Genomic DNA, 57,671 nt, shown 5'->3' with positions numbered 1-57,671 from the left:
ATGAATCGAACGCTCACAATGGAAACTAGAATACCCGGATTCCTGAAGCATGATTTCCCATTGAACAGGTGATTGAAACGAAAGTCCATGTCGCTGTGGTTCCATCCCGTTAACATGATAAACTTCATCAAATGCCTCATGCATCTCACGAAATGTATCAGGCCCAAATGTCGTAAATATGAGCAAGCCTCCGGGGCGTAGCATTCGCCTCAGATGACCCAGTGTTTCCTGCGGCGAACTTAGCCATTGAAAACAGGCGTTGGAGACGATGATATCCACGGAGCACTCCGGAGCATTTACAGCCCACATTTCGATATCTGCCTGTAGAAAACGTAAACGATCCTTTGTACAATTCGCAGTACCTGGATGCTCTACTGATCGGAACCGTTTTGAAGCCACTTCGATCATCTCGGGTGCAATATCAATTGCAGTAATATTTGCACTAGGCCATTCATTTACTAGGATTTGAGTCAAAGCCCCTGTTCCACAACCGATTTCGAGAATGCTCGGATCACTTAAGACCCCTTTGTTTTTCCATTCTGCGAGGGATCTTGCTAGCTGCTCAGCCATATAACGCTGAACGTGAGCATGTGCATCATAAGAAGTGGCACTACGATTAAATTGGCGTTGAACAACACTACTTCTTCCAATGGTCATGCCACCATCTCCTCCATTCATCAGCGATGTGTACTTCCTTTCCCAAAAAGGGTGCATGCCCGCAGCCTGTTAATGTAATTAACTTGGCTTGAGGTATTTGAGTGCTAAGTTCCAAGCCAGCACCGTAAGGACATATCCTATCCTCAGTCCCATGAATAAGTAGAACCGGACAATCGATATTCGGCAATTGAGACAAGCATTCCTCGCTTCGTAAAATCTGAAGGCCTGCCAGTAGTGATTGCGTTGTCCAGCTACCTGTATGAGGTAGACGTTCAGCAAGACCCGTCTCCCATTCTTGCTCCGTAAACATAATCTTTCGAAAATTGGCTTCAACTGCGTGTTGATCCTTTAAAATCCCTTTGATCATCTGCCTAACGTATGCATCTGCCAAGCCGCGGTCAAACTCTTCTTTTGAGCGGGTAAAACGAGCCGTTGCACCGAACAGCACAAGGCCATCGGCGTAACCTTTAGCCGCTAGTCTGAGCGCCAGTAAACCTCCAAGCGACCAACCTGATATTAGAAGCGGACCGTGGGAAACTCTCTCCCTGCAAGCTATTCCTTCAATGCATAACATATCTCTAACTGATGTTTCAGTTAAACACAGCATTTCCTCTGGAGAATCCGCAGCACTATAATCTACAGAAATATGTCGAAAATCAGGCAATAACAGGCGAAGACGGTCAAACACCGCATCAGGCATGCTCCATCCCGTTAACCATAATATGGTTCCGTTTGTCTCCCGCTCTATTTGCAGTGAATTATTATCCGAGGCATTCATGAGCTCAGCACTCCTAACTGCAGTCCGATTTTGCAGATTTGTGCACTGGCATCATTCAGTTCCTTAGGAGTATGGTCGGCTGATAAGGAGAAGCGGATTCGCGCTGTGCCATCAGGAACGGTAGGCGGTCGGATGGCGATTCCAGCAATACCGCCTGCTTCAAGTGCCTCACTGAAACGAAGAGCCCTTTCATTCTCACCGACAATTATCGGCACAATAGGGGAGTCCCCAGTCCCAACGTTAAATCCGGCATCACTAAGCGAAGAACGAAATAATTGACTTGCCGAGTTGAGGCGTTCGCGGCGCCAATGATCCGCTTTTACCAAAGTTAACGCTGTTGATATACCAGCTACGAGAGAAGGCGGCAATGCCGTTGAATAGATAAGTGGTCTTGCTTGGTTAACGAGAAAGCGGATTAATGTTCGGCTGCCGCAGATATAAGCTCCATATAAACCGAATGATTTGCTAAACGTCCCCATATGCACATCCACATCATGATGCAGACCAAGCTTAAAGCAAAGTCCTTCCCCCCGTTTCCCGTAGATGCCCCCGCTGTGCGCCTCATCCACCATCAGCATTGCCCCGTACTCTTGTTTGAGCGCAACGAGCTCTTCCAAGTGTGCTTGATCACCATCCATTGAAAAGACGGCATCCGTAACAATCAGCTTACGCCGTTTATCCCGATGTTTGTTCAATAATAGCTTCAGATGCTCCATATCATTATGCCGATATCGGGCATGTTCCGCGCGGCTCAGCACAATACCGTCCACGATGCTGGCATGGTTTAATTGATCACTAAAAACGACATCACCCCGGCCCACGAGTGCACGAATGACACCAGAATTAGCCATATAACCATTTGCAAAAACAAGTGCAGCTTCACTATGCTGCCAAGTGGCCAGCGCTTCTTCCAGACGGCCATAAAGCGGTCGATTCCCAGTCACAAGGCGAGATGCGCCCGAGCCTCCTCCTTCGGTAAGAAGCGCCTCGCGAATTGTATCGATGATAGCGGGATGTCGAGCAAGTCCCAGGTAGTCATTGGAGGCCAGGTTGAGGAGCACCCGGTTTCCTCTCCACGTATAACCAGGGTTATCTGGAACCACGGCACTATCACGCAAGTAACGTTCATTGGAGGCATCAGCAAATAACGCAAGTTCTTTTTCCATCCAATTCATAGTCCGTACCGCCTTAAAGTGCATTTAACTCAATCTCAAAACCCAAATCTTCAATCATTTGATGATCATTCGATATTTCCTGACCTGCTGTCGTTAAATAATCACCTACAAAGAGTGAATTTGCAGCATACAGCGACAAAGGTTGCAATGTACGGAGGTTGATCTCGCGTCCACCCGCAACACGAATCTCTTTAGACGGACAGATGAGCCGAAATAGTGCCAGTACCTTGAGCGCCTTCATAGCCGGAGTGCGTCCAGCTCCTTCCAGAGGGGTCCCCGGTATCGCATTGAGAAAATTAATTGGAATTGAATCTGCATCAAGCTTACGGAGTGCCAAAGCCATCTCGACAATTTCCTGATTACTTTCACCCATACCGATAATGACACCGGAACAGGGGGACATGCCGTATGCTTTTACCTTTTCCACGGTTTCAATTCGCTGGTCATAGGTATGCGTTGTGGTTATAGATGGATAATTGGCCTTGCTTGTGTTCAAGTTGTGATTGTATCGGTGCACACCTGCCTCAGCCAGACGTTCTGCTTGACCGTCCTTCAAGATTCCTAGACACGCACAGATTTTAAGTGGCATCGTTTCACGGATTTCTTTTACCGCTTCTACCACTTGATCCAGCTCCTTATTCGTGGGACCTTTGCCTGAAGCTACAATGCAATAGGTTCCTGCTTTACGCGCCATAGCTTCATGTGCTCCTGCAAGCAACGTTTCTTTGTCGAGCAAGCTGTATTTCTGAATGGGTGCGGTGGATACGATGGATTGTGAGCAATAACCGCAGTCTTCGGGACAAAATCCGCTTTTGGCGTTGATGATCATATTCAGCTTCACTTTTTTGCCGTAAAAATATTGCCTCACATGGAAAGCCGCGTGCATTAGCGGCAGTACCTCATCGTCGTTTGCTTCAAGCACGGCAAGTCCCTCTTCAATTGATAAACATTCGCCATTCAACGATCGTTTCGCAAGCGACGACCATTCTAGATTAGTTACCGTTGTTTCCATCTTCATTCCTCCTCCATGGATTGAACTGTTAATGCCTGTCTGATTGGTGTTAACTGGATCTTCTCTCGAATGACCTGGATCAACATTTCCGTATTCATTTCGTCCATCAAGCGGGGAAAACGTCCAAGAAAGGGTATCCCGCAATAACGTTCAATCAGCTCCGCGTTTGTTGTGATGCTGGAGTCGTTATAAATCTCGTCAGATTCACCATCGTTCAGAATAAAACCTGTGACCTTAATCCCATGCTGCTGCAGGTATGACACTGTAAGAAGTGTATGATTAATCGTACCTAGACCTGTCCGCGCAACGATCAGGGCCGGTGTTCGAAGCTCCGAGATCAAATCTACTACAAGAGAGTCTTCGGTCAGTGGAACAGCGACGCCGCCTGCCCCTTCAATGAGTATCGACTCGTATCGATTTGCCAGTGGCTGACCCGCACTGATTATTTCCTGTAGCGTAATTTCCACCCCATCCTGCTTGGCAGCTAGCATCGGGGTCAGTGGAGCTTGGAACGTAAATGGCGCCACATGCTCGGCACGCTCATCAATTCCGGTGTATTGCAACAGGCGTTCTGCATCGGTTTCTCCACTGCCAAGAAGCGCACCCGATTGTACAGGCTTCCAGACGCCTATATTCCGTTTTTCAGCACGAAGCGCAGCAACAAGAGCCCCTGTAACGATTGTTTTCCCAACTCCTGTGTCCGTACCTGTTACGAATAATCCGCGAAAACCATTCATGATTCCGAACCACCTTCGGTGACGTCAAAAATAGATTGCATCAAGATATCAATCATGGCTTCAAGCTCAGCCTCTGTACTAGCAAGAGGAGGAATGAACACAATAACATTGCCAAGTGGTCTCGTAAGCATGCCAAGCTCTCTGGCCCGCTCCGTTACCCGAACGCCGATTCGTTCAGCCCAATCGTACGGTTCCCGAGTTGCTTTATCCCGTACAAGCTCAATTCCTAACATCAATCCCTTCTGCCTGATATCCCCGACGTGCGGAGAATCTTTAAGTACTGAGAGCTTCTGCTCAACAAAAGCCGCCTTTGCTCTTACACCTTCCACCAGGTTGCGCTCTTCAAATAGTTTCAAGTTAGCCAAAGCAACAGCGCAGCCGAGCGGGTTACCTGTGAAGGAATGACCATGGAAAAATGTTTTTTGCTCCTCATAATCGGCATAAAATGCGCTGTACACCTCATCTGTTGCCAGTGTCGCAGCCACAGGTAAGTAGCCGCCTGTAAGGCCTTTGCCTATCACCATCAAATCAGGTGACACCTCTTCAAGATCACAAGCAAACATAGCACCTGTCCTACCGAAGCCTGTCGCCACCTCATCGGCTATGAACAGTACACCATATGTACGGCAAAGTGCTGCCATCTCGCGTAGACAGCCCTCTGGCATAATCAGGATGCCACTAGCTCCTTGCACAATCGGCTCCACGATAATAGCCGCGATTTCATCTGCACTCGTTTCAAGTACATTGCGTAATGGGGTTAACGTAGCATCCATGGCTTCCCGCTCGCCGTCCTCATGTCGATAAACGTAAGGATATGGAATGACATGAGTAGGAAACAGCATGGGACGGAACACATCATGGTACAACGGAATTGCTCCGACACTCACCGCACCAATCGTATCTCCGTGATAGGCTTGATTCATCGTGATAAACTTCGTTTTACCGGTTTCTCCTCGGTTCTTCCAGTATTGAAACGCCATCTTCACTGCGATCTCGACACCGGTTGCTCCCGAATCAGAATAAAATACTTTATTTAATCCCTCTGGGGAAATCTCTACTAGTTTCTCAGCAAGTTCAATTGCTGGCACATTAGCCATTCCGAGTAACGTAGAATGTGCAACACGTTCCAACTGATCCGTTATGGCTTGGTTCAGCTCAGGTATGTTATGTCCGTGAACATTAAGCCAAACCGAGGCGAAGCCATCATAATAAGCACGTCCCTGGACGTCATAGAGCATGACGCCTTCGCCCCGTTCAATGATGAGAGGATCGGAGTTATTGTAATCTTTCATTTGCGTAAAGGGGTTCCATAAATGAGCCTTATTTATGGCTGCAAGCTGTTCATAATGTGTCACAAGATATCACCTTCCGTTAGATTATTTCAATTGTTAACCAAAATATTTTTTTAGGTTAACAATTGAATGTTGACATCTTATCAGACAAAAACTTTCCTGTAAAGAGAATCATTTCAGAGTTAGAACCCTCACCCTCCACTCTGTCTCCGCGGATTGAACCCGAAATTCCGCTTCGTATAGGGTTTTGCCTAATACAGAAAAAACACGCCTGCTTCGGCGTGTTTGGTCTAAAGTACATATAAAAACAAAAAAACGGCATCTCTGCCGTTTGTGTTTAAGCTATTGTTAGAGATAACGGGAATAATCGCTAACTGCGACCTGTTTTCTCTGAATTAAACCTTAACCTCATTGCATCTTTCCAGTAAAAGTTGAATTTGGCGCTCCAGCCATGTTCCTAATAACGGATGTGGAAGCAGCGTCTCACCACTATATGCGAAATCCAGTTCCTTCAATCGGCCCGGGATCACCTTCATGGTGAAATAACCGGCACTCAAAAACAGCGGCGCCACAATAACCCGGCTCCCCCGCTCTTCACTCCAGTATTTCGCCTTATCGTACACACTATCCGGATTTAGCAGCGCATAATCGGTATGAGCAACACCGCTGACTTCCTGCACCCGCTGTGCGAGTGAAGAAATGCCCGCTTCCCATCGCTGACGGAATCCATCGTGAATACTCCCATGTCCGATTAACAGGATCGTCTCCTGTTCTGGTTGCTGCGACAGGGCCTTTACCTTGTCCCAGACCATGACCGCAATATCAGGGTCGTTATCCACAGGATAGCCGAAGTGGACTTGTGCTTTCACCTCGAAGGGTTCAAGATCCGTCTCACGCTCCGGAGCGTCTTTGGCACCGATGGCATACTCGATCTCATCCACATGTGTACTACCGGATGAAACAAACAGAGGTACGACCAATAAATCGGTTACGCCCTGTGCTTCCAGTCGGTTGATACCGTCCTGGATCAGGCGTCCTTCCACAAGTTCAAGAAACCCGGCTTCAACGGGCAAGGGTTCAGGCAGATTCAACCGGGAGACCGCGTCATCGACGGATTCTACCCAGGTTTTCTCCTGAGAACCGTGACTAATGATGAGTACACCCGGTTTCTTCATCCTTAACGTCCCAGGCGTTCCAGCGTCATTTTATAACCGTCATTACCGTAGTTCAGGCAGCGTTTTACACGAGAGATCGTGGCTGTACTTGCACCTGTCTCAGCTTCAATCTGGTTATAGGTATTTCCTTTGCCAAGCATACGTGCTACTTCCAGTCGCTGGGACATGGATTGAATCTCGTTTACCGTGCAGAGGTCATCAAAAAACACATAACACTCTTCAATATCTTTCAGAGTCAAAATAGCCTCAAATAATTGTTCAATGCTTTTATCATTTAGCTTTTTCAGCTGCATTTCATCATCATCCCCTAGCGGTTACTGTGTACCTTCATTGTACCCAGCCTGAGTTGGTATTTCAAGCGTTAACGATTTCACGCACTACAGAATAAAAATACATGTTACCGCTTTCATACAGCATTAATGTCCTCCCTGCGCGTACAATCCCCCTCTATCTCACGATTTATCCCATTTTTCACCGTATATTTCCGATTAATTATGTAGGAATTACCCTGTTTAAAATGTGACAAATTTGTGTCAGATCTATATAATTCCACTGCGAAGCTATCATCCTCTCCTGCGCCCAAATCCGCAAATATCCCGTTTTGCGGGATACTCGCCTACGCCGTCTCTCCGCTAATGACATACAGTATAGCAAAAGGGAGTTCCAACTCAGTCTGTTATGCACGTCCAGTCGCTGAAGGAACGCAATTCCGAAATCCAACATAGAAGGAACGTGATAGTTCATGCCACAGCATTATTATCACCGTCAGCCCGCTCCACGGCAGCGTCCGTCTTCCCATACGCAACGGCAGGCCCATACTTCTGCCTATATGCCGCCACGGGCATTGAATGAGGCACAGGTTCAGCCCATGTATCCTGGTGTAGAACCTTATTATCCTCCCCAATTCCAAGAGGTTGAAGCATCCGGACTTGTACCTTATAGTCCAGGTGGTCCGGGGGGGCCTGGCGGAAACTTTTTCGGCGGGGGAGCTCCTGTTGCTTCCCCTGTTCCGGTGGAAACGCCTGCGTCTTCCTCAGGCTTTTCCCTGGCTAATCTCGGGGAATTAAAAGGAATGATCGACCGTTTTGGTGGAATCGACGGCATCGTGAACGGGATCGGCAAAATGCAAAAGGTCGTTGGCGGCTTCCAGCAGATGGCCCCAATGATGAAGCTGGTGATGGGGATTCTGCCTTTTGGAAAAGGAAAAAAAGGTAGCAGTCTTGCGGATAAAGATTATGAAGAGTATTCGCCACCTCGCTCACGCAAACGTCGTAAAAAAACGACCTCTGCTCCGCGCAAACGGAACACGAGTAGTAAAACGGGCCGGAATAAATCCAATACCACCAAACGTCGTCCCAAAAAAAGCAAAAAGCTCTAACACTTTTCCCAGGCGCCCTCTTACATAAGGGGGTGCCTTAATCCACTTTCATCTTCTTCCTTTTCAATTCACTCATTCGTTCATATAAGAGAATATTCGATAACCTTTTTTAGGAACCTATGTTCTTATTCCCGTGAATTGAGGTATACTGAGTTATAGATAAAGGAGGCGGATTATGGAACTGTTTAAAGACAAATATACTCCCGCATTAATCGACCGGACAGGAGAATGGTTACACCAATTCTACCCCAAGTTGGACAAGCAGCAATTTCGTGAACTTGTATTTGCCGAAGGCTGGGGAGAACTGGAATTCAAAGCTCGTATCCGCCGCATTACGTCGGCATTGACCGAAGTTCTCCCTGATAACTATGAAGAGGCATTACACGTGATTGAGCAGGCAGCACCGCAGATGCGTGGGGTCGAGTACCTGTTCGTTCCTGATTTTATTGAAGTCAACGGACTTGCCCCGGAAAACTACGAACTATCCATGAAGTACTTGACCCTCTTCACACCTTATTCCAGTTCCGAGTTCGCGGTACGCCCGTTTATCGAACGCTACCCGATCGAAACGATGAAACGCATGATGGAATGGACGGGAAGTCCCAATGAACATATACGCAGGCTTGCCAGTGAAGGCAGCCGTCCACGTCTTCCATGGGGTTCCAAACTTCGGGGATTCATCTCCGATCCAACACCAGTACTTCCCATTCTGCATGAATTGAAGCAGGACGAGTCCCTGTATGTCCGGAAAAGTGTAGCCAATCACCTGAACGACATCTCGAAAGACCATCCAGAACTGGTCCTGGATTTGGCCTCAAGCTGGTACGGACAACATGAACATACGGACTGGATCGTTCGTCATGCAAGCCGCTCATTGCTGAAAAAGGGGCATCCGAAGGCGCTGAGTCTCTTTGGTTATGTCGAGCAGGATGCGACACATATCGAGCATCTTCAGCTTGCAAGAGATACCGTTGCCATCGGGGAAGATCTTCATTTTTCCTTTGATGTCGTTAATGAAAGTGGTCAGTCACAGATGCTGCGGATCGAATATGAGATCGGATATATGAAAGCAAATGGCAAGCAGGCACCCAAGCGGTTCAAGTGCTCTGACAAAACTTTCCCTACCGGGAGAACCAAGGTTGCAACGAAGCAATCGTTCAAAGTCATTACGACGAGAAAGCATTATGCCGGTTTGCATACGCTAACGATTGTCGTTAATGGACAACCTACCGCTACAGCCACATTTGTATTGGAGCAAACAGAGTAACCTAATTCGAATGGAGCCATCCAACTTATTATGAAAACGTAGCAGGGTTCATTTCACGATAAGAATCTCATGTTAAAATTCAGCTCATGGAATCCATTCCTTGAGAAATTCCCCCAAGGCATCTTCAGTACTCTTCAGTACTGAAGATGCCTTTTACTTTTTCCACCCTGTTCGTAACAGCCAAATTTCCTCAAATAAAGTTATGCACATGATGCTTCTTCATTTATTTTATCCACATGTGGACATCTATTCCGAAAATGAATCTATATGTACTCCTATTTGCCCTCTTATACACATCATACACAGGCTAAAGAAGCGATCTGTGCAGATCGCTAACTCTTCACTTGCTATAGTTTCTATTCTTCCTTACTTAAACCAGCCCCGCTTCACAAACCAGGCCACCATGCTTCCGCCCAGAACAAACATCAACAGCAGTACAGCTCCATACCCAAACTTCAATTGCAGCTCAGGCATATAAGCAAAGTTCATGCCATAGATCCCCGCGATCAGCGTCAATGGCATAAAGACTGTTGTAATCACGGTGAGGGTCTTCATAATCTGGTTCATACGGTTGGAATTCAGCGAAATGTAACTGTCGCGCAGGTCTGCCGTCATTTCCCGATCAGCTTCAATCATGTCTGTCAGCTTCAACAAATGGTCATAGATATCGGTAAAATATACGGTATGCTCCCCTGTTCGCTGCACATGCTGAGAATTGACTACCCGATAGAGCAGATCCCGCATGGGTACTACCGTCCGTCTAAGCTTCAGCAATCGACTGCGCAAGTCGAACACTTGATTCATCAGGTCTTCCACCGACTCCCTGCCGCCCCGGTTCTCCAGTTCAGCCAGCTCATCCTCAATGGTAAACAGAGACGGGAAATAATGATCGACCAGCTTGTCCATCACCGTATATGCCGCTGCCACCGGGCCCCTGGCCCAGATGGTTCGTTCGTGCGCATGATGCAGCAACCTCTCCCAAGCTTCATCGACTTCCTCCAGTGCCCCGTGATGAAAGGAAACCAGGAAGTTCGCACCCAGAAACAGGTCTACCTCTTCCGCTTCCAATGTGGTCGGATTCAGTGCATGCAGCACGAGGAACTGCAAATTGTCATAATAATCGAGCTTGGGTCGCTGCAACACATGCATACAATCCTCAATAGCTAATGGATGAAAATGAAAATATGTATCCAGCAACTGGCTTTCCTCTTCGGAAGGCTGATTGAAATCTGCCCATACCCAGGCGTAATCCTGCAGATCCAGCTGTGTAAGCGGTACATTTACAGATACCTGATGATCCCGTGAGATGGCGAGTGTACGAATCATAAATTAGACCACGTCCTTGTCTTGTATCCTTTACGTTATTGTACAACTTTAACCATTGAACCGTCTCCTGCAACAGCCCATTATACACACGTTATCCTGCAAACGCGACAACAAAAAAAGCCAACCCTGTTGGCTTCTCTCATTTCCCTATCCACAGTCTCCTGTATCCACAGGAATATCTTCTTTTGGTTTATCATTCCACGGATGGCTATCCACATATCCAGCCTGTCCACACGTTCATGCACAGGCGTCTCTTCTTTTTGGTTGTATAATTGTCCACATATCCCGATATTCACAATGTTATGAACAGTTTGTCTGAAACCCAGAATTAGTCCAGGAACACTTTTTCGAATTAGAAAATGATCCAGTACAACAATCCTGCCAGCGCCCCGGTAATCGGAATCGTAATGAACCACGTAATAATGATACGTCCAGCTAGTCCCCATTTAACGGCTGAGAAACGTTTCGCGGAACCAACACCCAGAATGGCAGATGTGATAGCGTGAGTTGTACTCACCGGTAGGTGGAGCAACGTTGCCGAGAAAATAACAGATGCGGCTGATAGATCAGCTGCAAACCCGTTAATCGGTTCAATTTTGAAAATTTTGGTTCCCATCGTTTTGATGATTTTCCAACCACCGATGGAAGTACCGAGAGCCATCGCTGTTGCCGCAGAGATTTTAACCCACAACGGAACATCCAGATGATCCTGTACGCCTGCTGCGACCAGTGCAAAAGTAATGATACCCATTGCCTTCTGCGCATCATTGGTACCGTGCGTAAACGCCTGAAGCGCTGCTGTGAAAATCTGTACCGTACGGAAACCTTTGTTCACGTTATGCGGACTGCGTTTGGCAAAAATATATTTGAGAATGGTCATGACCACATAACCGATGGCAAATGCGATCAGAGGTGATAATAACAATCCTCCGACAATGTCAATAAATCCACTCCATTTGACTTTATCAGCCCCTGCGCCAACAAGTACAGCACCAGCAAGAGCACCAATCAGTGCATGCGAGGATGAAGAAGGAATTCCGAACCACCATGTAACGAGATTCCAGATAATCGCGGCGATCAAGGTGACTATGACGACCTCAATCCCGTTATCCAGCTTGGTGGGGTCTGTTACACTCCCCCCGATCGTCTTCGCTACTCCAGTAAACATCATGGCACCGACAAAGTTCATCACGGCAGCCATAAGGATTGCCCGGCGAGGAGTCAGTGCTCGTGTCGAGACCGAAGTTGCAATGGCATTCGCCGTATCGTGGAATCCGTTGATGAAGTCAAACGCCAGTGCAAGGAAGACGACTATACCCAATACCCAAATCGTTGTTTCCATTATTCTCTGGCTCCTTAAGAATTACGCATGATGATGGATTCGAGCACATTCGCTACGTGTTCACATGCATCCGTTGTCGTCTCAAGACGTTCGTAAATTTCCTTGCGTTTGATCAGTTCAATCGGATCAGGCACAGTAGCAAAAAGATTCTTGATACAGTTGCGCAGCACTTCGTCGCCCTGGTTTTCCAGATCGTTCAGACGAATCGTGTACTCGCGGATCGCCAGCAATTTTTTCTGAGACAGCAAATGAATGGCCTTCTGAATTTCGTAAGCTGATTGGCGCAAAATTTCAGCGAATTGAACGATATATTCGTCCGGGTCAGTCAGTTGGTACATATAGAAACGGGAAGCTGTTGCTTCGAGTCCGTCCAATACGTCATCAAGTGTCGTTGTCAGTTCCATAATATCATCGCGTTCGATCGGCGTGATAAATGTCTTGTTGAGCTCTGTAATGATGGTATGAACATAATCATCACACTGGGACTCGTACTTCTTCATTTCATTGGCAAAAAGAGTCACATCCTGAAGGTTGGAAACATGTTGGGAGAAATAATCAGCCGCTTGCACGACCGTATCTGCCATGTTCTCTAGTGTCTCAAAAAATATATCCTTCTTCTTCTTAAGCTTCATAGCTCTATCCCCTTTACGAGAAATTGCCGATAACCGATGAAACATGAAATGACAACCTTTGATATCTTATCATAAATGTTTCACGGTTTGTACATAAGGCATGATCCTTTTTTATATTCTTATCACATAAATCTGAAATGAATCTTAATTATTTGGAATGGCTGGAAAAATGATGATGAAATTTTACACTGCGTTTACATTTCTCTTCAAATTGGATTAATTTTCAATTTCGATGTGCCCCGCAAAGTCAGGCTGATTCGGAACGATACTGATAAAAGTCTTGCCAGGAACAAGCGCAACTTCGGACCCATTTTGCACAAATCGGATAATATCACCCGTTTTTTTGATCCACTGGCCTCGAACCATCTTGCCTTTTTGAAACAGCATGGCTTCACCGCCCTGTTCCAAATTAACGGAAAGTCTGCCCACATTGTCGAGCACCTTGTGATCCGCACCCGCTACAATAATATTTGCCGCTCCAATTGGATTGCCATTATCCAGATCCTGATCTGCCTTTCCGTTCACCAATCTCATATATCGTCCGCTAACTTCATCATAATCATACGTGACCCGGTAACTCTCCAATAAATAATGAATATCGAACTGCTTGGCCAACTCTCCAGCAGACGTGGCACCTTCTTCGTTATACGTATATATTGGAGACTTAAAGTCGTGACTATAGCCTTTGGTATCCGCGCCTTCTCTCAGCTTGTCCGCCGACGTATATAGATTGTGCGGTGCTTTACGATCCGAGGAACGCCAGAAATAAGGGCCGCTATTCGATATCTCATCCATATGCTGTTTCTGCTGCTTTTGTAAAATGGAATAGGCATCCGGGCTGCCACCCGCATGAACCAATACACCATCGTAACTCTCACCAAGCTCGATCAGATACGGACGGATACTGCGCACAGGTCCAACCGTATCTGCCCCGCCTTCACTTTGGAAGATGGCAATAAAACGGGTAATACCTCCCTCAGCGAGCACTTCAATAATAATATCTGCTGCACTCAGACCGGATTGGGGCCGCGCTGCAGGAGCATTGTTAATCATAACCGCCAGTGGGCGACGCGTAATTGCTTCATCAACAGGCAGACCCGTCAGCGGTGCTGTGTAGAGCGACGTGGCAGGTTCTTCCGTCTCTTGTTCTTCCTGTATGGGTGTAGGAACGGACTCCGGCTTCGGAATCTGGACCATCTCCTTATTCTGGCAAGCGACCAGACTCAGGGCCAGAATAAGCAGCGACGCCGCTGACGTCGTTTTGTTCCATTTCAATTGCTTCAATATATGTACCTCCTGGACGATATGGTTGAAATCTAGGCTGTAGTTGCTCTTATGTAAGTGACCATTTCACGTATTTCTTTCCATTTAATCACACACAGCACCATTTGTCTTCGATAAGGAGAGCATTTTCTACCCTTCATTTCACGTTTGAAACTTGAGGCAGACTGAAAAATATGTCCTAAATGTGAACTTCTCAAACCTTACTTAAAATTTGAACTAGATTGTGATTTTAATCACAAACAGAATGACTTTTGAACTATACAATAAAGACATCAAAGGTGATCACTTAGAAAAACAAAAAAACAACACACACTAAATTCCATGAAGGAGTGGTTTATATGTTCAGCTTCAACCAATGGCTTAGAGAAAACAAAGTGGCAATGTGGATTTTGACAGTACTTCGGGTGTATATCGGTTACGACTGGATGACACATGGCTGGGGCAAATTAACAGGAGGATTCCAAGCTGGCGGATTCCTTGCAGGCGCTGTAGGAAAAGCAACGGGTGAAAACCCAACCGTTCAAGCTTGGTGGGGAACATTCCTTGAGAACTTCGCGGTACCAAATGCAGGACTGTTCGACTTCATCATCCCGCTGGGTGAATTCCTTGTAGGTCTGGGTCTCATTCTTGGATGCTTTACAACACTTGCAGCACTGATGGCGATGGTCATGAACTTCGCGTTCCTCTTCTCGGGAACAGTAAGCACGAATGCTCAATTAGTTCTGATGGAAATCTTCCTTGTAGTCGCTGGTGCGAACGCTGGTAAAATCGGTTTGGATCATTGGGTAATGCCTTACCTTCGCGGATTGTTCACTCGCAACAAAGGAAGTCAGCCAAAAGACACACCAACGATAAACCATACGCACAAAACAGCCTAAATCGTAAATAGACATTTCCGGTCCTGCTCCCCTCCCCCTGGAGAGCAGGACTTTTTTGTTTTTTTATATATGCTTGTAGGTCATCTGACTTGCCCATCGACAGAAACACGTATTATGATGAACATATCGATCGACTACAATTAAAGGAGTACATGACATGCCAACCCAGCGCCGTCTTGAGACCGATGCCGACTTCCAGGAAGCTATGGAAATGAAGCATAAAGTCCGTGTTTTCAAAGATAATCACCAGATTGATTCCGGTGGCGTCATTATCCGTTTTGACAGTAATACCGTTGTGGTTCAGTCCAGTGTAAGTGAACTGGCATATCACTCGCGTACAGCATGTGAGCTTTTCGAGATTCGCAAGTGATTATACTACATTCCAGAATGCTCAAGTTATAGAAAAAGGTTCCTGAGGCCCATTACGCTGGCCGCAGAAACCTTTTTTGGTTCAGCTCATTCATAACCTAAGTCTGGCTGGTCGATGAACTAGATGTATTTGCGAAATAAAACTCAAAAACTTGTTCACATACTCTTGTCTGTTCCAAGTTATACGCCGTCACCAAACTGCCAGCAGTTTAAACTGAGCGTACCGTAAGGATACGACTGGAATAGACGTTTTGCAGATCGTGACATATCAGCCGTACCCATGGCATAAAACAAAGGCGCAATGTGCTCCGTTCCATAAGATGGAACTGCCGTGCGGGCATGAGGCGCTTTTTTGTCATATTGAAACAGCTCTCTCGTATTCCACTGCTCCAGCCGTTCGCCAATCCAGTTATCGAACTCCACTGCCCAGTCTTGCGGTTCATCATTACTGCCAAGCATGCGCAAGTTATGAACCGTTCCACCGCTGCCAATGATCAGCACATTATCATGACGCAGCTGCTCCAGCATCCGCCCAATATCATACTGTTCCTGCGGGGAACGCAACGAATCGACAGATACCGCAATAACAGGAATATTGGCCTCTGGATACATGTGTAACAGCGGTACCCATACCCCGTGATCCAATCCCCGACCTCGAACCGGTTGATGTGGAAGATTACTACGGGTGAACAGAGCGCAGATCTCATTCGCAAGGTCTGGCTGACCAGGCGCAGGGTAATTCATTGTATACATATTAGAGGGAAATCCGTAAAAATCATGCAAGGTCTGATGTGTATCATCCATTGTCACGGACGGTTCGGGACGATCCCAATGCGCCGTAAATACAACAATGGCTTTCGGAGCCGGCAGCCTGTCTCCAAGCTGGTTCAAAAATTGAGTGTAGTCATTGCTCTCCACCGCCAGAGCGGGAGAACCATGCGCAATGAATAGTGCGGGTAATGTCATTGCTGCCAACCTCCAGACACGGATAGGATGCTTACCCTTCTATTTTACTCCGAAGAAGGCGCTTTTCCAAGCTAACATCCCAATCAGATGCAATCTGGACGCGCATGTTGCCTTGTGGACCAATCCATGTTGGATATTGAATGTTCCAGCCTAACGATAAAGAATGATACTTAACCTCTCTTAGATCATCCAGTGCTGCCAATCCTGTTCAATCTTCTGACGTTCTCCCAGCCATTCTCTCGTACGCGTAATTAGCTGTTCACGCTCTTTACCGGAAGAGAAGGTATGATCGCCCTGGAAAATAATCTCCTTGTCGCAGCGGCCTTCCTGACGCATCCAGAATACCTTTTGATATAGGAATGCGTAATCGACAGGAATGATCTCATCCGACGTGCCGTGCACCACCAGAACATCCCCGTTAAATTTAACGGCTTCCTGGAATGGCTGATGTTCAGCCAGTGATTCAAAAAATGCTGGTGTAAACTTGTAGCCGAGATAATCAGCAGACCCCAGTTTCACCCCTTCATCGTATACATCACGTCCCGTAATTTTCACAATATCATTGAACGGATATCCCACGGAAGACCACATAACAAGATTCTTGACACGTTTGTCCCGAACAGCAGTCAGCAGAGCAACAGCTCCACCCAGACTATGACCGATCAGCGTTACACGGGTTGGATCTACATCACTGCAGTTTACCGCATAGTCCAGCACAGAACGTGTTTGGGTAATCATGGATTCAAGTCCTTCAGCTCCGTACTCACCACTGCTCTCCCCGCAGCCGATGTAATCGAAGCGCAGCACCAAATACCCATCTTCGGCCAGCTCACGAGCGGTCTTCACAAACAAACGATCTACACCGATCCGACTTCCTACGAATCCATGGCAGATGACAGCAAGAGGCACGCGCTGTTGGTGATTTCCCTCCTTGATGTCTTTGACGACCGGATAATGAATCGTGGCTGTTAATTCTTCCTGCCCATGACGAATACTGATCTGACGCTCCATGCCCATTTCCCCTTTCCATTCTTCCCTGCTCATGTTCATTTTGTTAATTATATATAAATCCGATAAGTTTAATGTGTATTAAGATGATATTAGTATATTATCATCCTGTGAACCTCAAGTCAACGTGAATGAACGTCCATTTCCAGACGTACCCTGTCTCCATTTTATCGACAATTTCGCAAAAAAAATGAGCCAAGCTGACACCAGCTGACTCGAGTCATTCCTAATAATTGAAGCCACTACTCATAACTGCGACGGAACATCTCATGGGTCTCCACTCGACCCTGCCATTCATGTTCATGAGCCGAATTCGAATTCCCCCAGAAGCTCCCTGATTGAAAGGTTCCTTGTGAATACTCTTCCGCATACTCAGCATCCTCCAACGTCTCATCCATTGGCACAACCTCATCCGTTACTCCACGGGAGTTGCTGTTCAGCAGCAGCTTCCTTGTTAATTGTTCCGTTTGTTGATCCATTCCTGCCACACTCCTATCCCTGGTTTCTGTTGGAAATGCTACTATTGTGGTGGAATCGGCTGTACTTTATTCATTCTTCACACAATCGTTAGAACTGGACGATCCCTTACGCATATTAACAGCGAACCACGGAGAACCTAAGCAATATATCATAGCCAACATTTACCTCCGATTCCTTCTGGCGAAAGGGTTGAATTCATGGAACACATCTTGGAATGGATTCGTAGTCACGGAAAACTGGTGCTGTTATGCACCTGTGTCATTCTGGCCTGCGCAGGGCTATGGTCGAATCGCAAACAGTTGTTTTATAAGGAATGACTTTGCGAAACGAGAGCCCTTCCCGTATACTAAAATACCGTCAGGGTCTCCAGATTCATCGGGGATCAGAACGTGTGTAGACAGGGGGAGCAATCATTGGGGATTTCCTATAAGAAGTTGAAAGAAATACAGAATCGGCAAATGACCGAAATGAGTAAGATGACACCGGAACATGTAAAACTGTTCGATCAGATCAGCACCATTGCGCGTCAATCACCTGCCGATGAGAGAACGCAGGAAGAATGGATTCTCTCGGCTGGAAGAGCCATCGTACAAGCTCAGCGTGACGGCAAGCCTGCTCGTGAGTTATATGGACCTGATATGCAAAAGGATATCTATTCACAACTAGGAGTAGCAGACAATAATCCGGCCGCAACTGCTGGTGAATCAAATATGGACTCATCCAGAGCTTCAAGTACGGCCGTACGGGGCTCCGGAAGCAAATCCAATAAAACCAGTACGTCAGCCAAGAAGACAGCAGCAGTTGAAGCCGAACCTGTGGAGACTCCGGATCAAGTGAAACGGACGCCCAAATGGTACTTCATGATCTCCTGGGCAGCTTTGTCTTTTGTCATGCTGATTCAAGGTGCGGTTGGGCTATTTATTGGCTGGACCGGTGGAGATACGGAACCATTTAGCCATATCAGCCTGTTCTCCTTGATCGTTGCGGCGGTTGGGGGTATTGCACTGGTTGAGATGCTTCGTCGCCTTGCTGAGCGTCCAGATGATCAGGGAGCAGACAAGACTGCCAGGCCACAGATCAATCTTCGCGGAATCGTCATCTATATCGTTATCGTTGTGCTTGTCTTATTTGTAGGATATCCGCTGCGTGACAGCCTTCCTGTATTTACGTTGGCTCCGTGGATTAGTCTCGTAATCGGGATTGTGGGATTAGCTACGTTGAGACCACTCTTCGGACAAAAGAAAGCGTAAGGATGCTGATGTCCTGTGTGGGGCAGCAGCATTGGGTATGTCGTACAGTTATGTAATATGTGCGAAGATGAATTACGAGTGAAGTACGACAATTCGGTGATGAGATAGAATATCGAATGTCAAAAAAGGGGCCTTAATGGCCCCTAGCTAGCTGTTGAGAAGTTCTCGACAGCTATTTTTTATTTACAGACGTATAGGAAACCTCATAATGCTTTTTATCTAGCATAGGTAAAGGTAATCACTTACCACAACTCATAAGTAACCTTATATTACGGCCAGTAGCTCGTTTGAAACTGAATCCATATCCGAAAGGATGACCTTGTCATACTTCATATAGATGATCCACAGGGCCCGTAGAGTCTTTCTCCATTTTGAGCTGAATGCGATGCTTGATCTCCTTGCCCGGGGTCTCTCCGAATTCTCGTTTATACATCCGGATAAAGTAGTTCACTTCCATACCAACCGTCTCCGCGGCCTCTCTTACACTTGCGAGTGGGTGTTTGTCCAACCAATCGGAAGCTTTCTGCAAACGCAATCGCTGCATGTACTGATGCCCCGTCACCCCATGTCTCTGGTGAAATAATCGGTTCAGGTGCTGCACCGAATAACCAACGGCTTCAGCTATATGCTTCAACAGCAGATCATCCTGGTAGTGTGTATGCATCAGCGACACTGCTCGAGTGAATGCTTCATTTGCCGATTCCGACTCGCGCTCAGAACGTGTTAACGACCTACTTCTTGCTTCTCGCTCTTCTGTCGCATCATGAAGCGGGAAGATGGACTGTGAAATATCCAGAATAAGCTGATAGATGATTGTTGAACTGTTCCACATTTCACTCATCCCATCGTCCAGCGAGTGCCAGATGTCCGTCACTCGTGACCAGAACTGTTCAAATCCGGACAAACGCCGTGGCCCCATTGGCAGCAGTCCCGCCGACCGAAGCACCGCCCCCGTCGCCTCTCCACCAATGCCAATATATCCAAGCTCCCCGTGTGTTTTGGAATGCGGAATATACTCATGGGCCATCCCCGGTTCGATCACGAACAGTTCACCTGCCGATACTGTCCATGCTCCTTCACCTGGAACCTTAAATTCCCCTTTGCCGCTGCGTAATAAAAAAAGCTGATACACCGGAAATCCATCCGGTCTAAACTGAACTTTCTCTTCTTGTGTTCCCACACAATACAGATACAGAGGCAACCTTGAATCCGGCAGGCCGGTCAAGCGAAATGCAAGCATTCCATCATTCCTTTCGGATCATGCTCTTCTTTCTCCTATTATCCATCGGTTTACCCACTTGCAGCAATGGCCAAAGGAACCTTTTTGGTGACAGGATTTTAAAATTAATGATTCTCCTCTATGGTGTAAATTCTATTTTGAACTGACCTTGGTTCAACGAACAGAAGAAGCTCCCTTCCATGTTGGAAAGAGAGCTTCTTCTGTTGATGTAGTTACTTCATAATATTTATTTTAGGTCTGAAGTGTGGCGTCACTGGACCGGATTGGTAGAACCAGCATTTGGTTGTGGCGTTTGAACTTGAGTTACCGGCGCAACTGTTTGCAACATAACTGTACCAGATGGAGCAGAAAGGGCACTAGTATAGGTTGTTGTATTTCCAGCAACAGACAAAATATATGCTTTGTATTCATTTCCAACCGCAATGTTAGTTCCAGTTGAATCCTTAATACCTGAAGTCAGGTTAATTTCCCCCGCCAAAAGTTCTTCCGGAGAAATAACTCTATAGTTGTTGTTTGAGCTTGCCGTGATTGCATTCAGACTATCTGAGCCTTTAACAATAAAAAGTCGATATTGGGATATTCCAGTTTCATCTGATGCTTTATTAAATAGCACCTTGTAACTTGCATCCGTTGCTGAACTAGTATTTCGAAGTTCATTAATCGTTGCTGTTTTTACTTCAGTAGCTTGTGCAAAGATATTAAATTCATTAGAAGCAGCGGATAGATTGGAAGCACGTGCAGTACTATCTGATACGGACAAGACAAACACTCTATATTTCTGTCCCACAACAAGTCCACTCCCGTTAATATCCCGGTGACCATTGTTTAATACAATTGGATTTCCTGCATCGTTTTTATTGATATCAATACTATAGGTGATCCCAAGTGCAGAACTTGTATTAAAACCACTTACCTGGCTTGCAGGCACAATCAAAACACGATAGCTGGCAATACCATTTTCGCTGGATGGTTTGTTGAAAGTAATTTTCACATCCGAAGAATTTCCTAATTGCCCCTGATCTTTCACAGTTGCATTTACATTACTCACTGCGGCTACAGCCGTATTGGAAGTCAATGTGATTACTCCCGAGCCTGAAGACAATGCATTGGCAAGAGAAGCGTTGTTATTCACTGCCATGACATACACACGATAGCCCACACCATTCACAATATCACTGCCGTCCACGGTTTTCTCATTTGTAAAATTAACAGTCTGGTTGTTTCCATTTTTGCTTACATACTTATAATTCGCACTGCTAACTGAGTTCGCAGATGTCAGATTAAAGCTCGTATTTGTCGATTTCACCACAAACACCCGATAGTGACTCACATTCGTCTCATCTGTCGAACGATTGAATGTCACACGCAGATCACTACCATTGCCGTTATCCCCAATATCCGTTGCCACCACATTGCTCGGTGCAGTCACAGCTGCATTGGCAGTCAGCGTAATCTGTGAAGAATAAGATGATAGAGCATTCTGGCTGGAGTTCCCACTTGTGCTTACCGACAGGACAAACACGCGATAGTTATTGTTATTGGAAACTGTGTAACCGTTGGTATCCACCATATAATTAGGGAGGGTAAATGACTGATTTCCACCAGTCTTATTCACCTGATAATAATTGTTCGATGCGTTAGCCGCGCTCAGTGTGAAGCTGCCTGCATAAGCAGAACGTACCACATATACCCGATACGCTGAAACGTTAGTTTCATCCGAAGCTCTATTAAACGAAACCTTCAGGTCACGTCCATCGTTGTAGTCACTCACATCAGCCACACCGATGTTGCTTGCAACTCCAGCATTACTATTCGTTGTCAGTCTCAGCAGCGTTGACGAGGAAGACAGCGCATTGGTATATCCATTCTGCTGGTTGCCTACAGCCATAACATAGATCCGGTAGTCTTGCAGATTTGTTACGTTATAACCACTTGTGTCCTTCATGGAGGATGGCAGTGTTGTTGTAATATTGTTGCCTGTTTTGTTCACGTTATAGTACAAGCTGGAAGACAGATTGCTCGCCGTAGTCAGATTAAAGCTGCTGGATACCGAGTTCCGCACTACGAAAATTCGATAATTAGCAACTTTGGATTCATCGGATGAACGGTTGAAGCTCACTTGAATGTCACGACCGTCTCCATAATCCGAATTGTCTTTCACTTGCGTGATGACTGGCGCTGTTGCTGTGTTTACGCCCAGCGTAAGTGAAGATGATACTGTGGACAGTTTATTGTCTGCTGTTGCCGCATTGGAGCTCACAGATACAATATACACGACATAGGATGTGCCGTTTTTGATCAATTCCCCGGATGTATCACGTGTCGAGGAACTTAACTGGGTTTTGACCGCTGTACTGTTGCCTTTATAAATAATGGTTGAATTAGAACTGGACACATTATTTGCCGTGGTCAGATTGAATGAAGAAGCATCTTTCGCCTTAACTACAAAAGCACGGTAATACGTAATATTAGATGTTGTACTCGGCTGTGTGAAGTTAATTTCCAGGTCACGTCCATCGCCATAGTCACTGATATCTGCGATCTTCAGACCTGTGACAGGCTGCACCGTTGTTTTCACATTGTTTAATTTCAAGGACTGGGAAGACCAGGCCAGCTGATTTTTGTAGCTGTTGTTGCTGTTCCCCACCGTAAGTACATATAGACGATAGGTTTCACTTGTATTTAACAAATCCCCGTTCACGTCGCGTGTCTGAGCGTTCAGCGTTAATCTTGGATCAGTACCATTTGGAGAAATGGATGTATAATTGCTGGATGGAACGACTGATGCCGCAGACTCATTGAAGCTGTTCACATCTCTTGTTTTCACGAGCATTACACGATATTGGGATACAGCCTTCTCAGACGTCGGACGTGTGAAGCTTACAGTTAGGTCACGTCCATCCCCATTACTCCCGGATACAGAACCATAAATGTTCCATGCTGCATATTTGTTATCATCTACAGGAGGAGTGGACGTTGTTTTGATATCTACCCGCTGATTGCGGGAATTCCAGAATACTTTCTCCCCAAAAGCTTCACTGACAAAACGAATCGGAACCATCGTATTTCCTTTGATGGTATTTGCAGGTACATCTAGCGCTACCGCTTCTCCGTTGATGTAAGCCGTTTTGGAACCCAGCGTGAGCGATACTTCTTGGTCACCCCGGTTCGCCGTGATCGTTTTGGTTTTGTTGGTGTACTGTACAGTGGCATCTAATCCTTCAAAAATGGACCGCAACGGAACCAGTACACGTCCACCTTTCATGACAGGTGCCTGTGCGGACGAAAGCTCCGCATCATTGATATATATACTAATTCTCGCAGCTGCATCCATAACCGACGTTGGTAGTGCAGACATCAACATAGCCGATACGGCCAGTGCTGACATCACCTTTTTCACTTGACGTCCTCCCGCTTTCTTCATATCCAATATCCCCATTCTCTTCATTGTTTGAGTTAAAATGTGATCTTTTTTTGAATTTCAATTTATTCCTGTAATTTCCTGTGCACATCTAAGACGTATGAACATGAGTAAAAGTTTCCAATCCCACAAAAAATATTTTCGCAGAAATGTCCTTGCACCATCTACCCTCCAAAGGTTAAAAATAACAGAAGAATTTGTCATTATTCCGCAACAACATCCTTCCTAAATTCGTTTAAGGTATAGTGAATAACAACCTATTATTTTTAAAATTACGGGAGGTTCACACAGATGACATCATCGTATTTATCTGGACAACGCAAAAGGGTGCGATTCTTCATCACAGTCCTTACCCTTGCTGCAATCTTTACAGGAACCGCATTTACATCTGGAGCTGCTACTGCCGCCCCTTTAAGCCCGGATACCAAAGTAACCACCAGCAGTTCAACCGCCATATATAAAACATTTCAGTCCATGCTCAAAAAAAAGAACGGCTTACCCGCCGCTGACATCTTTCTGGAATCCAATATCAAAAAAGTAACAAAGCATCACGCCACCCTGATGGTGCTTCAATTGGAGAATGCACGCCTGAAGGCTCTAACCTCCATGACGGACCGCTTGCTCGTTCCTAACGTTCAGGACAAGCTGCTCAAGGCATACCAAACGAACGACAGCATCACCAAACTCATGGGGCGTACCCAGGACTCCGATCTGCGTGTACTGTTAAAAGAAGCCCGTGACAGCGGTTATCGCCTCGTCATGCTCGAAGGCTCCCTCTATCCCATTATGAATTATGCGGCACTCGTGAAATATACCTCTGATATTACAGAAGATATCTCAAGCTACATCATGATCATGACGAAGGAAACGAAAAACTTGCCAGCGGATGACGGTGCTCTGGTCATTGGCTATCAGGAAATTCTCCTTCGGGCACTCAGCCAGGAAAGATTCCTGGAGCTGCATCCGAAATCGAATCGTGCCAAGCAGGTGCAGGATTTGTTGAACAGTTATACCCTGTATACCTTTTATGGGCTGAACAACACACCGCTGTTTGATTATGATACGAACAAAATGGTTGCGAACGCCCAAAGAGGTTACAACGGCGTCTTGCAGCGTCTTGTATCCATCGATAGTGAATTCCTCACCAAGCTGGATGCCTTCATGGATGTGGTTAAAGAAGCGAAGTATGAGAAAACAGTTGCCGTGGAGAAATGGCTAGAACAGAATGTTCCGACCGGGGCGGATGCCGGCTATTAAATAATTCATGATATTAATCACCTAAAGCACATAATGAACACAAAGAAAACCGACATAGGATTCGCTCCCATGTCGGTTTTCTTTGTGGTTCTATCGATGAATTAAATCTCCTATACCAGGCCGGTTCAAATGCAAGAACTACAAAATTGGCTTGACCATATGGTTATACTCATGTCCAGCAATGACAATCACTTCATCCTTGATATAACCTTGGCGTTCGTACAACATCAAGGCCCGCCCATTGTCACGTTCAACAATGAGAGACACCTGGGAGTGTCCAAGTTTCCTGCCCTGCTGCTCAAAAGCAGCCATCAATGCCTTGCCGATACCCTGCCCCTGATACGCTTCGCTTACGGATAGAGTATCCAGATAATACTCCCCGGGACGGGTTTCTTTGACCAACGTATATTTTTCATCTGTACTCCGACCAGGCCGATCCAGTATTGGCTGATCCAGAAGATCTGCTTCACCGCCATCATACGCTACCAGGATTCCAGCGACCTGTTCGTCCTGCTCCATTACCGTAATATTGCGATAACTGATCCGATTGTCTTCCTGCACGTAAAATTGCTGCAAAATCTGCATCGCTTTCTCATGCTCATCTTCACCCGCCAGAGCATAGGCAATATCACCAATCGCCTGATAAAGCAAAGGGATGACTTGTGCCGCATCTTCTATGCGAGCAGGTCTCAACAGAGGCTGCGCCTCACTACGGTCCGACTTCATATTGGAATGATTCATCAGATTAACATGTTGAACAGATTGAGATTTTTGTTCAGCTCGGTATACGCGAGACCTTTACGATTCATACGTTCAATCAGCGGCTGGTAATCTTCCTTGTACATCAACTCGATGCCCACCAAGGCAGGTCCATTTTCCTTATCATGCTTCTTCGTATATTCAAAACGGGCAATGTCGTCATTGGGTCCCAATACTTCCACAAGGAATTCACGCAAAGCTCCCGCACGCTGTGGGAAATTGACCATGAAATAATATTTCAGACCTTCGTAGATCAGCGAACGTTCCTTAATTTCCTGCATCCGATCGATATCATTGTTGCCGCCGCTAATCACACAGACAACCGTCTTGCCCGCAATTTGTTCGCGATACTGCTCGAGTGCAGCAACCGCCAGAGAACCGGCAGGCTCCACAACAATCGCATTTTCATTATATAGCTCCAAAATGGTGGTGCAGGCTTTGCCTTCAGGCACCTTCAGGATGTCATCCAACGTGCCGCTACAGATGTCGAAGGTCAGATCACCGACGCGTTTTACCGCAGCACCATCCACGAATTTATCAATATCATCCAACGTCACAACCTGCTTGCGGAACATCGCCTCACTCATGGAAGCCGCGCCAAGTGGTTCTACGCCAATAATGCGGGTTTCCGGGCTAACCGTCTTCATGTAAGTTCCAACACCAGCAGCCAGACCGCCGCCACCAATAGTTACGAAAACATAATCCGCTTTTTCATCCAGACTCTCCATGATCTCCATCGCTACCGTACCATTACCCGCAATGATCTTCGGTTGATCGAACGGATGGATAAACGTCATGCCCTGTTCATTACACGCACGCATAGCTTCTTCATAAGCATCGTCATACGTATCACCTGTCAGCACCACTTCAACATTATCTCCACCAAATCGACGGACCTGTTTTACCTTCTGGTTTGGAGTTGTGCTCGGCATGAAGATTTTGCCGTGGATGCTAAGCGCATTACAGGAAAAAGCAACTCCCTGCGCATGGTTACCCGCGCTCGCGCAGACAATGCCTTTCTCCAGTTCAGCTGGAGTCAGACTACGAATCATGTTGTATGCTCCACGAATTTTAAACGAACGGACTACCTGTAGGTCTTCCCGTTTAAGATACACATTACAGTTATATTTGGCCGACAATACAGCATCCCGCTGCAATGGCGTTCTTACAATGACTTCACGCAGCACATGATGTGCGCGCACGATATCTTCCATGCCAACACCGGTACGGCCGGAATTGGCAGTTCCCGTTGGTTCTTGTTCCACTGGTTTCATCTCTTATCCACACTCCGCTTATCTTGGTTGGCAATGCAAGCATTGCTTTTTCTTTTTATTGTATCACTTTTGTTCTGTTCTTGCGCCTGAGCTCGCATCAATTACCATTCGCAATATTTCATCAACAATGACCTGTGGATCTGTAAACATGACCATATGGCTGGATCGATCGGCTCCGATCCATTTTGCATTCGTTAAAGTACTCGCAGTCCGGCGGTGTGCCTCGATAATAGCAGGTCTTATTTTACGTTCTCCCATGCCTGTTTTCGTGCCTGATATAATGCTAACCTCCAGATCACCAAGATCGAGAGGAGTAATCAGCAAGGAAGCCAAGTCAGTCAGAAAAGGTTTCGACTCTGCAACCATTGTCTTAGCCGCCTGTACAGTGAAATCCTCGGAACGGTGATCCCTGACAACATCGTCAGGCTGTACACTTCCAGGTCTGCTGCCTAATAATCTGTACAATCCTGTACGTGCCATGAGTGGAATTAGGAGACTGTTCAAGCCAAAATTAAATTTGGCTGCTTTGGAAAAGTACAATTGGCAATGCTCTTCTGAAGGATCAACTAGGATGATTCCCCTTAATCTTGATAGGTTTGAAGCCGCAGCCGCTCGTACAATCGGGCCTCCCCAACTGTGCCCTACCAATATGAACGGACCAGACCCCAATGCAGTCAGCAGATCGTCCAGGTCTTCTGCTATTCTACGGAGATTGCGCGCAGACGAATCGACTTCACTTCGTCCTGTCCCCGACCTGTCGTACACGACGGCACGTGCATGTTCAGCAACAGCAGGTGCTACCAGCCCCCAAGTCGATCGTGAGAAGCCCATACCGGACTCAAATACAACGGTCAGATCGCCTGTTCCTCTGGACATATAATGTAGTTTGCGACCATCCCGGGTCTGAATAAATGCACTTGAACCAAAAGAATGTGAGCTATGGTTAGGCTTCATCTTCCCCTCCTGATTACACGCATAGTCATAACAAACCGAATCTAATTGAAAATGATTATCAATTACTTGATTATAGATTATTCCACACTTTAGGACAAGGCATAGGTCTTTAAGACCAACAAAATCATTGTCACACCATGTCTAAAGTAATATAATTACATTGAAATCATATATTTACTTTAGGAGGAATAATTTGTGAAGAAAAAGTTTATTATCGCTTTATCAAGTTTTACACTTCTCGGTGGTATGGCTATCGGAGCAGGAGCCGCGCCTATCTTGGAGAAAATTACTGCCAATCTTAACTGGGGAATTAACTACAGCATTTCAGGTAAAACATGGAGTCCAGTAGATCAGAATGGTAAAAAACTAGCAGCAATTACATATAACAATACGACATATCTACCTGTTCGATCTGTAGGTGAAGCACTTGGGGTCGCCGTAGATTATAACAACAGTAGCCAGACCCTTATGCTTGGTGAGAAAACAGATACAACACCTATTACTTCCGAAAAAATTGAAGTGAAGCATGATTCCTTCGTAACAAAAGACAAACAATTTACAGTTCAAGACAAAGATTATCAATCTGGAGTAGTTATCAAAGAAGTTTTTTTAAGTCAAGAATTCACTTTAATTCCAGAAGGGAAATATCAAACGATAGAACTTTCTGTATTTCCCGTTAAAATGAATAATACCGTTAGTCTAAAAGTATTCGATGGAGATACCCTTCTTAAAGAGTTCGAAATAAATGCTTCTAGCGGAAAACAAACGGCTTCGTTTGATATCGGAGGAGTTAAAAAACTTAAATTTACTGCTGATCTACCAAATATAGGATTTGATTCACAGTCCGTTTTTGTAACTGGTAGCTACAAATAAATTATCAATGATACATCTAAGTTTGTATAGACTATAGCAATAAAAAAGAACACCATTACCTGTACGGTTAACGGTGTTCTTTTGCTATCAATAACATATTACCTCTGCATACAGTCACTTCGACTCAAACCTGAGTCTTAAACCAAACCGCAGCAGCCTCCACCTCGGTACGAGTCAACTGATGCCCCTGACGTTCCCAGTGCATATGCACGGCTGCACCTGCTCCACTAAGCAATGATGCGAGTTCATCCGTTTCTCGTTTCGGTACAATTGGATCGTTCTCTCCTGCGCCAATGAATACAGGCAGCCCCTTCAGGTCTGGCAATTCCAAACCACGAAGCGGTACCATCGGATGGTGCAGAATCGCTCCTTTGAATACATCAGCCTGGTGGAAGATCAGACTTGCTGCGATATTTGCTCCGTTGGAGTAGCCCAGTGCGAAGACATTGGCACGATCAAAGCCATACTCCACAGCAGCCACATCCACAAAAGAACCCAATTCCGCTGTCCGTGCAATAAGATCCTCTTCGTCAAACACCCCTTCCGCTAAACGGCGGAAGAAACGGGGCATTCCATTTTCGGATACATTACCACGCACCCCCAGAATACCTGCTCCTGGGGCAATCATCTCGGCCAGACCTACCAGATCGTTCTCCGTTCCACCTGTGCCGTGCAGCAACAAAAGGGTTGGTGCATCTGGCTGAGAACCTGCTTTATAAATATGTTTCATTGTATTGGTAGAAGTCATGATTTGGACTCTCCTTTCCATTCACGTACTTGAATAGGTGGCAGCAGCTGTTCAATCTGCTCACGCTGTGGTTCATACCATTCAGGCAACATCAGCTTTTGACCCATGCTTTCCTGTGGTTCATCCCGTGCAAATCCTGGAGGATCAGTAGCCAGTTCAAACAGTATACCTCCCGGTTCCCGGAAATACACAGCGTTGAAGTACTGACGGTCAATGACCGGAGTCGGATGATATCCGGCTTTTTGAAGCTCCTGCTGCATTTGTTCATGCTCGACATAATCTTTTGCACGCCATGCGATATGGTGAACCGTGCCTGCTCCGCCAATTCCCCGCTGGATTCCAGTCGATTGAATGTCGATCAGTTGACCGATATCACCACTCGCCTGCAGACGAATGATTCCATCCTCTTCCCCTACCTGCTCCAGACCGAGCATCGTTGTCAGCACATCCGTTGTTTTGTCAGGTACATGGCTGAATAATACAGCTCCACCAAAACCTTTGATGGCATGTTCCGACGGTACACCGTTGAATGCCCACTGGCTTGGCTGACCCTCTTTACGCTCGACCAATTCGAGCAACAGACCGCCTTTATCGAAGAAGCGAATGTACTGCTCGCCAAATCTTGTTTTATTTTCAAATGGAATATCGAAAGAGGTCAGACGTTCTTTCCAGAATGGCAAACTGCCCACCGGAATTGCATATACAGTTACGCCAGTCTGTCCTGCACCGATGACACCTCTTCTGGCATTTTGTTGAGGGAAGAAGGTGATAATAGTACCCGGTGCCCCATCCTCATTGCCATAATACAGATGGTACACATCCGGTGCATCAAAGTTAATCGTTTTTTTCACCAGTCTCAGTGCCAATACACCTGCGTAAAAATCAACATTTTTCTGTGCATCATCTACAAAAGCCGTAACGTGATGGATTCCTGAAGTTCTGAACATAATCTCCACTCCCTTGGTTTTATTTGGTTCATTGTTATATTTAGAATTTTGTTATGCATCGCTTTTTGTTATTTATCTTTAAATTAAGATTCTTTAAATTTATATTAATCCATTAGGACTAAATAAGCAAGCTTTTGTTTTAAAGTTAAGATATTACTGGGCTTTAACCTGCTAAATGCCGCTTGAGTATACTGAGATGGGCAAAAAAACAGGCCCCGATCACTCGGAAACCTGTCTTCATTGAAACTTATTCAATTGCCGCCGCACAACATCAATCCTTACAATCTCGCATTACGTTTTAGGTTAATTTTAATCGCTTAGGCGGTTGAACCAGATCTTTGCCATCATACTCGTCCTTAATATCTCCAACAATTTCTTCAAGAATATCCTCCATCGTAACCAGACCAACTGTTTCCCCTTCTTCATTATGAACTGTTGCGATATGGGAACGACTTTGCTGCATCTGGACCAAGACATCCTTAATTGGCGATAACTCAGAAAATTTCAACATGTCGTGTACAAACGTATCCATGTTGAACTCCCGGCCTGCGGCAACACTCGTAAGCATTTCCTTTGTATGGATAAATCCAATGAATTGATCCTGATTTCCTTTTTCGATCACCGGGAAACGTGTATATTCATGCTGCTTTAGAACCTCGATCATACGATCCAGCGGCATTTCTTTGTCCAGCGTAACGATTTTCTCTTTGCGAATCATAATCTCCTGAAGCAAACGCTCATCAAAAGCAAAAATGTTTTTGAGGTAGTCCAGCTCTGTCTGATTAATTTCTCCACTCTCGTAACTCTGCGCCATAATCAGCTTCAGTTCCTCTTCGGAGTGAACCGTATCGTGACCGGCAGGTTTTATACCAAAGATGCCAAGCAATAGACGTGCAGCCCCATTCAGCGCGTAGATGAACGGATTCATGATCTTACCAAACCAGTACAGCGGTGGTGCAAGCAATAGTGTCATCTTCTCTGCAAACTGGATCGCCAGTGTTTTCGGTGCCAATTCACCGATAACGACATGCAGGAACGTGATGATTGCCAGGGCAATCCCGTACGAAAGTACCGTAGACAATGCCGCTGGGACTTCCAGTCGCTCAAACAGCGGATGAAGCATTTTCTCAACAGTGGGTTCACCCAACGCACCCAATACCAATGCTGTGATCGTGATACCCAATTGACACGCAGATAGATAATAATCGAGATTGTGAGCCACTTTTTTGGCCAATACCGCTTTTTTGTTTCCTTCCAAGATCAACTGATCTATTCGGGACATCCGTACTTTCAGAATTGCAAATTCCGCTCCAACGAAAAAGGCGGTCAGACCGATAAATACGGCTACTAAAAATAAGTTTAAGGCTATTATTCCGTCCAATGATTTCCCTCAATCTGAGGGATTCACCTCCAAGTAAAATTTATATTAAGGTTGCACGAGTGACGTTCCGGTGACGGCTCGTTCTTCCGATCGCCATTGCCTCCAAATTTCCCTGATTGTTGTTTTCAAAGGTTTAAAATTGGTTTGCAAACGCGAACGCTACGCTTCTTCAGAATCGATTCCGTCCCCTACACTGCTACGTTGCCAAAACATTTAAATTCTGAGGACAGTAGCCAAATGGGCAGTCATACCCTAGATTACAGTCATGATCGAACCAACATCACGCCAGGTCACTGGCAGATTCATCGACCTCAGTACCGTTTACACGTTCAAGCAGAACCTGCTTAATGTGAAAATTTTCTGCGTCCACAACGGTCCAGACATAATCACCGTGTTCTACCGTATCGCCTTGTTCCACACCGACACCCTTCTGGAACTGAATCCATCCAGCCACGGTATCCATTTCTTCATTACCTTCAAATACAAGCCCAAACTGTCGCTCCAACTCATCCAGCAGCACCCGGCCGTTAATGAGATATTGGTTCTCTCCGGTTATCTGAATGTCTGCAACTTCATCAGCATCGAACTCATCCCGAATCTCGCCGACAAGCTCTTCCAGAATATCCTCCATTGTAATGATTCCCGAAGTACCTCCGTACTCATCCACCACCACAGCCATGTGCACGCGTTCCTGCTGCATCTTGATCATGGCATCCTGGATACTTGTAACTTCAGATACGAACGGAATCTCCCGAACAAAATCGATAAGTTGGTGCTCCCTAAGGGCGACCATATCAGGCAAAATCTTTTTCACATTCACTACACCAACAATTCGGTCCTTATCCCCATCCTCGATAACGGGATAACGGGAATAATTATGCTCATCCAATATCGGAATAATATCGTCGTAAGTCATATTCTGATTCAGTGTCACAAGCTCTGTCCTCGGAACCATGATGTCTTTGGCATCACGCTCATCGAACACGAATACGTTTTCCAGATATGAAAGCTTAGTCTTATTGTTCTCGTCTCCCTCATAGCTCTGGTTCATGATGATTTTGATCTCATCCTCCGAGTAGGCCTGTTCATGTCCGGCAGGCTTCACGCCAAATGTCCGAAGAATTACCCGGGATGCACCATTCAGCGCCCAAATGAAGGGATACATAATTTTTCCGAACCAATATAGCGGCGGCGAGAGCAACAGCGTCAATTTTTCCGAAAATTGAATCGCCATCGTTTTGGGAGCCATCTCCCCAACCACCACGTGCAGGAACGTGACTAGGATAAAGGCAATCGCATAGGAAGCAACCGCCGATATGGAAGCTGAAACGTCCAGATAATTAAATACCGGGTATAACAACCTTTCAACGGTTGGCTTACCGAGCGCCCCCAATCCAAGGGCAGTTACGGTAATACCGAGCTGGCAGGCTGACAGATAATAATCGAGGTCCGAGACTACTTTTTTGGCCAATATGGCTTTTTTATTCCCCTCGGCAACCAGTTGATCCACTCTTGATGTACGAATCTTAACCACAGCGAACTCAGATGCAACGAAAAATGCGGTCAACGCAATCAAGATAATGAGTAATACAATATTTAATATGGTGATTATGTCCAATGATTTCCCCGATTCTCAGGGATTCACCTCCAGAGATAGTTACAGCGTCATCGGTTAACTTGGTTAACCATTCAACAGCTGATTGACGTTCAATATGACGTATGCCTTATATGAAATCGATAAATGATAAATTGTGTATAGGTTGCACTTTGACCTTGTAAAATTGCAAAACAGGAATTCAGGATGAAGTCAATCACTTATAGAAACTACTTCACTAAAAACAGGGTTCCCCCTCATGCTGTCATTGTTTCTCGATTTACTCCACCAAAATTCTCCATTTGGACAGTTTACAATATCGCCTTCCCAATAGATATCCACCTCCCCTCTTGTTCATTCCTGTTTCAGAAAAGTATAACATGTTCTACGCCAAACCATCCAGTTGCACGTTATGGTTTGGAATATAGATAATAAAATGAGTTCACAAAATAAACTTTTATGTATGTGGTCTTTCTCGATCTACAGTTTTATTTTATGTGATATGGTTCACATAATTAGTATAGAACAGTTTATAGAAATGGTACCCTTTACTTTGGTCGATTAAACCCACTACAGGCTTTTAAGTACAACCGTTCTTCTTTGCCTTATCCGGACCATGACAAGTCCAGCAATGATACGATAATCATGTATACGTTGAAAAGGGCCCGCAGGATGCAAACACCTTTTTCGGTGTACATCTTTACGGGCCCTTTGGTTTCACTTTATCAAGTTACAATGAATTAGAATTAGTTATACCAACGCTTTGGCAGCAATATCAGAACGTTGATGTTTACCGTCAAAATGAATACGTTCCGCTTGAGCGTAGGCGTTGTTTCTGGCTTCGGCAATATCAGAACCAAGACCCACAACGCCTAGAATCCGTCCACCATTGGTGACCCATTCTCCAGATTCATTACGTGCCGTTCCAGCATGGAATACCACTGCTTCGTCGACTTGATCCAGTCCTTCAATAACTACACCTTTTGCATACGGACCAGGATAGCCTCCAGATGCAAGCACCACACATACAGCGGCTTCGTCGCTCCACTCAATCTCGATATCCGCCAATTTCCCGTGCACAGTTGCCCAGAAAATGTCGAACAGATCACTCTTCAGACGCGGCAATACGACCTGAGTCTCAGGATCACCGAAACGAGCGTTGAACTCAATCGTTTTGGGTTTACCATCTGGCGAAATCATCAGCCCGGCAAACAATACACCTTGGAACGGGCGCCCTTCGGATACCATCGCTTTGGCTGTTGGTTTGATAATCGTCTCTACCGCTTCTTCAATAATCGAAGCCGGGATATGTGGCAATGGCGAGTATGTACCCATTCCGCCCGTGTTTGGCCCCTGATCATTGTCGAATACCGGTTTGTGATCCTGTGCAGCAGCCATCGGACGAACGGTCTCCCCATCGACAAACGCCAAAATCGACATTTCCTGACCTGCCAGGAATTCTTCGATAATGACTTTGGCTCCTGCTTCACCAAATACTTTGTCCACCATAATGCTGTTGAGTGCCTGGTCAGCCTCATCACGGGAATAGGCTACGGTAACACCTTTTCCAGCTGCCAGCCCATCGGCCTTGATTACCACAGGAATGGCCTGCTCATTCAGATAAGCCTGCGCTTGCTCGTAATTGTCGAACTTCTCATAGGCTGCAGTCGGAATATTGTATTTGTGCAGTAAGTCTTTCATAAACGTTTTGCTGCCTTCAATCTCTGCTGCATTGCGGCGTGGTCCAAATACCGGAATGCCTGTTTTATCAAAAGCATCTACAATGCCGTCTGCGAGCGGATCGTCTGGCCCAATAACAACCAATCCCACGTTAAGCTCAACGGCAAGTGCCGTCAGTTTATCGAAATCATTTACCGCAATCGGATGACACTCGGCAAGCTGTGCAATGCCTGCATTTCCCGGAGCACAATGAATCTTGCCTGCCTTCGGACTTTTCGCCAGTGCCCATATGATTGCGTGTTCCCGGCCACCGCCGCCCACTACCAGAATATCCATTAGCGTTGTTCCCCCTCCGTGCATAACTGGTTTTGTTATACTATTACGTATTGAAATAGCTTAAAAAAGAAGGGGTGTACCATAAGTCATAAGCATGACAGGCGACACCCCTTATTAAACCTTTTTCGTTCTAGTGTTTGAAGTGACGAACGCCTGTGAAGACCATGGCAATGCCGTATTCATTCGCTACTTTGATAGACTCTTCGTCCTTGATTGAACCACCTGGTTGAATAACGGCTGTAACTCCAGCTTTCGCTGCAAGTTCCAGTGTATCGCCCATTGGGAAGAACGCATCGGATGCCAGAATGGCTCCCTTGGCTAGTTCTCCAGCTTGTTCAATAGCAATCTTGGCTGCGCCCACACGGTTCATTTGCCCTGCGCCTACACCTACAGTCATGTCGTTTGCTGCAAGCACGATTGCATTGGATTTCACGTGCTTAACCACTTTCCAACCAAACAACAACTGTTTCAGTTCTTCTTCGGATGGTGCACGATCTGTAACTACCTTGAGCTCGCTCGCTTCAATGGAATGCACATCGCTTTGTTGCACGATCATGCCGCCGTCGATGGAGGTTACTACGAAGTTACTTTCCCGATTGCGGGCAGCGTTCAGTTCACCCGTTTTGAGCAAACGAATATTTTTCTTTTTGGTCAGGATGTCGAGTGCCTCTTGTGTAAAATCAGGAGCCAGTACGATTTCCAGGAAAATCTCACTCAGTTTAGCTGCTGTATCGCTATCGATAATGCGGTTGGCTGCCACGATTCCACCAAAGATAGAAGTTGGATCAGCCGCATAAGCTTTTCCATAAGCTTCGTAGATGCTTTCGCCAATACCCACGCCGCAAGGATTCATATGTTTAACCGCCACAACTGCCGGTTCTTCAAATTCTTTCACAATCTGCAATGCTGCGTTCGCATCGTTGATATTATTGTAGGACAACTCTTTGCCATGCAATTGCTCGGCTGTTGTCAACGTATCTTGGGCTGCCAGCGGTTTGCGATAGAATGCCGCCTGCTGATGTGGATTTTCGCCGTAGCGCAAATCCTGGAGTTTTTCGTAAGTAACCGTCAGACGCTCTGGCAGTGGATCACCGTTCAGGTTGGAGAGATAATCGGAAATAACTGCATCGTATGCCGCTGTATGGCGGAACACTTTTGCCGCAAGCCGTTTGCGTGTCTCGAGTGTGGTGTCCCCATTGCTGCGGACCTCTTCAAGCACCTTGCCATAATCTGCTGTGTCTACAACGACACTAACATAAGCATGGTTTTTGGCAGCAGAACGAAGCATGGTTGGACCACCAATATCGATGTTCTCGATTGCGTCCTCATACGTTACGTCCGGTTTGGCGATGGTGTCCTGGAACGGATACAGGTTTACAACAACGAGGTCGATATAATCCAGTCCATTCTCTTCCATCTGGCGCTTGTGCTCTTCGCTGTCACGTACAGCCAATAAACCACCATGCACTGCTGGATGTAATGTTTTAACACGTCCGTCCATAATCTCCGGGAATCCGGTCACATCCGAAATTCCGATGACAGGTACGCCTTCCTTCGACAACAGACTGCTTGTACCTCCTGTCGAAATAATCTCCACACCCATTTGCGACAGCTCGCGGCAAAAGTCCACGATGCCTGTTTTATCCCATACGCTGACCAGCGCTCTTTTGATACTCACAATATGCTCCTCCTTTAATGTCCCATGGCTTCGCGTTTCATGGCGAAACACAACCGATTTATTTCCCGAGAAATATCACAAAATGCGTACCAATTTTCGACTTCTGTTATATAAGTTGAACGAATGAGTTTACACTAAAACACTACGAGTCCAGAATAATCTTTCGATCGCTGCTATTCCCAGATTTTTTGATTCCCTTTTCTTAAAGGGAAAATCCGGTGATAAAAGCGAAGCATATGCTTCCGATGCAGCTTTCTTTCAGAAAGCTTTTAGGCGAGCGCTTCGCTTCTACAGCTTATTTCTGGCCTCTCCATTAACGTGTAAAAGATTCCAACTTATATCAAACCGGTTTCCGTACCGTAACTTGTCGACCTTCGAGTTGAACCCCTCCCTGAGCAAACCAGGATACAACCTCAGGGTACAGCTGCTGTTCGGCAGCATGGATGGACCGACTGACGGATTCAGCCGTGTCCTCTGGCAAAATGGAAACCGGATGCTGGGCAATAATCGGCCCTGTATCCATGCCCCCATCCACAAAGTGGACGGTAACACCGGTGATTTTAACGCCATATTCCAGTGCCTGCCCTATGGCATCTTTGCCTGCAAACGCTGGCAACAAGGACGGATGAATGTTAATCAGTCGTCCTGCATAGCGATCCACGACTACTGAAGTCAACAATCTCATGTATCCGGCAAGAACAACCAGGTCAATGTTTCTGGATTCAAGCACTTCCACGATCTCGGCCTCGTAGGCTTCGCGGGAATCATAATTTTTGGGAGTAAACAGATGGCATTCCACACCTGCATCCTGCGCCCGTTGCACCACACGTGCAGCCGGTTTGTCACATACCAGCAGATCTATGGATGCCCCCAGCCCTCCGTTCCGTGCTGCATCAACCAATGCCTGAAAGTTCGACCCTTCACCAGAGGCAAATACAGCAATACGGTAGTTCGCCATTAAACATCCGCTCCCGTGAAGGTTACTCGCGCATCTCCTTCGGTCACACGTCCAATGATGTACGCTTCTTCACCGGATGCTTTCAATTGTTCCAATGCTTCACCTGCATCTGCTTCGTTCACGACCAGGACAAGTCCGATCCCCATATTAAACGTGGTGAACATGTCGCGGTTTGAGACAGATCCTTTTTCTTGCAGCAGGCTGAAGATTGGAAGAATCGGCCAAGAACCATAATCAATATCTACATTCACGCTGCTTGGCAGCATACGCGGGATGTTCTCGATGAAGCCACCACCAGTAATGTGGGCCATGCCTTTTACTTTTACCTTTTCAAGCAGGGACAGGAGTGGTTTTACATAAATTTTCGTTGGTTCCAACAGTGCATCACCCAGCTTGCCGCCCAATTCAGCGACTTCATCCTTCAAGCCCAATCCGGCTTGTTCCAACAAAAGTTTGCGTACCAAGGAGAATCCGTTACTATGCACACCGCTGGATGCAAGTCCGATGACCGTATCGCCAGGAGCAATCGTTGTACCGTTAATGATTTTCGCTTTGTCCACGATACCTACAGTAAATCCGGCAATATCGTATTCACCTTCACTGTACATACCCGGCATTTCAGCCGTTTCGCCACCGATCAGAGCACAGCCCGACTGATGACATCCTTCTGCGATTCCCGCAACAATGGCTTCGATTTTCTCCGGGATGACTTTGTCACAAGCCAGATAGTCGAGGAAGAACAGCGGCTCTGCGCCCTGTACCACAATGTCGTTCACACACATGGCTACAGCGTCGATTCCGATGGTATCATGACGGTCCATGGCAAATGCGATTTTCAGCTTGGTTCCTACACCGTCTGTACCGGATACAAGCACCGGCTCATCATATTTATCTTTGTTCAAACCGAACAGGGCGCCAAAGCCTCCCAGATCTGTCATCACTTCCGGACGGAAGGTACGCTTCACGTGTTTTTTCATCCGTTCAACCGCTTCGTTGCCTGCCGCGATATCGACGCCGGCGTTTTTGTATGCTTCGGACAAGTGGAATCAGCTCCTTTTTTTTCGCCCCTCCTAAATCCTCCCGCCCGGGAGGACCCCAAAGGACCTTGGCAGGCCCTCTGGACACCCGCCAAACAAGCGGTGCAGGGGTGGCTGGTATGATCTTGCTATGGTTGGTTCGTTCGTATGCTCGCGTGGTTGTTCGCCGATTCCGTTGGCCGCAGGCCACCGGTCGGCGAACCCCGCTTGGCTGCGCTGCGGGGTTCGCCCGCGGGGGCAGCTGCTTCGCACCGCTGCCCTGGCCCCTGTTGCTCCGCAAGGCGGGGCTTAAGGGCTCGGGCTTTGCCCGGGGGTAGCTGCTTCGCACCGCTGCCCTAGCCCCTATTGCTCCGCAAGGCGGGGCTTAAGGGCTCGGGCTGCGCCCGGAGGGCAGCTGCTTCGCCTGGCTGCCCGTGCCCTTGTTGCTCCGCAAGGCGGGGCTTATGGGCTAGGGCTTTGCCCGGGGGCAGCTGCTTCGCTTGGCTGCCTGAGCCCCTGTTGCTCCGCAAGGCGGGGCTAAGGGCTCGGGCTGCGCCCGGGGGCAGCTGCTTCGCACCGCTGCCCGGGCCCCTGTTGCTCCGCAAGGCGGGGCTTAAGGGCTAGCAGCTGCAGCCGAATTTCTCTTCGCCGCCGAAGTCGAGGCGGGTTGGGTAATCATTATCAAAACATGCGAGGCAAAGCCCGCCTTTGTAGTCATCCTGATTATCTCCCTGAATCGACGTAATCAGCCCATCGGGGCTGAGGAACGACAGGGAGTCCGCGTTGATTTCACGGCAAATTTCTTCCACCGACAGCTGAGATGCAATCAACTCCCGACTGTCAGGCGTATCGATGCCGTAGAAGCACGGGTTTTTGAATGGTGGTGATGTAATGCGTACATGTACTTCCGTTGCTCCGGCATCACGCAGCATGTTTACGATCCGTCGGGAAGTTGTTCCCCGTACGATGGAGTCGTCAATCATGACCACGCGTTTGCCTTCTACCACACGGCGCACAGCACTCAGTTTCATCTTCACGCCTTGTTCCCGCAGTTCCTGGCTTGGCTGGATAAACGTACGTCCGGTGTATTTGTTTTTGATCATACCCATCTCATACGGAATCCCTGTCTGCTCGGCGTAGCCGATTGCCGCGGAAATACTGGAGTCCGGTACACCTGTTACCAGATCTGCATCGACAAACGACTCAATCGCCATCCGGCTACCCATCCGTTTACGCGCAGCATGCTGGTTTGCACCATTCATGTCACTGTCCGGACGGGCAAAGTAGATATACTCCATCGCACACAGTGCCTTGCGGTGTTTGTGATGATCGAAGCGGTCCTCGTGAAGACCTTCCGCATCCAGCACCAACAGTTCACCCGGTTCAATGTCACGAATCAACTCTGCACCAATCGTCTCCAATGCACATGTCTCGGATGCGAACAGATACGCATCTCCCAATTTACCCATTGTGAGCGGACGCAGACCATGGGGATCAGAAGCAACCAGCAATTTGTCGTTGGTCATGATCAGAAATGCATAACCACCCACAATGCGCTGGAACGCATCCTTCGCGGCTTCTACCAATCCTTTGGAGGATCGTGCAATCAGATGGGCAATAACTTCGGTATCACTGGTCGTTTGAAAAATAGATCCGCTCTGCTCCAGCTCACGCCGAATAGTTGGTGCATTAACAATGTTTCCGTTGGTTGCTACTGCCAAATCGCCATCACGGTATTTGAATACTAATGGCTGTGCGTTCGTCAGCTTACTGTCACCACTTGTTGAATAACGGACATGTCCAATGGAAATATCCCCGGTCAACGTCTGCATCAGGTCTTTAGTGAAGACTTCCTTCACCAGACCCATGCCGCGATGATAGTTAAACTGGCTGCCATCACTCACACACATGCCTGCACTTTCTTCGCCCCGATGTTGCAGCGCATGCAGTCCATAATAGGAGAGCGAAGCTGCGTCAGGGTGTCTGAACACCCCGAACACGCCGCATTCTTCCTTCAATTTGTCGAGTCCTTCCTTGCCGGACCCTTCATTATAATAATCGCCTGTCCACAACGGTCCTGTCGTCAGTTCATGAGACATGGAATCGCATCCTCCCAGACCTGAGCCAAACCTCCTACAGGTTCGCTCACGGCTGATGTTCCGTTCAATTCAATCGTCAGGTTACTTCCTTCTACACGTCCAATCACAGCTACAGGTACACCGCGCTCACGTACAAATGCTTCAAGTTTACCCGCTTGCTCTGGCGTAGCCGACAACAAGATACGGGATTGGCTCTCACTGAACAGGGCGTGATCTGCACGTAATGCAGTCTCCACATTCACCTGTGCTCCTACGTTACCGCTGATACAAGACTCTGCGAGGGCAACAGCCAAGCCGCCTTCAGACAAGTCATGTGCAGAGCGAACGAGACCGGATTGAATAGCTTCCAACACCGTGCTGAGCAACGCTTTTTCCGTTTGCAAATTCAGTTCTGGCGGACGACCTTCCGTCTGACCATGAACCGCATATTGCAGCTCGCTGCCACCCAGTTCAGCTTTTGTGTCACCGAGGAGGATGATAACATCACCTTCGGATTTGAATGCTTGTGTCGTGATATGATCCGTATCATGAACGAGACCTACCATACCGACAACTGGCGTTGGATAGATAGAGCCTTTGGCGTTTTCATTGTACAGACTTACGTTACCACCGATGACCGGTGTATCCAGCACGCGGCAAGCTTCCGCCATACCGTCTACCGCTTTCTCCATTTGCCAGAAAATATCCGGCTTCTCCGGGTTACCGAAGTTCAGGTTGTCCGTGATCGCCAGCGGCTCTGCACCGGAACATACAATGTTACGCGCTGCTTCACTTACGGCAATCCGTCCACCTACTTCAGGATCAAGATAAACATAACGTCCATTACAGTCCGTTGTCATCGCGAGACCTTTGCGTGTACCACGAATCGTAACTACGGCTGCATCCGAACCAGGACGAACGGCAGTGCTTGTACGCACCATGTAGTCATATTGATCATAAACCCATTTTTTACTCGCTACTGTTGGTGAAGCCAGCACTTGTTTCAAAGCTCCGCCGAGATCCGACACTTCGTCGTAACGAAGCGTGTCGATGGAAGCACTTTGCTCGTAGTAGGCAGGTACAGAAGAAGGTTTGTCATACACAGGGCACTCGTCAACCAGTGCTGTTACCGGCATGTCTCCAACCACTTCGCCGTGGTGAATCAATTTCAGACGACCATCATCCGTTACTTTACCGACTTTGGCACAGATTACGCCCCAACGTTCAAAGATTTCCATCGCCTGCGCCTCATCCTTCGGCTCAACGACGAACAACATCCGTTCTTGGGACTCGGACAACATCATCTCGTAAGGTGTCATGCCTTCTTCACGCTGTGGCACCTGATCCAGATACAGTTCCAGACCATTACCTGCTTTACTTGCCATCTCTGCACTCGAACATGTCAGACCAGCGGCACCCATATCTTGAATTCCCAGCACGATTCCCGTGTCGATCAATTCCAGACAGGATTCCATCACCAGTTTCTCCATAAACGGATCACCAACCTGAACCGCTGTCCGTTGGGACTCGGATTCTTCCGTCAGTTCAACCGATGCAAAGGTTGCTCCATGAATACCATCCCGGCCTGTTGGTGGCCCAACATAATACACTGGGTTCCCCACACCTTTAGCTACACCGCGCTGGATCTTGTCATGATCAATCAGTCCCACACACATCGCGTTAACCAGCGGATTGCCTTCGTAGCTCTCATCAAACATCACTTCACCAGCAACGGTAGGAATACCGATACAGTTCCCGTATCCTGCAATACCTGCTACAACATGTTCGAACAAATATTTAACGCGATCGCTCTCCAGCTTGCCAAAACGAAGGGAGTTCAGCAATGCAACCGGTCTTGCGCCCATGGAGAAAATATCACGGATAATTCCGCCTACACCTGTTGCAGCACCTTGGTAAGGCTCAACCGCGGAAGGATGGTTATGGCTTTCAATTTTGAATACAACGGCCTGGTTATCACCGATATCCACGATACCGGCACCTTCACCAGGTCCCATCAGGACACGTGGCCCACTTGTTGGGAAACGGCGCAGTAACGGCTTGGAGTTTTTGTACGCGCAATGCTCGGACCACATAACACTGAAAACACCAATTTCCGTGTAGTTCGGCTTACGCCCCATGAACTCACAGATCAGCTCATACTCGCTGTCAGATACGCCCATTTGTGCGTAAAGTTTATGTTCTGCGACCTGTTCTGCCGTCGGTTCCTTAGCGGATAGCTGCTGCGTCATGCCGATCCCTCCATGCTTTCAAAATAGATGTAAACATACGTTTGCCGTCTTCCGAACCCAGTAGTGAGTCCACCGCGCGCTCTGGATGTGGCATCATGCCAACCACGTTTCCACCCTCATTACAGATTCCCGCGATATCACCCAGGGATCCGTTCGGGTTGCTTCCATACGTAAAGACGATCTGGTTATTAGCCTGCAAACTCGCGAGCGTTTCCTCGTCACAGTAATAGTTTCCTTCACCGTGAGCAATCGGAATAACAATCTCTTCCCCAGGTGCATAGTCACGTGTAAATGGAGTATCTGCATTCGCTACTTTCAACACTGTATCGTGACAACGGAATTTCAGCGACATATTGCGGATCAATGCACCTGGAAGTAATCCCGCCTCAGTGAGGATCTGGAATCCGTTGCAAATGCCCAGAATATATTTACCTTGTTTAGCAGCCTTAGCTACCTCGTTCATTACGGGTGCAAAACGGGATATCGCTCCGCAGCGCAGATAGTCACCATAAGAGAAACCACCTGGAACTAGGATACAATCATAAGCCGATAGATCTGTAGCCGTGTGCCATACATAATCAACCTCTTGTCCAATCGCATCTTCTACTGCTTTGTAACAGTCGATGTCGCAGTTGGAGCCAGGAAACACAAGAACTGCAAATTTCATGGGATTAACCCTCCAATTCGTAGCGGTAATCTTCAACAACGGTGTTAGCCAGGAGCTTCTCACACATTACTGTCAATCGTTTCTCCGCTTCCGCACGGTCTGTTGTATCCAGAGTCAGTTCCATGACTTTACCAATCCGTACACTTTCCACTTCATTGAATCCCATCGAGTGCAGGGCACCTTGAACAGCTACTCCTTGCGGGTCGAGAACGCTTTGCTTAATAGTGACATAGACGGTTGCTTTGATCATGATCCTTATGTTCCTCCTCAGTAATGAACGGGATAAATGCTTTACGCTGTTAAAAAAAGTGACTTGGGAGCTTGCTCCGGGGCGGATTGTTCTTCCGGTCGCTGTTGTCCCCAGGTTTTTTTGATTGTTTTGAACCGCTCTGCGGTCAAAACCCGGGGACAAAGGCGAACGCTATCGCTCCTTTAAGAACAATTCCGCCCCTCCGCTAGTCCATGCGACGTTTTTTAAAGGCCTAAACCCTTTTACGTTGCACGGTGTGTAATGGTCGGGACTGACCATTACGTGAAACCAGTGAATGGTTTTTAAGTTACTTTAGTAATTAATGAATTTAATTCTCGTAATCTTTTCAGGCTTCCCTACCTGTGGGAAGCCATCGCTCTTAATTGCCTCATCCCCCAGTTTGACACTGGCGGAGGGAAAGATTTGAGCTGGAGAAGCGTAAGCGTTCGCCTTTGCAACCGGAATGTTTCCTTTTGAAAAAAGGATTCCAATCAAAACATTCCGGGGGCAACAGCGATCGTAAGCCAAACTTTCCCGTAGCCTACACTCAAACGTTAGCCTCCTCAAACTTTCCCGAAGCTCACTGAAACGTTACAACCTATTATTTCGTTAGACGATTATAAATATCGACGTATCTTGCGGTTGTGGCCTCCACTACCTCTTGTGGCAGCGGGTCAGGTTTGCTGTTCTTGTCCCAATCGCTGCCTAACAGATAGGTGCGCACTGGCTCTTTATCCATGCTGTCGATCTCGATATCGAGTGCATAATTCTCCTGGGCCCAGAAGCGAGAAGCGTCTGGCGTGAAGATTTCATCGATCAGAATGACTTTGCCATCGACCATGCCGAACTCGAATTTGCAGTCTGCGAGAATGATGCCCCGCTGATCGCAATAGTCGCGAGCGAATTCGTAGAGACGCAGGCTCTTTTCCTGAAGCTCAATCGCGAGAGTATCTCCCACAATTTCTTTCATTCGATCCATCGAAATGTCTTCGTCATGACCGACATCGTTTTTAGCTGCTGGGGTGAAGATGGGAACGTCGAGCTTGGCGTTTTTGCGAAGTCCATCCGGCAGCTTGATGCCGTTGACCTCTCCGCTTTTCTCATATTGTCTCCATCCACCACCGGTAATGTATCCACGCACCACACATTCAATATCAATGCGCTCGGCTTTGCGGGTCACCATGATGCGGTCTTTGAGCAGTCCAGAATCAGTAATGATATCGCCCAATTGGTTTACATCCGTATGCACCACGTGGTTATCCATCATGTCGCCCGTCAGTTCAAACCAGAAGCTGCTCAGTTTATTAAGCACATTGCCCTTTTCGGGAACGGCTGGGTCCAGCACATAGTCAAATGCCGAAATCCGGTCCGTAACCACGATGAGAAAATGTTCACCCAGATCGTACAACTCACGTACTTTTCCCTTATATAACAAAGGAGCTTTAACGAGATCTGCCGCAGTGGACAGCGCCATGGAGGCTCACCTTCTTTCAGGAGATGTAAGGCTAAGAACAGAATCCTGATGGTGCGGACTCCACTTCGATGACAGAACAATCTTCCGATCGCTGTTATCCCCAGATTTTTTGATTCCACTTTTTCAAAGTGAAAATCCGGTGATAAAGGCGAACGCTTCGCTTCTTCAGCTTATTTCTGTCCTCTGCGTTCCCAGCCGACCCATCATTCAGTTCTCTAGCCTTATGAGAGTATTATATTAGTCGTTCAAACCAAGCTTTTTGAAGATGGTGTCTACGTGCTTCAGGTGCCATGATGGGTTGAACGCATCTGCGATTTCCTCTTCGCTCAGCACTTCCGTGATTTCCGGTGTGGATTTCACGATATCCTGGAACTGGCGTTGTTCTTCCCATGCTTGCATCGCACGTGGTTGAACAGTATCGTACGCTTGCTCGCGGCTGAAACCTTTGTCGATCAGCTTCGTCATGACGCGACCGGAGAATGGTACACCGAAAGTGCGCTCCATATTGCGTTTCATATTTTCAGGGAATACCGTCAAGTTCTTCACGATGTTACCAAAACGGTTCAGCATGTAGTTCAACAGCATCGTTGCATCCGGCAGAATGATACGCTCTACGGAAGAGTGCGAGATATCACGCTCATGCCACAGTGTCACGTTCTCGTATGCCGATACCATATGTCCACGAATGACGCGGGACAGACCGGAAATATTTTCACTGCCGATTGGGTTACGTTTGTGCGGCATTGCAGAAGATCCCTTTTGACCTTTCGCAAATGCTTCTTCCACTTCACGGAACTCACTCTTTTGCAGCGCACGTACTTCTGTAGCGAACTTGTCCAAAGATGTTGCGATCAATGCCAGTGTAGCCATGTATTCTGCATGACGGTCACGTTGCAGCGTTTGAGTTGAGATTGGTGCAGGCTTCGTACCCAACTTCTCGCAGACAAACTCTTCAACAAATGGATCGATGTTCGCGTATGTGCCAACTGCTCCAGAGATTTTACCGTACTGTACGTTGTCTGCCGCGTGGCGGAAACGCTCCAGATTCCGTTTCATTTCTTCATGCCAGAGTGCCATTTTCAGACCAAATGTCGTTGGCTCCGCATGCACCCCATGTGTACGTCCCATCATTGGCGTGTGCTGATAAGTCTTCGCTTTGTCACGTAAAATTTCGATAAAGTTCACGATATCACGTTCCAAGATTTCGTTTGCCTGACGGAGTACATATCCGAGAGCCGTATCAACGACATCCGTGGAAGTCAGTCCGTAGTGCACCCATTTCCGCTCTGCTCCCAGACTTTCCGATACCGTACGTGTGAAAGCAATAACGTCATGACGTGTTTCCTGTTCAATCTCGTAAATGCGGTCGATGTCAAAAGAAGCGTTCTGACGAAGCAATGCTGCTTCTTCCTTAGGAATGACGCCAAGCTCTGCCCAAGCTTCACATGCACAAATTTCAACTTCCAGCCATGACTTGAATTTGTTCTCCTCAGTCCAAATAGCTCTCATTTCGGGTCTGCTATAACGTTCGATCATAAATTTGTATTCCTCCAAAGATTAGTTTGTTCAATCCATTGTAATCCTTCTTCGACATCCTGACAGAGCAGATTGACATGCCCCATTTTCCGTCCTTTCTTCGCTTCGGATTTACCATATATATGAAGCTTAGGAATCACACCGAGTTCCAACGCTTCCGCGTCAGCCTGACCCGTTCTGGCAATTATACCTTCCAGATGTTCTCCAAGCACATTGACCATAACAACCGGGCTCAATAATGAAGTATCTCCAAGCGGCAATCCGCAAATCGCACGAATATGCTGTTCAAATTGTGATGTTGCACAGGCCTCCATCGTATAGTGACCGGAATTATGCGGCCTAGGTGCCAACTCATTCACATACAGTCTTCCATCTGCCGCAACAAACAACTCCACTGCGAGCAATCCAACGGCTTGTATGGATTGAGCCACTGCTGCTGCCAACTTCTGCGCCTCAATCTGTATTTCAGTCGCCACTCTTGCGGGTACAATCGAAGCATGCAAAATGTTGTTCACATGAATGTTCTCCGCAGGCGGGAACGTCTTAATTTCTCCATTCGTGCTGCGTGCAACAACGACTGAAATTTCGCAGTCAAACTTGATGAATTGCTCCAATACCAGTTCCGCACCGGTAGCTGCGAGTTCTTCATAAGCAGCTACCGCCTGATTGGTTTCGCGAATAACTCGTTGCCCCTTGCCGTCGTATCCGCCGGTCACCGTCTTCAGTACACAAGGAACACCCAGTTCACTCACTGCTGCCTTCATGGTGTCCTTGCTTGTAATTTCCCGGTAAGGAGCTACACGTACACCAGCCGCCTCAATGGCTCGTTTTTCACGCAAACGATGCTGGGTTGTGTACAATAACGCACTTCCTTGCGGTACATAGGATTCCCGTTCTAGGAGAGAAGCAACATCTGCATCTACATTCTCGAACTCATAAGTGATTACATCACATTGCCGAGCCAGGTCGAGTGCAGCCTTTTCATCGTCATATCCCGCTTCAATCTGATCGGCAATTTGTCCACAAGGAGCATCTGCTGCCGGATCAAGTGTAACGAACCGATAACCCATCGCTGTTCCGGCAAGTGTCAGCATCCGTCCAAGCTGCCCACCTCCAAGAACACCGATGGTTGTTTTTCCTGGGAGCAAGACACGTTCTGCTTCGCCTGCTGATCCGGATTGAATTTTTGTATTCGTCATATTTCGTCACTGCTTTCGAGCACTTCTTGTTTGATTCGCTCTCTGCGGGCTTCGCTGCGACGCTGGACATCCTGGTCAAAAGCACCGATGATCTGAGCCGCAAGCAATCCGGCATTCGTTGCACCTGCCTTGCCAATCGCGACCGTTGCGACGGGAATGCCGCCAGGCATCTGAACAATGGACAGCAAGGAATCGAGACCATTTAGTGCCTTGGATTGCACGGGAACTCCAATGACCGGAAGCATCGTTTTGGAAGCGACCATACCGGGCAGATGTGCCGCCCCGCCCGCACCTGCAATGATGACCTTGAATCCACGGTCAATCGCTTGCTCCGCATATTCAAACATCAAATCTGGTGTGCGATGCGCAGATACGACCTTTTTTTCATACCCAATCTCCAGCTCGTCCAGCACCTCACAAGTATACTTCATCGTTTCCCAATCCGACTTACTGCCCATAATTACAGCTACCTGTACTGACATGAATACATCCAACTCCCGTCTGAGCGTTTTGGTTTCATCCTGTTGCATCTCGTTTATTGTGAAATGAAAAAATCCGCTACCCGCGAAAACATCACATTTTCTCCGGACACCGGACTCCAAGAAATACGTATCCCGCATTTGGGCATGCCAAAGGCAGGCTTGCTGTCCGCATCTTCATGCGTCTCTCAGCCGTATCTCCTCGTAGTCCGGAAATTTACGGTTCCCGGGTAGATACTTCCGGGCCCTATTCCCGGCGTTATACGAGCAAATATCTATTTCAACAAATTAATTCATTAATATTGAAGATTCCACATCTTTCGAACCTACTCGACCTTATATATAACTGATCGACACATCTAACATTCTAACAATCCCCTACAGCTAATGTCAACTTAAAGACGAACATTTAACATATTGACAAATGTAATGTTCGGAAATAACCGATCATTCGAAGATACAGCAACCCTTTTATTCCAAAAAAGAAAGCCGACCCCTCTTCAACCTATCGAAGACAGCCGGCTTTTCTCTATTATGTGTATACACACATTCTATAATTATTTCACGATAAGTACCGGAACCTGAGCATGCTGAACTACGTTGTGACTGACGCTGCCCAAGACAAATTCCCGGATTCCACCAAGACCACGACTACCAATAATAATAATGTCCGATCCGTTTTCTTTGGCATAATCGAGAAGAACCTCGGCAGCAGCTCCTTGAATCAGATCCACGTTCGCTGTAACGCCAGCAGCCTGAATCCGCTCTTTCGCTTCATCCGTTGTTTGCACCGCCAAATTATAGTAGTCATTATTCAATGAAGGTGGCAAAGGTGCCAGTCCTTCCCCGATGAATACACGTGGAAAGTCAAAGGCATGGATAACATCCAAAACAGCACCCGGAGAAACTTTGGCTAACTCAATCGCACGATCAAGTGCCTTATTTGAAGCTTTCGAACCATCATATGCTACTAATATTTTGGAGAATAACATGTAAATCCCGTCCCTTCCTTTATATGTAGAACATTCGAAGCCAGCTTCGGTCTGACATAAAATACAAGAACCATGTAACTCCTTAAACGTCCCCAGGTCTAAATGAACCATTTATAAGAAACATTTTACATAATCATTCTAGTCATTCACCTGGAGTACAGCAGATCCTAACCATTCAATCCTTACCTTATTGCAGGAAATACCCATAGATTACCGCATTTAGGAATAACAACAACGGAATGCCGATCGTAAAACTGGGATGTTTGGTCTTGTGACGTTTACGATACATTGCAATCCATACCCCCAATGCCCCACCAATAAAGGCCAGCAGAAACAGCGTTCGTTCGGGTGTACGGTCTCGACGGCGCTGAGCACGTTTCTTGTCATCTGACATGACCAGGTAACCTACTACGTTGATAAATAAAAACCACAGTATCAATCCGGTTTGCATATAATTCTAGCGGTCCCCCTGTCCCGGGACATCTCCCTGTACCTCCATTATAGTCCTCTGAAGGAACATGATCAACGCGAGAAGGGAACCGCAAAGATATTTAGAAGCAATGAATCCCGAATACCGAACCTATGACTCCTGTTTAGGAATACCATTCAGGTTTGGTGCTCTTTTTGCTGCCTTTTCGGGACGTACAGAGATACTCTCTTCCTGAATGCTGTCTTTGTTCTGTTGGTTATGAATCTTTTCTGGTTTGTTATGTGGCATCTACGTATCACCTCCTAGGCTTACGTTGCCTGAAAAAGGAGAATCTTATACGACAGTCTTACTCTCCCTTTTTCTCCATGGCTGCCTTCAACAGTTCTCCCAGATTGGAGCCGATCGACTCCTGTTTCGCATATTGTTTGACCAGCTTTTGCTGATCACGTTTGTTCACATGCTGTTTGTCTTTATCCAATGTTTCCGTTATGCCGCAAGGCAGACATTGCACGTATAAACCTGCCTTACCCTCTTTAATTTCCATCTTTTTGTGACACTGTGCACAGCGACGGTTGGATAATCGTTTTTCAGCCGAACGACGATATCCGCAATCCTCTGTTGGACATACGAGGAACTTGCCACGTTTACCCTTCTTCTCAAGCAAGCGTGCATTACAATCCGGGCAGTGACTATTCGATACATTATGCGGCTTATACTCCGCTTTGCTTCCTTTTACCGTAGACACAAGCTCTTTCGCCATTGAACGAATGCTTTCCAGGAAAGGCTCTGGCTTCCCTTGCCCACGAGCAATGCGCTCGAGTTCAGCTTCCCAGCGGGCTGTTAAATCCGGTGTACGCAGCTGAGGAGCAGCCAGTTCAATTAACTGTTTTCCTTTTCCCGTTGGATGCATGCTGTTTCCTTGACGATCGATGGTGTCGGAACTTACCAGCTTCTCGATAATATCCGCACGGGTAGCCGGAGTACCCAGTCCATACTTCTCCATTTGGGAAAGCAAAGCTGCCTCGGTATACCGTTTGGGCGGCATCGTCCGTCCACTTTTGATATGACAACGTTGAACCGTCACGGACTGACCTTGCTGCACGTCTGGCAAAAGCGCACGCTCATGGTCTGAGGAATCTTCAGCACGATCATCATCCTCATCGCTATAATCTCCGCCGTACACTTCCCGCCAACCACTTTCTTTCACCGTTGTGCCTTTCACATGGAAGGAATCGTTACCCACCTGAACAGTAATCGCAACAGAGTCGTACTTCGCAGCCGGATAGAACAAGCTGATAAAACGGCGTACGATCAGATCGTATAACTTACGTTCCTCTGGATTCAGCTGATTGAGGAGAACCGTCTGTTCTGTTGGAATGATCGCGTGGTGATCGGTTACCTTGCTGTCATCCACGATACGTTTGGTGATATTCAGATTTTTACGCAACAACGGACGAGCCAAAGACGCATAGGGGCCAATCGCAACACTATCCAGTCGTTCTTTCAGCGTTCCCGTCATATCCGATGTCAGGTAACGGCTGTCTGTACGTGGGTAGGTTACCAGCTTGTGCTGTTCATAAAGGCGCTGCAGCACGTTCGATGTTTGCTTGGCGGAAAAACCGTATTTCCGGTTGGCATCCCGTTGTAATTCCGTCAGGTCATAGGCCAGTGGATGCGGCTCAACCTTTTCACTTTTTTTCACTTGGGCAATTGTACCCTTACGACCCTCTATACGTTTCTTCAGTTCTTGTGTCTCTTGCGGATCGAAGATGCGTGAATCGCCACCAGCAGCACGCCATACCGCCTGAAAACCTCCCAGATCGGCCGTTAACGTCTCATACTCCTGCGAACGGAAACCGTTGATCTCATTTTCCCTGTCCATAATCATGCCAAGTGTGGGGGTCTGTACCCGTCCAGCTGACAATTGTGCATTAAATCGAACCGTCAATGCACGCGTCACGTTAAGACCGATCATCCAATCTGCTTCTGCCCGGCAACGTGCCGATTCATAAAGACGATCAAACTGGCTGCCTGGCTTCAGTGATGCAAATCCATCCTTGATTGCCTTGTCCGTCTGGGATGATATCCACAGCCGCTTGAACGGCTTTTTCCACTGCGCCATTTGCATAATCCAACGAGCTAGCAATTCACCCTCACGTGCGGCATCCGTTGCAATGACCAATTCACCAACATCCTGACGTTTCATCAGCTGCTGTACGGCTTTGTATTGATGGTTTGTCTCTTTGAGTACCTTTAGCTTGGTCCGTTCAGGCAGAATCGGCAGATCCTCCAGATTCCAGGTTGCATACTTTTTATCATAGTCCTCTGGTTCAGCCAATCCAACGAGATGTCCAAGCGCCCAGGTCACGATATATTTCGGGCCTTCCATATAACTTTTATGTTTATCACGCGCCCCCATCACTCTGGCTATTTCGCGTGCCACAGATGGTTTTTCTGCGAGTACTAATGTTTTCACTCCATCTCTTCCTTTCCTTAATAAAACCTATAACTTTATTGCTTCCATCAATGATTAAGATAATCTTCCACTTCTATCTTTTCATTATATCATTTCATGGTATTGGTTTGCTTTGGCTTCACAAATAACGATGTCCCTCATGAAATGTCTATCTCGCGACTTTTATGTCACATTAGTTGACACAATATTCTTCGACAATTTCCTTCTGTGAATGGAATTAGGAGCATTTGATAGGATCTATAGCGATAATATAGTATGTATACGTTTTTTTGGATAAATATGAGTGTTGTAAGAATACCTTACATGTATTTAGAATGTGACAAAAGCAACTATATCAGATTCGCTAACACACATCATTGATACACAGGAAGGGAGCGTGGATGCATGACTTATCATGGATCTATATTGAAAAAAAGTGGGGCCTTGTTGTTGGCCGGAGCAGTTGTTGCCACAACATGGGGAGGAGCGATTCCCGCAGCGTCAGCTGCAACAGCAACGCCTTCGAGCAAAACTACGGTTGCAGCCGTAACAGCTGGTAAGGCTCCTGTCACTGGAATTGCATTTGTTCAAGCCATGGAAGAAGCGGCTACACTTGCAGGTGTTCCTTTTTCCATGGACAAGCTTTCCGGCTCGACAGTACAGCGTAAGGATGCTGCTTTAGCTTTGCAAACCTGGCTGAAGCTGGAGTCCACTCCAGAATCGTTCAAGGATGTGCCGGATCAGGCGAGCTATGCCGGTGCCGTTGGTGCGCTGAACAACGCTGGGTTGATGAAAGGATATACCGACGCCCTCTTCCTTCCTAATGCAGTACTTACCCAAAATGATGTCGCCATATTGAAAGACCGCATTTATAACTACATAAAACCATTTGTTCTAGAGGAAGCCACCATTACGGATCTCCAGGCTGCCATGACGCAAGGAAAGCTGACATCCAAAGAACTTGTGCAGAAGTACCTGGATCGCATTGAAAAATACGATGATCAGGGTGTGAGCATTAACGCAGTCCTGACCTTGAATCCGGATGCCCTCAAAATCGCTGAAACGTTGGACGAAGAACGTGCAGCTCAAGGCCCACGCGGACCTTTACATGGTATTCCGGTTTTAGTTAAAGACAACTTTGATACCAACGATATGCCTACAACCGCAGGCTGTATCTGTCTGAAAGATTCTGTACCTGCTCACGATGCTGAACAAGTGAAGAAGCTCAAGGCAGCCGGGGCCATTATTTTGGGCAAAACCAATCTGCATGAATTCGCATTCGGCATCACCACATCCAGCTCGCTGGGTGGACAAACACTGAATCCTTATGCGCTGGATCACTATCCAGGCGGGTCGAGTGGTGGTACGGGTGCGGCTATCGCTTCAAACTTCGCAGCTGCAGGCATGGGTACTGACACGGGTGGATCAATTCGTATCCCTTCCAGCTTCAACAGCCTTGTCGGTATTCGTCCAACGATCGGACTGTCCAGCCGTGAAGGGATCATTCCTCTTGCATTGACACAGGATGTCGGAGGGCCTATGGCTCGTACCGTGAATGATGCCGCAATCATGCTGGATGCTACAGCCGGCTATGACAAAAACGATGTCGCTACCGCTTATGCTGTAGGCAAAATCCCTTCTAGCTATACAGACTTCCTGGATGTAAACGGTCTGAAAGGTGCACGGATCGGTGTGGCCACCGAACTCATCCCAAGCACCAAAGCTGAGGAAAAAGCCGTTGCTGACGTGATTAACAACGCTGTAGAAGAACTCAAAACGCTGGGAGCTACGGCAGTCCCGATCAGCATTCCGAACCTGGCTGAAATCAACAAATACCCAAGCTTGAGTGGATACGAGTTCAAATTCCAACTTAATGACTATCTGGAGTCTCTTGGTGACGAAGCCCCTTATCACAGCTTGTCCGAAATTATTGCTTCCGGGCAGTTCGACAAGTCACAAGAACAGTCGATGAAAACTCGTGATGCGCGGGAAACGTTGGAGACTGCCGAATATAAGGACATTGTCCTGAAACGCACTCAAATCACACGTGAGTCCTTGCTGAAAGTTATGGCGGACAACAACCTGGATGCCATCATCTATCCGACGTCCACGCAAGCCGCTGGTGTTATTGGCGAAGGACAAAACTCCGGTGGTAACAACCGCTTGAGTCCATTCTCTGGCTTCCCGGCAATTACTGTACCTGCTGGATTTACAACTGAAGGTCTGCCAGTAGGTATGGAATTCCTGGGCCGCGCCTTTGATGAAGGAACCTTGATCAAGCTGGCTTACAGCTATGAGCAAGGGACTCATCACCGCCAAGCACCAAAGCTCACACCATAAATTGTTCATCAGATTAATTTAAACTACGATAAAAATAACGCAAACATTTATACTAAATTGTCTGCTTCGTAGGGATTGGCGGTATCAAATACAAAGCCCAATCGCTATCGATCTAGATAACCTTATCTTTAATCATTCTGCTACACAAAAAAGTACACCCTTTTCATGCGTTCATGGAAAGGGTGTACTTTTTTCTGTTATCTCAATTCATGCATGAAAAGAGTTTTATCTGTTTCTTTAATTGGTATCAGGTACGCTCCATCTAAGCACAAGACCTGCGTAGGTCAAGCCGCCTCCAAAACCAAATAGGGCTATTTGATGCCCACTCTTTAATTTCCCTTCGTCTACTGCAAGTTGTAGAGCAAGAGGAATGGAAGCTGCGGATGTATTACCTCGGTATTCCACACTTGTTAAAGTTCGTTCCAGCGGAATAGGACCGCGTTCACACACCGCTTCAATCATTCTTAGATTTGCACTATGGGGTATAAACCAATCGATCTGCTCCGGTTTCATCTCTGCTTTGGCTATAAGCCTACTCAATTGTTCTGGAATCGTGCGTACTGCCCACTTATAGATCTCTCTGCCATTCTGGACAAGGCATCCCTCACCCTGTAGAGGTACGCCATTCATCTCAGAAGAAAGACCACTCTTATAGAGATGAATACCGCCTTCTCCACTCGTACCTGAAATGGCTGCCATAAAATCACCTTTCTCAGCAGCTCTTTCTACCAAAAACGCCCCTGCCCCATCGCCGAACAATACACATGTCGTACGGTCTGTATAATCGGTAATCTTGGACAACGTCTCTGCTCCAATAACCAACACTTTATGGTACATGCCACTGGTTACCAGACTGTCAGCCAGCTGTAATCCATACGTAAACCCCGCACATGCCGCATTTAAATCAAGCACTCCCGTATGTGAAATCTTGAGATTCGCCTGTACTCTGGATGCTGTGCTCGGGAATGAATATTCAGGTGTGCTGGTAGCAACCAGAATCATATCCACATCTTCTACACTAACATTATAACGACGTATCATATCTTCTACAGCCTTGGTGGCCAGATCAGATACAAATTGATCCTCAGCTGCTATGCGCCGTTCTCTCATTCCTGTACGCTGTACAATCCATTCATCACTCGTGTCGACCAACTTCTCCAAATCAGCATTACTTAATATTCGATCCGGTACATACGTACCCATTGCGGTAATGGTTGACATTGATTGATTCATACCGGTAGTCACCTCGATTGTTTTTTACTATTATAGCACTAAGTATTAGTACTTGGTACTAATTTTAAAAAATATTTATTATGATTCATTCCTCAGTGGTTTATTTTAAGCGCTCTATTCATCCTATTACCCATAGTCATACAAACTATCGCATGCAGTTTTAATGAAGAATTGTGGATATCCTCTGAGTAACATGAAGAATGCCTTAATTAAATGCGTTTTCTATAGACAGTCCATTCCAACAGGAGGAAAATAAACAGATTGCCCTACATTACTAAAGAATAGAGATGATGTATACCTATGAAAAAAGAATATAATATCCTTGCGATTTCCGGCAGTCTGCGCAATCAGTCCTCCAATACGTTACTAATGCATGCCATAATTAAGCTGGCTCCTTCTTACCTTAAGTTTGGAGTATATGGTGGATTAAATGATTTACCGCATTTTAACCCTGACCTCGATATTGAGAAAGGTCCTGAGTCCGTGCAGAATTTGAGAGCCCAACTGAAGAATTCTGATGGAGTTCTGATTTGCACACCGGAGTATGGAAATGGAGTTCCTGGAGTCTTAAAAAACGCATTAGATTGGATTGTATCTTCTGGAGAATGGCTCAATAAACCCACCGTTGCCATTACTGCTTCTCCAAGCCCCATGGGCGGTGACAAAGCCCATGCTTCACTATTGCTGACGTTAAACATGATTAATGCCCAAATCTTACATGAGGCTTCTCTAACCATTCCTCATATTACATTGAAGATGAACAAACAAGGAGTCATCATTGATTCAGAAACCCAGCATGCATTGGAAAACTCCCTTTTATGCCTAGGGCATGCATGCAACCAAATGGATAAATAGATAGACAGTCTACTTAAATTAAACTGACTATAAAGAAATGGAAAACCTAAAAAGTTTTAGTACTTCGCATAAATTGGAATAAAAAAACAGCCCTGGATTTCCTTCGGGCTGTTACGGTTTATATTAGAAATATAATATTAGACAAATAAAAACCACCGCCGAATAACATCAGCAGTGGTTCTTTGCTTGGCGGCGTCCTACTCTCCCAGGACCCTGCGGTCCAAGTACCATCGGCGCTAGAGGGCTTAACGGTCGTGTTCGGGATGGGTACGTGTGGAACCCCTCCGCCATCGCCACCAAACGCATAGCTTA

General features: G+C 46.8%; 50 protein-coding genes, 1 rRNA gene and 1 riboswitch (1 of these 52 running past the window's edge). Of the genes, 9 read left to right on the top strand and 42 right to left on the bottom strand.

Annotation, left to right across the window (positions count from 1 at the left end; genetic code table 11):
- The 8 genes from bioC to HP548_RS03890 form a co-directional block, all read right to left on the bottom strand.
- Nucleotides 1-678 carry the 5' portion of a malonyl-ACP O-methyltransferase BioC gene (bioC, locus tag HP548_RS03925; RefSeq protein WP_246317907.1) on the bottom strand. It extends 207 nt beyond the left edge of the window, so only the first 678 of its 885 coding nucleotides appear in the window; the start codon lies at nucleotides 676-678; its stop codon lies off the left edge, out of view.
- A complete protein-coding gene (locus tag HP548_RS03920; RefSeq protein ID WP_217504605.1) occupies nucleotides 638-1,435 on the bottom strand; it encodes an alpha/beta hydrolase in 798 nt (265 codons plus the stop codon). Before HP548_RS03920 ends, bioC begins: the two co-directional genes overlap by 41 nt.
- Complete coding sequence (gene bioF / locus HP548_RS03915; RefSeq protein WP_175380944.1) at nucleotides 1,432-2,610, bottom strand: 8-amino-7-oxononanoate synthase; 1,179 nt, start codon at nucleotides 2,608-2,610, stop codon at nucleotides 1,432-1,434. The genes HP548_RS03920 and bioF overlap by 4 nt, the downstream gene beginning before the upstream one ends.
- 13 nt (nucleotides 2,611-2,623) lie before the next feature.
- The gene (gene bioB / locus HP548_RS03910; RefSeq protein ID WP_175380943.1) at nucleotides 2,624-3,622 is read right to left on the bottom strand and encodes a biotin synthase BioB; all 999 of its coding nucleotides are present in this window, start codon (nucleotides 3,620-3,622) and stop codon (nucleotides 2,624-2,626) included.
- Nucleotides 3,623-3,624: 2 nt separating this feature from the next.
- Nucleotides 3,625-4,359, bottom strand: coding sequence for a dethiobiotin synthase (bioD, locus tag HP548_RS03905; RefSeq protein WP_175380942.1), 735 nt, complete (start codon nucleotides 4,357-4,359; stop codon nucleotides 3,625-3,627).
- Nucleotides 4,356-5,714 carry an adenosylmethionine--8-amino-7-oxononanoate transaminase gene (bioA, locus tag HP548_RS03900; RefSeq protein WP_175380941.1) on the bottom strand — a complete coding sequence of 453 codons (1,359 nt, stop codon included), beginning with the start codon at nucleotides 5,712-5,714 and terminating at the stop codon, nucleotides 4,356-4,358. The genes bioD and bioA overlap by 4 nt, the downstream gene beginning before the upstream one ends.
- 332 nt (nucleotides 5,715-6,046) lie before the next feature.
- Complete coding sequence (locus tag HP548_RS03895) at nucleotides 6,047-6,826, bottom strand: sirohydrochlorin chelatase (protein WP_175380940.1); 780 nt, start codon at nucleotides 6,824-6,826, stop codon at nucleotides 6,047-6,049.
- A 2-nt stretch (nucleotides 6,827-6,828) separates the two neighbouring features.
- Nucleotides 6,829-7,119, bottom strand: coding sequence for a YerC/YecD family TrpR-related protein (locus tag HP548_RS03890; RefSeq protein ID WP_017690665.1), 291 nt, complete (start codon nucleotides 7,117-7,119; stop codon nucleotides 6,829-6,831).
- 449 nt (nucleotides 7,120-7,568) lie between these two features.
- On the opposite strand from HP548_RS03890, the gene HP548_RS03885 reads away from it, so the two are divergent.
- Nucleotides 7,569-8,204 carry a hypothetical protein gene (locus HP548_RS03885; RefSeq protein ID WP_099858983.1) on the top strand — a complete coding sequence of 212 codons (636 nt, stop codon included), beginning with the start codon at nucleotides 7,569-7,571 and terminating at the stop codon, nucleotides 8,202-8,204.
- Between the two features lie 175 nt (nucleotides 8,205-8,379).
- Nucleotides 8,380-9,471 (top strand): DNA alkylation repair protein, encoded by a 1,092-nt coding sequence (locus tag HP548_RS03880; protein ID WP_175380939.1) that lies wholly within the window; start codon nucleotides 8,380-8,382, stop codon nucleotides 9,469-9,471.
- Nucleotides 9,472-9,837: 366 nt separating this feature from the next.
- Here the strand turns inward: HP548_RS03880 and corA are convergent, their stop codons facing one another.
- The 4 genes from corA to HP548_RS03860 form a co-directional block, all read right to left on the bottom strand.
- Nucleotides 9,838-10,797, bottom strand: coding sequence for a magnesium/cobalt transporter CorA (gene corA, locus HP548_RS03875; protein ID WP_175380938.1), 960 nt, complete (start codon nucleotides 10,795-10,797; stop codon nucleotides 9,838-9,840).
- Between the two features lie 352 nt (nucleotides 10,798-11,149).
- Nucleotides 11,150-12,139, bottom strand: a complete 990-nt coding sequence (locus tag HP548_RS03870) for an inorganic phosphate transporter (RefSeq protein WP_076291603.1) — start codon at nucleotides 12,137-12,139, stop codon at nucleotides 11,150-11,152.
- Nucleotides 12,140-12,153: 14 nt separating this feature from the next.
- Nucleotides 12,154-12,771 (bottom strand): DUF47 domain-containing protein, encoded by a 618-nt coding sequence (locus HP548_RS03865; protein ID WP_062327047.1) that lies wholly within the window; start codon nucleotides 12,769-12,771, stop codon nucleotides 12,154-12,156.
- Between the two features lie 216 nt (nucleotides 12,772-12,987).
- Entirely contained in the window at nucleotides 12,988-14,055 is a 1,068-nt protein-coding gene (locus tag HP548_RS03860) for a DUF3048 domain-containing protein (RefSeq protein ID WP_076291602.1), read from the bottom strand.
- Nucleotides 14,056-14,393: 338 nt separating this feature from the next.
- Here HP548_RS03860 and HP548_RS03855 point away from each other — a divergent pair, with 338 nt between their 5' ends.
- Both HP548_RS03855 and HP548_RS03850 read left to right on the top strand, forming a co-directional pair.
- Nucleotides 14,394-14,933, top strand: coding sequence for a DoxX family protein (locus HP548_RS03855; protein WP_064642274.1), 540 nt, complete (start codon nucleotides 14,394-14,396; stop codon nucleotides 14,931-14,933).
- A 157-nt stretch (nucleotides 14,934-15,090) separates the two neighbouring features.
- On the top strand, nucleotides 15,091-15,303 hold the full coding sequence (locus tag HP548_RS03850; protein WP_076291601.1) for a hypothetical protein: 213 nt from the start codon (nucleotides 15,091-15,093) through the stop codon (nucleotides 15,301-15,303).
- Between the two features lie 179 nt (nucleotides 15,304-15,482).
- On the opposite strand, the gene HP548_RS03845 is transcribed toward HP548_RS03850, so the two are convergent.
- The 3 genes from HP548_RS03845 to HP548_RS03835 form a co-directional block, all read right to left on the bottom strand.
- The gene (locus HP548_RS03845) at nucleotides 15,483-16,268 is read right to left on the bottom strand and encodes a DODA-type extradiol aromatic ring-opening family dioxygenase (protein WP_099858978.1); all 786 of its coding nucleotides are present in this window, start codon (nucleotides 16,266-16,268) and stop codon (nucleotides 15,483-15,485) included.
- A gap of 180 nt (nucleotides 16,269-16,448) precedes the next feature.
- Complete coding sequence (locus HP548_RS03840; protein WP_076291599.1) at nucleotides 16,449-17,279, bottom strand: alpha/beta hydrolase; 831 nt, start codon at nucleotides 17,277-17,279, stop codon at nucleotides 16,449-16,451.
- A gap of 239 nt (nucleotides 17,280-17,518) precedes the next feature.
- Nucleotides 17,519-17,755, bottom strand: coding sequence for a hypothetical protein (locus HP548_RS03835; RefSeq protein WP_076291598.1), 237 nt, complete (start codon nucleotides 17,753-17,755; stop codon nucleotides 17,519-17,521).
- Between the two features lie 414 nt (nucleotides 17,756-18,169).
- On the opposite strand from HP548_RS03835, the gene HP548_RS03830 reads away from it, so the two are divergent.
- Nucleotides 18,170-19,006 carry a DUF1129 family protein gene (locus tag HP548_RS03830; protein ID WP_175380937.1) on the top strand — a complete coding sequence of 279 codons (837 nt, stop codon included), beginning with the start codon at nucleotides 18,170-18,172 and terminating at the stop codon, nucleotides 19,004-19,006.
- A 322-nt stretch (nucleotides 19,007-19,328) separates the two neighbouring features.
- On the opposite strand, the gene HP548_RS03825 is transcribed toward HP548_RS03830, so the two are convergent.
- Nucleotides 19,329-20,246, bottom strand: coding sequence for an AraC family transcriptional regulator (locus tag HP548_RS03825; protein ID WP_175380936.1), 918 nt, complete (start codon nucleotides 20,244-20,246; stop codon nucleotides 19,329-19,331).
- 250 nt (nucleotides 20,247-20,496) lie between these two features.
- A complete protein-coding gene (locus HP548_RS03820; protein ID WP_175380935.1) occupies nucleotides 20,497-23,670 on the bottom strand; it encodes a copper amine oxidase N-terminal domain-containing protein in 3,174 nt (1,057 codons plus the stop codon).
- A 288-nt stretch (nucleotides 23,671-23,958) separates the two neighbouring features.
- Here HP548_RS03820 and HP548_RS03815 point away from each other — a divergent pair, with 288 nt between their 5' ends.
- A complete protein-coding gene (locus HP548_RS03815) occupies nucleotides 23,959-24,924 on the top strand; it encodes a hypothetical protein (RefSeq protein ID WP_175380934.1) in 966 nt (321 codons plus the stop codon).
- Nucleotides 24,925-25,062: 138 nt separating this feature from the next.
- On the opposite strand, the gene HP548_RS03810 is transcribed toward HP548_RS03815, so the two are convergent.
- The 3 genes from HP548_RS03810 to HP548_RS03800 all read right to left on the bottom strand — a co-directional run bounded on the left by HP548_RS03810 (nucleotide 25,063) and on the right by HP548_RS03800 (nucleotide 27,911).
- Nucleotides 25,063-25,665, bottom strand: coding sequence for a GNAT family N-acetyltransferase (locus HP548_RS03810; RefSeq protein WP_246317905.1), 603 nt, complete (start codon nucleotides 25,663-25,665; stop codon nucleotides 25,063-25,065).
- Nucleotides 25,665-26,957, bottom strand: a complete 1,293-nt coding sequence (gene ilvA / locus HP548_RS03805) for a threonine ammonia-lyase IlvA (protein WP_076291595.1) — start codon at nucleotides 26,955-26,957, stop codon at nucleotides 25,665-25,667. The genes HP548_RS03810 and ilvA overlap by 1 nt, the downstream gene beginning before the upstream one ends.
- A gap of 63 nt (nucleotides 26,958-27,020) precedes the next feature.
- Entirely contained in the window at nucleotides 27,021-27,911 is an 891-nt protein-coding gene (locus tag HP548_RS03800) for an alpha/beta fold hydrolase (protein ID WP_175380933.1), read from the bottom strand.
- A 195-nt stretch (nucleotides 27,912-28,106) separates the two neighbouring features.
- Here HP548_RS03800 and HP548_RS03795 point away from each other — a divergent pair, with 195 nt between their 5' ends.
- The gene (locus tag HP548_RS03795) at nucleotides 28,107-28,784 is read left to right on the top strand and encodes a stalk domain-containing protein (protein ID WP_076291593.1); all 678 of its coding nucleotides are present in this window, start codon (nucleotides 28,107-28,109) and stop codon (nucleotides 28,782-28,784) included.
- 124 nt (nucleotides 28,785-28,908) lie between these two features.
- Here HP548_RS03795 and HP548_RS03790 read toward each other — a convergent pair whose 3' ends face one another.
- The 20 genes from HP548_RS03790 to HP548_RS03695 all read right to left on the bottom strand — a co-directional run bounded on the left by HP548_RS03790 (nucleotide 28,909) and on the right by HP548_RS03695 (nucleotide 52,952).
- On the bottom strand, nucleotides 28,909-29,514 hold the full coding sequence (locus tag HP548_RS03790; protein WP_175381008.1) for an alpha/beta hydrolase: 606 nt from the start codon (nucleotides 29,512-29,514) through the stop codon (nucleotides 28,909-28,911).
- Between the two features lie 14 nt (nucleotides 29,515-29,528).
- Nucleotides 29,529-30,479 (bottom strand): ring-cleaving dioxygenase, encoded by a 951-nt coding sequence (locus tag HP548_RS03785; RefSeq protein WP_217504604.1) that lies wholly within the window; start codon nucleotides 30,477-30,479, stop codon nucleotides 29,529-29,531.
- 298 nt (nucleotides 30,480-30,777) lie between these two features.
- Nucleotides 30,778-31,860, bottom strand: a complete 1,083-nt coding sequence (locus tag HP548_RS03780) for a hemolysin family protein (protein ID WP_175380932.1) — start codon at nucleotides 31,858-31,860, stop codon at nucleotides 30,778-30,780.
- 280 nt (nucleotides 31,861-32,140) lie between these two features.
- On the bottom strand, nucleotides 32,141-33,478 hold the full coding sequence (locus HP548_RS03775; protein WP_099858967.1) for a hemolysin family protein: 1,338 nt from the start codon (nucleotides 33,476-33,478) through the stop codon (nucleotides 32,141-32,143).
- A gap of 726 nt (nucleotides 33,479-34,204) precedes the next feature.
- On the bottom strand, nucleotides 34,205-35,470 hold the full coding sequence (purD, locus tag HP548_RS03770; protein WP_175380931.1) for a phosphoribosylamine--glycine ligase: 1,266 nt from the start codon (nucleotides 35,468-35,470) through the stop codon (nucleotides 34,205-34,207).
- A gap of 130 nt (nucleotides 35,471-35,600) precedes the next feature.
- Nucleotides 35,601-37,148: a bifunctional phosphoribosylaminoimidazolecarboxamide formyltransferase/IMP cyclohydrolase gene (gene purH, locus HP548_RS03765; protein WP_076291588.1), complete on the bottom strand. Its 1,548-nt coding sequence runs from the start codon at nucleotides 37,146-37,148 to the stop codon at nucleotides 35,601-35,603.
- 340 nt (nucleotides 37,149-37,488) lie between these two features.
- Nucleotides 37,489-38,106 carry a phosphoribosylglycinamide formyltransferase gene (gene purN, locus HP548_RS03760; protein WP_175380930.1) on the bottom strand — a complete coding sequence of 206 codons (618 nt, stop codon included), beginning with the start codon at nucleotides 38,104-38,106 and terminating at the stop codon, nucleotides 37,489-37,491.
- On the bottom strand, nucleotides 38,106-39,146 hold the full coding sequence (purM, locus tag HP548_RS03755) for a phosphoribosylformylglycinamidine cyclo-ligase (RefSeq protein ID WP_099858963.1): 1,041 nt from the start codon (nucleotides 39,144-39,146) through the stop codon (nucleotides 38,106-38,108). Before purM ends, purN begins: the two co-directional genes overlap by 1 nt.
- Nucleotides 39,147-39,742: 596 nt before the next feature.
- Nucleotides 39,743-41,221, bottom strand: a complete 1,479-nt coding sequence (gene purF / locus HP548_RS03750) for an amidophosphoribosyltransferase (RefSeq protein WP_175380929.1) — start codon at nucleotides 41,219-41,221, stop codon at nucleotides 39,743-39,745.
- Entirely contained in the window at nucleotides 41,206-43,449 is a 2,244-nt protein-coding gene (gene purL, locus HP548_RS03745; protein WP_175380928.1) for a phosphoribosylformylglycinamidine synthase subunit PurL, read from the bottom strand. The genes purF and purL overlap by 16 nt, the downstream gene beginning before the upstream one ends.
- Nucleotides 43,427-44,116, bottom strand: coding sequence for a phosphoribosylformylglycinamidine synthase subunit PurQ (gene purQ, locus HP548_RS03740; protein WP_175380927.1), 690 nt, complete (start codon nucleotides 44,114-44,116; stop codon nucleotides 43,427-43,429). The genes purL and purQ overlap by 23 nt, the downstream gene beginning before the upstream one ends.
- A gap of 4 nt (nucleotides 44,117-44,120) precedes the next feature.
- Nucleotides 44,121-44,366: a phosphoribosylformylglycinamidine synthase subunit PurS gene (gene purS / locus HP548_RS03735; RefSeq protein ID WP_024633544.1), complete on the bottom strand. Its 246-nt coding sequence runs from the start codon at nucleotides 44,364-44,366 to the stop codon at nucleotides 44,121-44,123.
- Between the two features lie 601 nt (nucleotides 44,367-44,967).
- A complete protein-coding gene (locus HP548_RS03730) occupies nucleotides 44,968-45,840 on the bottom strand; it encodes a phosphoribosylaminoimidazolesuccinocarboxamide synthase (RefSeq protein WP_076291581.1) in 873 nt (290 codons plus the stop codon).
- 237 nt (nucleotides 45,841-46,077) lie between these two features.
- Nucleotides 46,078-47,376 carry an adenylosuccinate lyase gene (purB, locus tag HP548_RS03725; RefSeq protein ID WP_063568205.1) on the bottom strand — a complete coding sequence of 433 codons (1,299 nt, stop codon included), beginning with the start codon at nucleotides 47,374-47,376 and terminating at the stop codon, nucleotides 46,078-46,080.
- Nucleotides 47,373-48,575, bottom strand: a complete 1,203-nt coding sequence (gene purK, locus HP548_RS03720; RefSeq protein ID WP_099858957.1) for a 5-(carboxyamino)imidazole ribonucleotide synthase — start codon at nucleotides 48,573-48,575, stop codon at nucleotides 47,373-47,375. The genes purB and purK overlap by 4 nt, the downstream gene beginning before the upstream one ends.
- Nucleotides 48,572-49,057, bottom strand: coding sequence for a 5-(carboxyamino)imidazole ribonucleotide mutase (gene purE, locus HP548_RS03715; protein WP_076291681.1), 486 nt, complete (start codon nucleotides 49,055-49,057; stop codon nucleotides 48,572-48,574). The genes purK and purE overlap by 4 nt, the downstream gene beginning before the upstream one ends.
- 182 nt (nucleotides 49,058-49,239) lie before the next feature.
- Nucleotides 49,240-49,341, bottom strand: a riboswitch (purine riboswitch).
- A 270-nt stretch (nucleotides 49,342-49,611) separates the two neighbouring features.
- Nucleotides 49,612-50,046 carry a universal stress protein gene (locus HP548_RS03710; protein WP_024633549.1) on the bottom strand — a complete coding sequence of 145 codons (435 nt, stop codon included), beginning with the start codon at nucleotides 50,044-50,046 and terminating at the stop codon, nucleotides 49,612-49,614.
- 187 nt (nucleotides 50,047-50,233) lie between these two features.
- Nucleotides 50,234-50,497 carry a DUF1294 domain-containing protein gene (locus HP548_RS03705; RefSeq protein ID WP_063568208.1) on the bottom strand — a complete coding sequence of 88 codons (264 nt, stop codon included), beginning with the start codon at nucleotides 50,495-50,497 and terminating at the stop codon, nucleotides 50,234-50,236.
- A 129-nt stretch (nucleotides 50,498-50,626) separates the two neighbouring features.
- Nucleotides 50,627-50,764 (bottom strand): hypothetical protein, encoded by a 138-nt coding sequence (locus HP548_RS03700; protein ID WP_162842470.1) that lies wholly within the window; start codon nucleotides 50,762-50,764, stop codon nucleotides 50,627-50,629.
- A gap of 58 nt (nucleotides 50,765-50,822) precedes the next feature.
- The gene (locus HP548_RS03695; protein WP_175380926.1) at nucleotides 50,823-52,952 is read right to left on the bottom strand and encodes a DNA topoisomerase 3; all 2,130 of its coding nucleotides are present in this window, start codon (nucleotides 52,950-52,952) and stop codon (nucleotides 50,823-50,825) included.
- A 384-nt stretch (nucleotides 52,953-53,336) separates the two neighbouring features.
- On the opposite strand from HP548_RS03695, the gene HP548_RS03690 reads away from it, so the two are divergent.
- Nucleotides 53,337-55,271, top strand: a complete 1,935-nt coding sequence (locus HP548_RS03690; RefSeq protein ID WP_175380925.1) for an amidase family protein — start codon at nucleotides 53,337-53,339, stop codon at nucleotides 55,269-55,271.
- Nucleotides 55,272-55,508: 237 nt separating this feature from the next.
- Here HP548_RS03690 and HP548_RS03685 read toward each other — a convergent pair whose 3' ends face one another.
- Nucleotides 55,509-56,504 carry a ketoacyl-ACP synthase III gene (locus HP548_RS03685; RefSeq protein ID WP_175380924.1) on the bottom strand — a complete coding sequence of 332 codons (996 nt, stop codon included), beginning with the start codon at nucleotides 56,502-56,504 and terminating at the stop codon, nucleotides 55,509-55,511.
- Between the two features lie 300 nt (nucleotides 56,505-56,804).
- Between HP548_RS03685 and HP548_RS03680 the strand changes: the two genes are divergently transcribed.
- Nucleotides 56,805-57,359 (top strand): NADPH-dependent FMN reductase, encoded by a 555-nt coding sequence (locus HP548_RS03680; protein ID WP_076291576.1) that lies wholly within the window; start codon nucleotides 56,805-56,807, stop codon nucleotides 57,357-57,359.
- A gap of 184 nt (nucleotides 57,360-57,543) precedes the next feature.
- Here HP548_RS03680 and rrf read toward each other — a convergent pair.
- A 5S ribosomal RNA gene (gene rrf, locus HP548_RS03675) occupies nucleotides 57,544-57,660 on the bottom strand.
- Between the last annotated feature and the right edge of the window lie 11 nt (nucleotides 57,661-57,671).

The sequence above is a fragment of the Paenibacillus taichungensis genome, assembly GCF_013359905.1.
Lineage (GTDB): Bacteria > Bacillota > Bacilli > Paenibacillales > Paenibacillaceae > Paenibacillus > Paenibacillus taichungensis.
This window is presented reverse-complemented; position numbering and strand designations above follow the sequence as displayed.

Excerpts from the sequence above, each read along its gene's own strand:
- HP548_RS03825 (WP_175380936.1), bottom strand. The coding sequence starts at position 20,246 with ATGCTTGCATTTCGCTTGACCGGCCTGCCGGATTCAAGGTTGCCTCTG.
- HP548_RS03680 (WP_076291576.1), top strand. The coding sequence starts at position 56,805 with ATGAAAAAAGAATATAATATCCTTGCGATTTCCGGCAGTCTGCGCAAT.
- purQ (WP_175380927.1), bottom strand. The coding sequence starts at position 44,116 with ATGAAATTTGCAGTTCTTGTGTTTCCTGGCTCCAACTGCGACATCGAC.
- HP548_RS03790 (WP_175381008.1), bottom strand. The coding sequence starts at position 29,514 with ATGAAACATATTTATAAAGCAGGTTCTCAGCCAGATGCACCAACCCTT.
- ilvA (WP_076291595.1), bottom strand. The coding sequence starts at position 26,957 with ATGAAACCAGTGGAACAAGAACCAACGGGAACTGCCAATTCCGGCCGT.
- HP548_RS03920 (WP_217504605.1), bottom strand. The coding sequence starts at position 1,435 with ATGAATGCCTCGGATAATAATTCACTGCAAATAGAGCGGGAGACAAAC.
- purD (WP_175380931.1), bottom strand. The coding sequence starts at position 35,470 with ATGGATATTCTGGTAGTGGGCGGCGGTGGCCGGGAACACGCAATCATA.
- HP548_RS03835 (WP_076291598.1), bottom strand. The coding sequence starts at position 17,755 with ATGGATCAACAAACGGAACAATTAACAAGGAAGCTGCTGCTGAACAGC.
- bioF (WP_175380944.1), bottom strand. The coding sequence starts at position 2,610 with ATGAATTGGATGGAAAAAGAACTTGCGTTATTTGCTGATGCCTCCAAT.
- HP548_RS03855 (WP_064642274.1), top strand. The coding sequence starts at position 14,394 with ATGTTCAGCTTCAACCAATGGCTTAGAGAAAACAAAGTGGCAATGTGG.
- HP548_RS03815 (WP_175380934.1), top strand. The coding sequence starts at position 23,959 with ATGACATCATCGTATTTATCTGGACAACGCAAAAGGGTGCGATTCTTC.
- bioD (WP_175380942.1), bottom strand. The coding sequence starts at position 4,359 with ATGAATGGTTTTCGCGGATTATTCGTAACAGGTACGGACACAGGAGTT.
- purL (WP_175380928.1), bottom strand. The coding sequence starts at position 43,449 with ATGACGCAGCAGCTATCCGCTAAGGAACCGACGGCAGAACAGGTCGCA.
- HP548_RS03810 (WP_246317905.1), bottom strand. The coding sequence starts at position 25,665 with ATGAATCATTCCAATATGAAGTCGGACCGTAGTGAGGCGCAGCCTCTG.
- HP548_RS03820 (WP_175380935.1), bottom strand. The coding sequence starts at position 23,670 with ATGAAGAAAGCGGGAGGACGTCAAGTGAAAAAGGTGATGTCAGCACTG.
- HP548_RS03690 (WP_175380925.1), top strand. The coding sequence starts at position 53,337 with ATGACTTATCATGGATCTATATTGAAAAAAAGTGGGGCCTTGTTGTTG.
- purK (WP_099858957.1), bottom strand. The coding sequence starts at position 48,575 with ATGACGAATACAAAAATTCAATCCGGATCAGCAGGCGAAGCAGAACGT.
- bioB (WP_175380943.1), bottom strand. The coding sequence starts at position 3,622 with ATGGAAACAACGGTAACTAATCTAGAATGGTCGTCGCTTGCGAAACGA.
- purF (WP_175380929.1), bottom strand. The coding sequence starts at position 41,221 with ATGTCTCATGAACTGACGACAGGACCGTTGTGGACAGGCGATTATTAT.
- HP548_RS03785 (WP_217504604.1), bottom strand. The coding sequence starts at position 30,479 with ATGTTCAGAACTTCAGGAATCCATCACGTTACGGCTTTTGTAGATGAT.
- purB (WP_063568205.1), bottom strand. The coding sequence starts at position 47,376 with ATGATCGAACGTTATAGCAGACCCGAAATGAGAGCTATTTGGACTGAG.
- HP548_RS03895 (WP_175380940.1), bottom strand. The coding sequence starts at position 6,826 with ATGAAGAAACCGGGTGTACTCATCATTAGTCACGGTTCTCAGGAGAAA.
- HP548_RS03685 (WP_175380924.1), bottom strand. The coding sequence starts at position 56,504 with ATGAATCAATCAATGTCAACCATTACCGCAATGGGTACGTATGTACCG.
- HP548_RS03880 (WP_175380939.1), top strand. The coding sequence starts at position 8,380 with ATGGAACTGTTTAAAGACAAATATACTCCCGCATTAATCGACCGGACA.
- HP548_RS03840 (WP_076291599.1), bottom strand. The coding sequence starts at position 17,279 with ATGGAGCGTCAGATCAGTATTCGTCATGGGCAGGAAGAATTAACAGCC.
- HP548_RS03800 (WP_175380933.1), bottom strand. The coding sequence starts at position 27,911 with ATGAAGCCTAACCATAGCTCACATTCTTTTGGTTCAAGTGCATTTATT.
- HP548_RS03700 (WP_162842470.1), bottom strand. The coding sequence starts at position 50,764 with ATGCCACATAACAAACCAGAAAAGATTCATAACCAACAGAACAAAGAC.
- HP548_RS03885 (WP_099858983.1), top strand. The coding sequence starts at position 7,569 with ATGCCACAGCATTATTATCACCGTCAGCCCGCTCCACGGCAGCGTCCG.
- HP548_RS03730 (WP_076291581.1), bottom strand. The coding sequence starts at position 45,840 with ATGGCGCTGTCCACTGCGGCAGATCTCGTTAAAGCTCCTTTGTTATAT.
- HP548_RS03845 (WP_099858978.1), bottom strand. The coding sequence starts at position 16,268 with ATGACATTACCCGCACTATTCATTGCGCATGGTTCTCCCGCTCTGGCG.
- HP548_RS03710 (WP_024633549.1), bottom strand. The coding sequence starts at position 50,046 with ATGTTATTCTCCAAAATATTAGTAGCATATGATGGTTCGAAAGCTTCA.
- HP548_RS03870 (WP_076291603.1), bottom strand. The coding sequence starts at position 12,139 with ATGGAAACAACGATTTGGGTATTGGGTATAGTCGTCTTCCTTGCACTG.
- purN (WP_175380930.1), bottom strand. The coding sequence starts at position 38,106 with ATGGCGAACTACCGTATTGCTGTATTTGCCTCTGGTGAAGGGTCGAAC.
- HP548_RS03865 (WP_062327047.1), bottom strand. The coding sequence starts at position 12,771 with ATGAAGCTTAAGAAGAAGAAGGATATATTTTTTGAGACACTAGAGAAC.
- corA (WP_175380938.1), bottom strand. The coding sequence starts at position 10,797 with ATGATTCGTACACTCGCCATCTCACGGGATCATCAGGTATCTGTAAAT.
- purE (WP_076291681.1), bottom strand. The coding sequence starts at position 49,057 with ATGTCAGTACAGGTAGCTGTAATTATGGGCAGTAAGTCGGATTGGGAA.
- purS (WP_024633544.1), bottom strand. The coding sequence starts at position 44,366 with ATGATCAAAGCAACCGTCTATGTCACTATTAAGCAAAGCGTTCTCGAC.
- HP548_RS03890 (WP_017690665.1), bottom strand. The coding sequence starts at position 7,119 with ATGCAGCTGAAAAAGCTAAATGATAAAAGCATTGAACAATTATTTGAG.
- HP548_RS03850 (WP_076291601.1), top strand. The coding sequence starts at position 15,091 with ATGCCAACCCAGCGCCGTCTTGAGACCGATGCCGACTTCCAGGAAGCT.
- HP548_RS03705 (WP_063568208.1), bottom strand. The coding sequence starts at position 50,497 with ATGCAAACCGGATTGATACTGTGGTTTTTATTTATCAACGTAGTAGGT.